The sequence below is a fragment of the Kitasatospora sp. NPDC054795 genome, assembly GCF_053611565.1.
In genome coordinates, this window is sequence record NZ_JBSHAP010000067.1 from 1 (window position 1) to 51,680 (window position 51,680).

The following is a 51,680-nucleotide window of genomic DNA, read 5'->3' on the forward strand; positions in this document are numbered from 1 at the left end:
CATCTGGAGCGACCGGCGCCCCGTGTCACCCGATCTGGATGGCGGCAACCCTCGGCGGTCGGTTCGGGAAGGTGATGTCGGTCCAGCGTTCGATCCTCACGGAGTCACCGTTCACGTCGTAGTAGGTCAGGTCGTTGTTGCCCGTGGAGATCCGGTCGACCCACCAGCCACCGAAGTCGGTCCTGCCCCCGTTCGCGTAGCAGTCGACGCTGTCACGGCCGTCGAGGTGCGACCAGATCTTCAGGAAGTCATTGCGGCCCCCGTCGCACTGGACGTGGTCGATGGCGAAGGCGTCGCCGCCCGGCAGGCCGACGGTGGCCGTGGCGGCTGCGGCGAACGCCATGGCCATGGAACAGATGGCCCTCTTGGTCTTCGAGATCACTGATTCTCCCTCGTGCAAGCCCCGGGGTGCGACCCGGCGCTGTCAGTGGCATCACGTCATGACGGAACAGGTGCTCGGCCGATTCCGGTCCAGCTCCTCCCGGCCGTGCCTGTCGATGGCACGGCCGCATGACCCGGACCCTCAACGTAGTGACCCCCGTCCCCCGTCCGGCCGCAACACTCCGAATGCGAACCGGCGGGCCGAGACATCACCCGATCGTGGTGCTCACGTGCGGACGAGCGGCTGGGAGGGGGCTACTCCACCGTCCGGTCCGGCTCGGCGGCCGGGGTGTCGTACTCGGCGAGGGTCTCGCGGGTGAAGCCGAAGAAGTAGGTGACCAGGAAGCCCGCGAGGTAGCCGGTGAGCAGTCCGCCGCCGTAGACGGCGGCGCCCGCGAGGAGTCCGTGCGGGCCGGCCAGCAGGGGGAAGAGGGCCCAGCCGGAGGGGCCGATGGCGGTGGAGCCCACCGTGCTGCCGAGTTGGCCTGCGACCCCGATGAAGGCGCCGCCGGCCGCGCCGCCGATGCAGGCGGTGATGAAGGGGCGCCCCAGCGGCAGGGTGACGCCGTAGACCAGGGGCTCGCCGACGCCGAGCAGGCCCGCCGGGAGGGCGGACCTGATGGTGGCCCGGATCGAGGCGTTGTGGCGCAGCCTCAGGTAGACGGCCACGGCGCAGCCGACCTGCCCGGCGCCGGCCATCGCGAGGATCGGCAGCAGGACGGTGGAGCCCTGCTGCTGGATCAGGGTGGTGTGGATCGGGATCAGTGCCTGGTGCAGGCCGAGCATGACCAGCGGGAGGAAGAGGCCGCCGAGCACGAGTCCGGCGAGCAGGCCGCCGTGGGCGAGCAGCCAGGTGGCGGCGTGGCCGATGGCGGTGGAGATCTCCCCGGCGACGAACATCAGGCCGAAGAGCGCGGCCAGCCCGCCGAGCAGCACGGTGACGGTGGGGGTGATCAGCACGTCCAGGGCGGCGGGCACCAGTCGGCGGGTCCAGCGTTCCAGGTGGACGGCCAGCAGCGCGGCGCCGAGCGCGCCCACCACGCCACCCTGCCCGGGGGTGAGGTGGTGGCCGAAGGCCTCCACCTTGGTGACCCCCGCGTAGACGATCACGCTGGCCACGGCTCCGCCGAGCACGGGTGTGCCGCCGAACTCCTTCGCCGTGTTGTAGCCGACGAAGACGGCGATCAGGGACATGAACCCGGAGGAGACCGGGCCCAGAGCGGTGACCAGCGCCGGTGCCCAGCCGAGGTTGGCGAGGGCCCCGGCGAGACCGGCGACGATCCCGCATCCGATCAGGGCGGGGATCAGCGGGACGAAGATGTCGGCGATCCGGCGCAGCGCCCGTTTCACCGGGGTCGCGTTGCGTACCCGGGCGCGCGCCCGGATGCGCTCGCCGCGCCCGGCGAGGTCCTCGGCGGTGGGGGCGGCCGCCGGTCCGGCCGCCCCGTTTTGCGGGCCGGGGGGCTCCAGGAGCAGGCGCAGCCGCGCGGTGACCCCGGCGACGGCGGCGGGTCCGAGCACGATCTGGTAGGTGTCGTCCTCGACCGTGCCCAGGACCGCCGGCAGCGCCCGGAGCGCCTCGGTGTCGACCAGGGAGCGGTCCGCCAGGCCCAGCCGCAGCCGGGTCATGCAGTGGGCGACCGAGCGGATGTTGGCGGCGCCACCGACGAGCGGGAGGATCGCCTCGGCCACGGCGCGGTTCTTCTCGTCCGACATGCCGGGTGACGTACCCGGGTGCTCCCCCGGCTCAACCGCCTTGGTACGCGGCGGTTCTGGACCCCATGGCCGGAGCCGGTGCGCCGGCGGCGCCGTCCGTCCTGTCCGGGAGCGGGTCGTCCTCGGTCCGCATGGTGCGCACCCGGTGCACGTACCGGTCGATCAGGTGGCGCAGCACGGTGACGGTGGCGACGACGTCCGGCTCGGGGACGCCGTCCAGCGCGTCGGCGAGCCCGGTGATGTTGGCCTGTTTCAGACAGTCCAGCACCTCACGTCCGTCGGGGGTGATGGCGACCTGGCGGGCCCGCCGGTCCTGGGCGTCCTGGCTGCGTTCCACCAGTTGCTGGCCCTGGAGGCGGTCGATCTGGCGGGTGACGTGGGAGGGTTTGACCATCAGGCGGTCGGCCAGGTCGCTCACCCGGCTGGCTCCCGCGCCCTCGGCGAGCGCGCGCAGCAGGTAGACGTCCGATCGGGCGGCGGTGATGCCGGCCCGGGCGGTGCGGCGCTCGTGTTCCTGGGAGCGCGTCAGCAGGTAGGCCAGTGTGGCCAGTACGTCCTCCAGGCCGCCCAGGCCGTCCGGGCTCTGCGGCCCGCGGGCGGTGGTCCGATCGTCTTCGGCGTCTTCTTCGTCCGACATGGGGGAACTGTAGCGATCCGGTTGGGGCGGCGGCCGGGGCGGGGAACCGTGGCCGGATTTCGGACAGATTCGGCCGACGCCCGGTGCGCCCTTCCACCACCACGGAACGCGAGCTACCGTGACGTTCAGTTAGTTGCTTTCGGCACGTAAATATGGCCCGGCTCAACTCCCGGAAGGGGATTCACTGATGGCCACCGCCGAGAAGACCCCGCGGTTCACCCACCCCGCCGCCCGCGGCACCTGCCCGTTCGCCCCGCCTCCCGCCTACGGGCAGGCCCGGCAGGAGGAGCCGGTCAGCCGCGTCTCCCTGTGGGACGGCTCCACCAGCTGGCTGGTCACCCGCCACGAGGACATCAAGGCGGTCCTCGCCGACGCCCGGTTCAGCTCCGACTCCACCCGGCCCGGCTTCCCGTTCATCAGCGCGGGCGCCCGGCAGCTGAACACCGGCCGGCCCACCATCATCCGGATGGACGAGCCCGAGCACTCCCACTTCCGCCGGATGCTGACCGGCGAATTCATGATCAAGAAGGTCGAGGCGCTGCGCCCCGAGGTCCAGCGGATCGCCGACGAGCTGCTGGACCGGATGACCGACGGACGCTCCGGCGCCGACCTGGTCCGCGAGTTCGCGCTGCCGCTGCCGTCCCTGGTCATCTGCCTGCTGCTCGGCGTCCCCTACCAGGACCACGACTTCTTCCAGGAGTGCAGCCGCGTCCTGCTGCGCCGCGACTCCACCGCCGAGGACGTCGCCGACGCCCAGGCCAAGCTGGTCGACTACCTGATCGAGCTCACCGAGGCCAAGCGCGCCCGCCCCGACGACGGCATCCTCAGCCGCCTGGTGGAGCGCGGCGAGCTGAGCACCCAGCAGATCGGCGACATGGGCCGGCTGCTGCTGATCGCAGGACACGAGACCACGGCGAACATGACCGCGCTCTCCGTGCTCGCCCTGCTGCGCAACCCCGACCAGCTCGACCACCTGCGCGAGCACCCCGAGTCCGTGCCCGCCGCCGTCGAGGAGCTGCTGCGCTACCTGACCATCGTGCACTCCGGCGTGACGCGGGTCGCCACCGAGGACGTCGACCTGGGCGGGGTGCGGATCGCGGCGGGCGAGGGCGTCATCTGCATGGTCAACACCGCCAACCGGGACGAGCGGGAGTTCCCGGACGGCGACCATCTCGACCTGACCCGCGACGCGCGCCGCCACCTCGCCTTCGGCTTCGGCAGCCACCAGTGCCTCGGACAGCCGCTGGCCCGGCTGGAGCTGCAGATCGCGCTGACCACCGTCCTGCGGCGGCTGCCCGAACTGCGCCTGGCCGTACCGTTCGAGGAGATCCGCTTCCGCGGCGAGATGCTCGTCTACGGCGTCCACGAGCTGCCCGTCGCCTGGTGACCCGGGCTCCCCCGGGAGCCGCCACGACCCCGTCAACCCACCTGCCCCTCCGAGGAGTTCACCTCCCCGGGGCACCCGCTCCGAAAGGAAGACCATGCTCGTCCGGATCGACCAGGAGAAGTGCTGCGGCGCCGGGCACTGCGTGCTCGCCGCCCCCGACGTCTTCGACCAGCGCGACGAGGACGGCATCGTCGTCCTGCTCGACGCCGAACCCCCCGCCGGGCTCCACCGGGCCGTCCAGGACGCCGCCGCCGTCTGCCCGGCCGCGGCGATCCACCTGGAGCAGGTGTGACCGCACTGCGGGAGGTGGCCGTGGTCGGCGCCGGCGCGGCCGGGCTGCACGCCGCCGAGGCGCTGCGCAGATCCGGCTACGACGGCCGGCTCACCCTGATCGGCGCCGAGCCGGAGCCGCCGTACGACCGGCCGCCGCTGTCCAAGCACCTGCTCGGCGGGCAGTGGCAGCCCGACCGGCTGGCCCTGCGCGGCCCCGAGGCGCTGGACGAGCTCCGGCTCGACCTGCGCCTCGGGGTCCGGGCCGAGCGGCTGGACCGCCGGGAGCGCACCGTCCGGCTCTCCGACGGCGGGCGGGTGCGCTGCGAGGCCGTCGTCGTGGCCACCGGGGTCCGCCCGCGCCGACTGCCCGGTGCCGACGCACCGCGGCCCGGGGCGCACGTGCTGCGCACCCTCGCCGACGCCCTCGCCCTGCGCGAGGAACTGCGGCCGGGCACAAGGCTGTTGGTGGTCGGCGGCGGGCTGCTCGGCGCCGAGGCGGCGGCCACCGCCGTCGGCCTCGGCGCCGAGGTGACCTGGCTGACCTCCACCGCCGCGCCGCTCGCCGCCGTCCTGGGCGCCGAGACGGCCGCGCTGCTGGCCGGCCTGCACCGCCAGCACGGGGTGCGGCTCCACCGGGGCGTGGCCACCGGACTGCTCGAACGGCGCGGCCGGGCCGCCGGCGTCCGGCTGGCCGACGGCACCGAACTGGCCGCCGACGCCGTGCTGATGGCCGTCGGCTCCGAGCCCGCCACCGAGTGGCTGGCCGGCAGCGGCGTCCCGCTGGACGACGGCGTGGTCTGCGACGCCTACTGCGCCGCCGGACCCGGCGTCTGGGCGGCCGGGGACGCCGCCGCCTGGCCCGACCCGCGCACCGGCCGCCACCGGCGCCTCGAACAGCGCACCAACGCCACCGAGCAGGCCATGCACGCGGCCCGGAACCTGCTGGCCGGACCGGACGGCGCCCGGCAGGCCTACCGGCCGGTCCCGTACCTGTGGACCGACCAGTACGGCCTGCGGGTGCAGGTGTTCGGCCGGCCCGGCGGCGCCGAACGGTTCGAGGTCGTCGACGGCAGCCTGGAGGAGCACCGCTTCGCCGCCGTCTGCGTCCGCGACGGCCTGGTCACCGGCGCGGTCGGGATCGCCTCCGCCAAGGCGCTGCGCGGGCTGCGCGCCCAGGTGGCGGTGCACGGCCCGTGGCCGCCCGACCCGGCCTGAGCCCCGAGCCGGCCTGAGTCCCGAGCCGGGCCGAGCCCCGGGCCGGGGCCGTCCCTGGGCAGCGCCCGGGTTCGGTCCGCCGGCCGCTGCCGGCCGCCAACCGGGCGAGGCGGCGAGCGGACCGGCATGGTGCGGGGGCCCCGGAGCGGCCGCGCCCGGAGACTGGTGGCCCGCATCCGGCCAGGGGAGCAAGCGCATGGACGACCGCAGCCGCCGAGCCGGCCCGGGGCCCGCTCCGACCCTCGCGGTGAGCCCCCGGGCCGGCGTCCTGGGCACCGCGCTGGCCGCCGTGCTCGCCTTCTCGCTCTCCTCCGGCTCGTGGCAGTGGTTCTCCACCTACATCGGGCTGACCCTCCTCGCGGTGGTCCTCTCCTCCACCCGCCCGCCGACCCGTGCGACGGACGCGGGAGCCGGCTACGCCCGGAGCCTGGCCGCCTACGCGCTGGTCATCGGCCTGACGGTGGCCCTCGCCCTGGCCCCCGCGATGCAGCGCTGGTCCTGGCTGTTCCCGATGCCCGGCACCCGCCGCGACTGCCCCCACCTGGGCGACTACGCGCGGCTGCAGGCGCAGGCCGCCCTCGGCGACCTCGCCGCCGGGGACGGCGCCGCTCTCGCCACCGCCCAGGACCAGCAGGCCCGGCACGCGGTCGCGGACTGCCTGTCGGCCACCACCACGCTCTGGCTGCCGGTGTACGCGCTGGCCGCGGCCCTGCTGGCCGTACTCCTCGTCCTGCTGCTGGACCGGGTCCGCGGCCGGCGGCAGCGGTCCGGGACGGCGACAGGCTGACGGGCGGCGGGCTGACGGGCGGCGGCCGCGCGCCGTCCCGCTCTCCTTCCTCGGTGACCTACCGATCGAACAGCCCTCGAAATACCGCTAGTTGGCGGAAGCTGTCGAATTCCCACTCCGACCCGCCGGCCGGCCCCGGGCCGGCGGGTGGCAGGCTGGCGCGATGACTTCCAATCCCGCCGCCGCGCCCGCCGGCTGGCACACCCCGCCCGAGCCGACACCGTTCCAGGGCGGTGAGGCCTTCCGGGGGGCGGACGCCGGAACGGTGCTGGAGTTCTGGCGCTACGCGATGCCCGACCTCCGGACGAACACCACCCGGGGCCTGCTGGCCGAGTTCCTGGTCCACCGGGCGGTGGGCGCGGTCCGGCGCAACGCGGAGTGGGAGAGCTTCGACGTCCTGGCGCCGGACGGACTCAGGATCGAGGTGAAGACGAGCGCCTACCTCCAGGCCTGGGGTCAGCGCCGGCTGTCGGAGATCCGCTTCTCCCGGCTGCGCGGCCGCACCTGGACGCCCGAGGACGGAGACGCGGCGGAGCAGTCCTACAACGCCGACGTCTACGTCTTCGCCCTCCACACCGCGCGCACCCACGACGACTACGACCCGCTGGACATCGGCCAGTGGAACTTCTACGTCGCGCCCCGCGCCCTCGTGGAGGCCACCGGGCAGGCCGGTCTGGGGCTGGCCTCCGTTCGGCGGCTGTGCGGCGAACCCGTCGCCTACGAGCAGCTCCCGGAGCGCATCAGGGCCGCCGTGGACGCACCGTCGGGTCACTCGGGCCAGGGCACCGAGGTCTCGACGCCGGTGGTGTAGTCGACGCCCGGGACGTCCCAGCCGTACAGCTGCCGGAACTGGTTGTAGAACCAGGCGGCGCCGTCCGGCTCGGCGGCCAGCGCGCCCGCCGGGTCGGCCCACAGCTCCCGCACCCGGTCCTGCACGGCGGGGTCGAGCTCCCAGCCGTCCAGGCGGATGCGGCCCTGCCCGTCCAGGGTGAGCTCCTTCGCGCCGGTCAGCTGCTCCCACAGGTCCACGGCCTGGTCGTCGGTGGTGCGCCAGCCGTCCTCGCCGAGGACGATGCGCAGCAGCGAGGTGTAGAGGGCGATGGAGGGGATGGCGGTGGACGCCTGGGTGACGGCCGCGCCGGCGACGACGGTGAACGCCCGGCCGCGGTCGGCGAGCAGTTCGGTCTGCAGCTGACGGGCGGTGGCCTCCAGGTGCTCCTTGGCGGCGCCGATCGTGCCCTGCCGGTAGACCGGCGCGGTGATCTCGGAGCCGACGTAGGACAGGGCCACGGTGGTGAAGCCGGGGCCGAGCAGGTCCTCGTCGGCCAGCGCCCGCACCCACAGCCGCCAGTCCTCGCCGCCCATCACCTTGACGGTCGCCGCCCGCTCGGACTCGTCGGCCGGGGTGAGGTCGACGGTGCCGATCTGCGGGGCGCCGTCCTCGAAGAGCAGGGACGGCGAGGTGTACGGCGAGCCGAGGGGCTTGATCACCGAGTGGTGGACCTCGCCGGTGGCCGGGTCGGTGCGCCGGGGCGAGGCGAGCGAGTAGACGAGGTAGTCGACCGGGCCGTAGCGCTCGGCGAGGAGCTTGAGCACCTCGGCGCGGGTGGCGTCCGCGTAGGCGTCGGCGTTGACGAAGGTGAGGTCTCCCCCGCTCCGCTCGGCCAGGGCCGAGGTCGCGGCGGTGCGGTACCAGCCGGCGGTGGCGGTGCGCCGCTCGGTGGCGGCGGCCTCGTAGCCGACGCCGATGCCGCGGATGCCCTGGCGGCGCAGCCCGGCGAGCAGCAGCGCCTGGCCGTATCCGGCGCTGGCACCGAGGACCAGGGCGACCGGGGCCCGGCCGGCCGGCGCCGCGGGCGCGATGCGCTGCCACTGGCGGTCGACGGTCGCCGCGCTGCCGGCCGGGTGGGAGTTGACGATCAGGTAGCCCCGCTGCTTGGGGGTGATCTGCTGGATGCTCACGTGCTGGCGCCCTCTCCGGTCCGGAGATCGTGATCAAGGTGTCGGTCGTCCGGAGCCTATCCGCGCCGGGGGGCACCGCCTTTGCCATGCCGTCACGGAAGATGCGGCCTCCACTTGTCGGAGGTCGTCATTGCGGCGGTGTCCCGCTTCGGGTAGCAGCCTTCCGGGCGATCATGCGTGGAGCCGGACGACCGGCGAAAATCGCGTGACCCCGCCCAGGGCAACGGCGACACTGACGCCATGACTGGTCCTGCCCTGCCTCAGCTGCTTCGGCCGCGCGCCCTGGGGGCCGGGGATCTCGTGGTCATCGCATCGCTGTCCGGTCCGCTGCCGGCCGCTTACGAGCCCAACGTCGAGCGGACGGTGGTCGTGCTCGAGCGGATGGGATTCCGCGTGCGCCGGGCTCCGCTCCTCGAAGCGGGACGCCGCCGTTGGTGGAGCGCGGCCACGCCGGCGGAGATCGCCGGGGAGCTCAACGGTCTTCTGCGTGATCCCGAGGTGCGCGCGATCGTCGCGAGTGACGGCGGCCAGACGGCGCTCGGCTACCTCGACCTGATCGACGTCGAGGCGGTCAGGGCCGACCCCAAGCCGATCCTCGGCTACAGCGACATCTCGCTGCTGCATCTGGTGCTCCATGCGCGAACGGGTCTGGTCGGGTTCCACGCCGACATGGCCGTCCCGGGCTTCGGCGGACACTGGCAGTCCGTGCCCGTGGCGCGCCGAGCGGAACTCGAGGAGCTCTACTTCGGGTTGCTGACCGGCACCGAGCCGATCGGTGCGCTGCCCGCGAGCCCGTCGTGGGAGTGCTGGCGTCCCGGTCGTGTCGAGGGGCGGCTGATCGGCGGGCTGATCAATCGCATCGTGCTGGCGCAGGCGACGCCTTTCGCGCTGCCGCTCGAACGGTTCGACGGTGCGGTGCTGTTCTGGGAGGAGATGGGCGGCCTGGCGTCGTACGTGTGGAGCTATCTGCAGGTGATGCGGCACAGCGGCATCCTCGATCGGATCGCCGGCATGGTCGTGGGCGTTCCCCGCGAGATCGGCGGACTCGAACCCGGCGCCTCCCCGACGCTGCGCGAGATCGTCCTCGACGTCCTCGGGGACCGTGACATCCCGGTCCTGGGCAACGTCGATTTCGGGCATGCCGGCCCGAACCTGCCGATGCCGGTCGGCATCCGTGTCGGCCTCGACGCGCAGCAGCGGACGCTGTCGCTGCTCGAACCGGCGGTAGCGCCGCACGCGACGACGGGGCCGGTCGGCTGAGCACCGCAGCTCGGCGAGTCGGCCCCGGGCAGCACTCCCAGGGCCGACTCACGCTCCGGTGGCGTCCTGGGGGCGGTTCAGCCGCCAGACCACGGCGGTCCCGCTGCCGGACGGGGCCGGCGGCAGCGCGGCCGGCTCCCGCCGGAGTTCGGTGAAGCCCAGGCGGCGCGGGACGGCGGCGCTGGCGGTGTTGGCCCGGTCGTGCACGATCTCCAGGTGGTCCACCTCCGGCAGGGCGAACATCTCCTCGGCCAGGGCCGCCACCGCCCGGGTGGCGAGGCCCCGGCCGGTGGCGGCCGGGTGCAGCCAGTAGCCGACGCGCCGGCCGCCGGACTCTCCCGCGCGGACGGCCTGGCACATGCCGACCGGGGCGCCGTCCTCGGTGATCGCGTAGGTGTACACCTCGCCGCTCCCCCACCAGGTGTCGCACCGGGTGAGCAGGGCGCGGGTGTGCTCCTCGTCGTGCCGGGCCACCCACGGCTCCCAGGGCCGCAGGTGCGCCAGGGACTCCTCGATCAGCGCGAAGGCCGCCGCGAAGTCCCGTTGTCCCTGCCAGCGCCGCAGCGCGAAGGACCCGCAGTCGACGACGTTCCTCGGTCGCACCATGTCGGCCATGATCCTTTCCCGCGCGGTCCGCCGCAACCGCCCGCCGTCAACTGCCTTGCGGTGCGCGACCGGTGGGAGTCAGTGTCCGCCCCGGGGTTCCTCGCAGCCGCGGCCGTCCGGATAGCCGCCGAACGCCACCGCCACCGCCACCGCCACCGCCACCGCCACCGGAGGCTCGTTCGATACGGACGCCCGGGCACCCGATGCCCGTTCCGCCGTTGGAGTGCTCTGCCTCCACCCGCCGCGACATCCGCGACGCTCGGCCGCCCCGTGCGCCGCGAGGCCCACTAGGTTCCTGCCGTGGACGAAACCAGGGCTTCGAACGGGCGCGAGCCGTCCGCCGGCGAGCGCGTCGCGACCCGCCTGGACGCACGGCTGCCGGTCACGGAGGCGGGCCGGGAGCTGCTGCGCAAGGTCTTCCCGGACCACTGGTCCTTCCTGCTCGGCGAACTCGCGCTGTACAGCTTCGTGGTGCTGCTGCTGACCGGCGTCTACCTGACGCTCTTCTTCCGGCCGAGCATGAACGAGGTCGTCTACCGGGGCGCCTACCTGCCGCTCGACGGCGTACGGGTGTCCGAGGCGTACGCGTCCACCCTGCGGATCAGCTTCGAGGTGCGGGGCGGGTTGATGATCCGTCAGATCCATCACTGGTCGGCGCTGCTGTTCGCCTCCGCGATCGGTGTGCACCTGCTGCGGGTGTTCTTCACCGGGGCGTTCCGCCGCCCGCGCGAGCTCAACTGGGTGATCGGGGTGACACTGTTCAACCTCGCGCTGCTGGAGGGGTTCTCCGGCTACTCGCTGCCGGACGACACCCTCTCCGGCACCGGCCTGCGGATCGCCGAGGGCGTCCTGCTGTCGGTGCCGCTGGTCGGCAGCTACCTCACCCTGTTCGCCTTCGGCGGCGACTTCCCCGGTCACGAGGTCATCCCCCGGCTGTTCACCGTGCACGTCCTCCTGGTCCCGGGCCTGCTGCTGGCCCTGCTCGGGGCGCACCTGACGCTGGTGGTGGTGCTGAAGCACACCCACTGGGCCGCCCCCGGCCGCACCAACCGCAACGTGGTGGGGACGCCGTTCTTCCCCCAGTTCCTCACCCGCACGGTGGGCCTGATGTTCGCGGTGGGCGGCGTGATGGCGCTGTCGGCCTTCCTCGCCGAGGTCAACCCGATCTGGCGGTACGGCTCCTACCGCCCGGACGTGGTCGGGACCGGCGCGCAGCCGGACTGGTACATCGGCTTCATCGAGGGGGCGCTGCGCCTGATGCCGGCCGCCGAGACCAGGCTGCTCGGGCACACCGTGTCGTGGAACGTGTTCCTGCCCGCCCTGGTGGTGCCCGGTCTGCTGTTCGCGGCGCTGTACGCCTACCCCTTCGTCGAACGGTGGCTCGACCCCGGGACCGGCGAGCACCACCTGTGCGACCGCCCGCGCGACCGGCCCACCCGCACCGCGCTGGGCACCGCCGGGATCACCGTCTACGCGGTGCTGCTGATCGCCGGCGGCAACGACGTCATCGCGTACGCCTTCGAGCTCTCCGTGAACGCGCTCACCGTGGTGCTGCGGACGGCCCTGGTGGTGCTGCCGCCGGTGGTCTTCGTGCTCACCCGGCGCCTCTGCCTGGCCCTGCAGGCCCGGGACCGCTCCCGGCTGCTGGACGGCGACGAGACCGGCCGGATCGACCAGTCGCACGACGGCGGCTTCTCCGGCCACTACCGCCCGGTGCCCGAGGCCGAGCGGTACGTGCTGCTGGCGCGCTCCGCGGCGGATCCGGTCACGGCCCCTCGGGGGGCGCCGCGGCACGAGCGGGTACGGGCCGCGGCGAGCTCCTGGTTCCACCGCGACCGGGTCGAACTCCCCTCCACCGAGCGGGAGTCGGAGCGGATGGCGGCCGCCCTCACCGCCCCGGCCCACCCCGCTCCCCCGGCCGTCCGGGCGCCCGCACCCACCCCGGGCGGCCCGCTCCGGCGGCTGCTGCGCCGGTTCAGCCCGCGTCGTCGTCGCGGTACTGGAAGATGAAGCCGGCGACGGCGAACGCGAGCACCAGGGAGCCGACGACGATCAGCCACCGGGCGAAGACCAGTCCCAGGGCGAAGACCGTCACACCGACCGCCGCGAGGACCGGACAGCCGCTGCGGGCCGGGAAGAACCCCACCGGCCCTGCGGCCTCGGCGATCTCGGCCTCCTTGCGGTCCTGCGCCCGGCCGCCGCCCAGCCGCCGGTGCTGGACGAACCAGAACAGCGCGACCAGGCCGGACATCAGGAACGCCACCGCCAGGATCGCCTTGCCGGCCGGCTCCCGGGCCCAGAGGCCGTAGACCAGTCCGGTCACCGCGAAGAACGCCGTCATGACGGCGAACAGCCATCCCTCCGCCTTCACCGCCCGCTCCCCCGCCCGCCTGAACGGCCGTGCGGCACACCGGCGTTGCCGCTCGAAGACTCCTCCGTCGGCACCTCCGGATGGTGCAGGTCGAAGGCCGGCGACTCGGAGCGGATCCGGGGCAGCGCGTGGAAGTTGTGCGACGGCGGCGGGCTGGAGGTGGCCCACTCCAGCGACCGGCCCCAGCCCCACGGATCGTCCTCGGCGACCTGCTCGCCGTACCTGGTGGTCCGCCAGACGTTGTAGAAGAACGGCAGGTTGGAGATCCCGAGCAGGAACGAGCCGATCGAGGCGCAGACGTTCAGGGCCGTGAAGTCGTCCACCGCCAGGTAGCTCGCGTAGCGGCGCGGCATCCCCTGGGCGCCGAGCCAGTGCATCACCAGGAAGGTGGTCTGGAACCCCGTGAACAGGATCCAGAAGTGGACCTTGCCCAGCCGCTCGTCGAGCATCTTCCCGGTGAGCTTCGGCCACCAGAAGTAGAAGCCCCCGAAGGTGGCGAAGACGACCGTCCCGAACAGTACGTAGTGCAGGTGGGCCACCACGAAGTAGCTGTCGGTGACGTGGAAGTCGATCGGCGGCGCGGCCAGCAGCACCCCGCTCAGCCCGCCGAACAGGAAGGTCACCAGGAAGCCGATCGACCAGAGCATCGGGGTCTCGAAGGACAGCGAGCCGTTCCACATCGTCCCGACCCAGTTGAAGAACTTCACCCCGGTGGGCACCGCGATCAGGAAGGACATCATCGAGAAGAACGGCAGCAGCACCTGGCCGGTGGCGAACATGTGGTGGGCCCACACCGACATGGACAGCGCGGTGATGGCGATGGTCGCGCCGATCATGCCGTAGTAGCCGAACAGCGGCTTGCGGCTGAACACCGGGACGATCTCGCTGATGATGCCGAAGAACGGCACCGCGACGATGTACACCTCCGGGTGGCCGAAGAACCAGAACAGGTGCTGCCACAGCAGCGCCCCGCCGTTCGCCGCGTCGAAGGCGTGCGCGCCGAACTTGCGGTCCGCCTCCAGGCAGAGCAGTGCGGCGGTCAGCACCGGGAAGGCCAGCAGCACCATGACGGAGGTGAACAGCACGTTCCAGGTGAAGATCGGCATCCGGAACAGCGTCATGCCCGGCGCCCGCAGGCAGGTGATGGTGGTGATGAAGTTGACCGACCCGAGGATGGTGCCGAGGCCGGCCACCACCAGACCGAGCGCCCACAGGTCCCCGCCCGCCCCGGGCGAGAACAGCGGCCCGTTCAGCGGCGCGTACGCGAACCAGCCGAACGAGGGCGCGCCCCCGGTGGTGAGGAAGCCGCTCAGCACCATCAGCCCGCCCAGCAGGAAGGCCCAGTAGGTGAAGGCGTTCAGCCGGGGGAAGGCGACGTCCGGCGAGCCGATCTGCAGCGGCATGATCGCGTTGGCGAACCCGGCGAAGGTCGGGGTGGCGAACAGCAGCAGCATGATCGTGCCGTGCATGGTGAACAGCTGGTTGTACCGCTCGTTCGACAGCAGCCCGGTGTCCGGCCCCATCAGCTGGGCCCGCATCAGCAGCGCGAGCACGCCTCCGACCAGGAAGAAGCCGAAGGCCGTCGCCAGGTAGAGGTTCCCGATGACCTTGTGGTCCGTGGTGAACAGCCAGCGCAGCAGCCTGCTGCCCTGCCGGACCCGCGCCCGGGTGCGGTCCTGCGCCCGGGGCGGCGCGGTGGACGAAGCGCTCATGGAACCTCCGCAGCGGAGCCGGTGACGCCCCCGGTCGCGGCGCCGACCCCCTCCCCGGCCCGGCGGAGGGCCCGCCCTCGCACGCCATCGCCGACCCTAGCGGCGCCGGCCCCGGCCGCCGGGGCGCCACGCGGTACGGCCCTTCGACCGGGCGCGGCGCCGTCCGAGGACTTCGGGCTCAGCGCTCCCGCAGGTCGGGGACCACCTCGCGCAGCCGCTCGGCGCCGAGCGCGCCCGCCCGCAGCAGGACCGGCACCTCGCCGGTGACGTCCACGATCGAGGAGGGCACGGCGGCCGCGGTCGGGCCCCCGTCGAGGTAGACGGCCACCGAGTCGCCGAGCATGCCCTGGGCGGCGTCGCAGTCCTGCGGCGAGTCGTGCCCGGTCAGGTTCGCACTGGAGACGGCCAACGGCCCGGTGGCGTTGAGCAGTTCGATGGCGACCGGGTGCGCGGGCATCCGCACCGCGACCGTCCCGTTGGTCTCGCCGAGGTCCAGCTCGACCGACTCCAGGTGGCGGGCGACCACGGTCAGCCCGCCCGGCCAGAACTCCTTGACCAGCTGCCGGGCGCGCTCCGTCACCTCGACCAGCCCGTCCAGCGCCTCCGGGGAGCCGACCAGCACCGGCGAGGGCATGTTCCGGCCCCGGCCCTTGGCCCGCAGCAGGCGGTCCACCGCCTCCGGCGCGAAGGCGTCGGCGCCCACGCCGTACACGGTGTCCGTGGGCAGCACGACCAGGTCGCCGCGGCGCACCGCGGCCACGGCCTCGCGCAGCCCGGCCGCGCGCTCGGACGGGTTCGAGCAGTCAAAACGACGAGTCATCAGGGGTCTCCACCGGCGGGCCGCCGGCCCGCACCGTTCCTCCGGCCCGGCCACCTCTCCGGCCGGACACGTCCTGGTCAGCCTACCCGTCCCGGCCCCGCCGCCCGGCCGGGCCCGGGTCCGGCGGGCGCGACCGCCTCCGCCGCTCGGGTGGCGCGGGGCCGCGGCGCCGTACCGGGCCGCGGTCCCCGGGGGCGGGCCGTGGCGGGCGGACGTAGGTTGCGGACATGACCAGTGACGAGACCGTCCCGGGCGTGGGAGTGCGCCCGCTGGACGAGGTGTTCGCCGCGATCGACAAGGTCAATCGGCGCCCGCGGCCCTGGACCGGCTTCGAGCACGGCGTGCTCGGCGCCTACCGGTGGGCCGCCGGCGCCCAGGTCGCGGCCCCGGTCACCGCCGCGGCCACGGCCGCCGCGACGGCCGGCGCCACCGGTCCGTGCCACGCCCAGCTGATGGCCGAGTGCCAGGCCGCCGCCGTCCACCTCCACCGGGTCCGCGCCCAGGGGTCGGACCACAGCTACGTGCTCGGCGTCCACCGGGCCCTGGCGTGGCTCTGCGGACTGCACGAGGACCGCCCCTGAGCGGGGCGGTCCGGTGCGTCGGACGGTCGGAGCACGGCACTGAACAGGGGTCAGCCCGGGTCAGTAGTAGTGCCGGCGGCCGCCGACGGCGTGCCCGAGTGCCCCGGCGACCCACAGGACCAGACCGATCACGACCAGCACGATGCCGATGGTCCACAGGATCGAGATGCCGGTGACGAAGCCGATGATGAGCAGGATGACACCGAGGACTATCACGAGGGTCTCCAGGGTTGGGTTGACGGGTGGCTGGCGACGGGGGCGGCCTCGTCGGCTCGAACCGGCCTGGGCCTTCCCCGGGGAGCGGGCCGGTCCCGCCCGGCCCGGCTCCACACCCCACGCGTGTACCGCGCCGCCGCCCGGGCAAACAACCGGCCCGTCATTCCCTCTCAGCGCCGGTGGCGGCCGCGCCGGCGGCGGGGCGGCGCGGCCACCCGGGGCGCGGGCAGGAAGAGCCGGGCGAGCTCGCGGCCCAGGTTGACGCCGATGGCGAGGGCCATCGCCATCGCGCCGGCCCGCCCGATGCCGCTCAGCCCGACCTCGGGCTCGCCCCGCACGAAGGCGAGCATCCCGAAGTACAGCACCGAGCCGGGCAGCAGCGGCCCCAGCGCGGCCGTGATGTGCGGCAGCGCCGAACTGCCCCGGCAGCGCGCCATGAGCTGGCCGGACAGTCCCACCAGCCCCGCCGCCAGGCCGGTGGCCAGGATCGGCTCGCCGCCCGCGTTCACCAGCACCCCGTACGTGGTCCAGCCGGCCGCGCTGTTCAGCAGCACCGCCGGCAGGGTGCCCGGCTCGGTGTTCAGCAGCACCGCGAACGCCAGCGTCAGGAGCACCGCGGCGGCCAGCTGCAGCGGCGGGTTCACCGCCCCGGTCGGGGCGTCCTGGGCGGCCAGGTCGGCGCCGTTGTTGACGCCGACGTAGAGCACCGTCATCACCCCGATCACCACCCCGGCCATCAGGTACAGCGCTTCGAGCAGCCGGGCGGCGGCGGTGAGGTAGAAACCTGCCAGGCCGTCCTGGGCCGCCGCCACCATGGGCCACCCCGGCAGCACCGCGTACAGCCCCCCGGTGATCACCACCGATCCACGCAGGTGCAGCCCGTTGAACGACAGCAGGATGCCGATCACGGCGGCGGGCACCGCCGCCACCACGAACTGGTAGAAGGCCGGGAGGTCGTGGCGCGCCACCAGCGCCGAGAGCCGCTCGCCCGTCAGCGCGGCGACGACGGCGCTGGCGAACACCAGCCAGGCCCGGGCGTCGGCCCGGCCGCCGATCAGCAGGGTGGCGGCCCCGGCCATCCCCCCGCAGCAGAGCACGAACAGCCGGCCCGAGTAGCGGCGGCTGTGCCGGCGAGCCGCCACCAGCCGGCCGTGCGCCTCCCGGACGGCCATCCCGCCCACCGTGATCTCGATGACCAGCCGGAACACGGCCGCCAGCCGCGCGTAGTCGACCGCCGGACGGCGGACCGAGCACTCGGCCGTCAGCGAGGGCTCCGACGGGCCGGGCTGGTACGAGATCGCCACCCGGGTGAAGGTGACCTGCGGGTCGCACGGGTGGAGCCGGTAGGCGTGCGCGACCGCGAGCATGGCCGCCTCGACGTCCTCCGCGGCCTCGCCGCTGGCCAGCAGCAGCTCGCCGACCAGCAGCGCGAGGTCCAGCACCTGCGCCGGTTCGACACCGGCCGGCGGCTCCGCGCCGGCCACCTCCGGCCCGGGCTGCCGATCGGCCGTCGGGGTGCGCAGCAGCGGCAGCATCATGTCGGGCCAGGGCGCCGCGGTCCCGTCGCCGTCCGGTCCGGACCGGGCGCTCGTCTCACGCCGTCCGGGCGCGGGGGCCTGCGGCGGCACCCGTTCGGGCCGGGTGGGCCGCCCTTCCGGGCCGGCGGGCGCGCCGAGCTGCTCGTGTTCCGTCATCGCGACTCCCTGACCCCACCCCCTCCGCCAACAACGTGCAGCCGTTCAATTACCCGGAGTGACGCTGCGGCGAACGCGCCACACCCGGCACACCCGTACGGACCGGAGCACGACCCGCCGCACACGCCCCGTCGCCCCGCGCGTGCCGACCTCGGGGGCGGGGCCGACCGGCCGCCGGGCTCCGGAACGGCCCTCGCACCACCCCCGACCGGCGGATTCGCGGCGGCGCACGCGGGTACACGCCGCGGCACGACGACCCCGAGCAAGGAACGGAGGCTCCGGCCATGCCCCGAGGATCCAGCCCCGAGCGGGAGCGCCAGTACGAGCACATCAAGGACAGCGCGCTCGACCGGGGCGAGAGCGAGAAGCGGGCCGAGGAGATCGCCGCCCGGACGGTGAACAAGGAGCGCGCCAGGCACGGCGAATCGAGGACCGCCAGCCGGAGTTCGACCCACGACATGTCCTCCGGCCGGCGCGGCGGACAGCGCTCGCACCGGGGCGCCCGGGGCCCGACCTACGACCAGCTGTACAACGAGGCCAGGCAGCGCGGCATCAAGGGCCGCTCCACGATGAACAAGAGCCGGCTGGCGCACGCACTCGGCCGCTGAGCGGCGCGCTCCACCCCAGGAGGTGCCCCGATGACCGTCCCGATGCCCCCGGATCCGGACACCCGGCCGACCCCCGGCCCCGGGCCCGATCCCGCGCCGCCGCCGTTCCCGCCGATCCCGCCGATCCCGCCGCCGGAGCCGCTCCCGGACCCCGACCCGCCGCCGCTTCCCCAGCCGAACCCTGGGCAGGATTGAGGCCGCGGCGCGGTACCGCCGATGCCGGTCGGGGCGGCAGCGCGACAGCGGAACAGCGGAACAGCGCGGACGGTCAGAAGCGCGGTGCCAGCAGGCCGTCCAACTCGGCCTCGAAGAGCAGTGCGGGCCGGAAGCCCATGCCGGTGAAGTGCCCGGCGAGCTCCAGTGACAGCACACCGTGCAGGCGGGTCCAGAAGGCCAGGAAGCGGTGCAGCACCTCGGGCGGGGCCGGCTGATCGCCCGCCCAGCCCCGGTGGCCCAGCAGGTGGGTGGCGAACGGCGCCTGCGGGGTCTCCGGCCCGGCCGGGGCGAGCGCCGCGCAGGCGTCGACCAGCGTCCGCATCACCTCGTCGGCGATGGCGGTGGTGTCCTCCGGTGCGCGGTAGCCGGGCACCGGGGTGCCGTAGATCAGGAAGTACCGCTGGGGGTCGGCCAGCGCCCACTCGCGCAGGACGTGGGCGAGCCCGGCCAGGTCGGCGCCCTCGGCGGCGGCCGCGCCGAGGGTGTCGGCGAGGCTGCGGTACGCGTCCCGGACGAGTTCGGTGATCAGCTCGTCGCGGCCGGCGAAGTAGCGGTAGAGCGCCGGACCGCTCAGGCCCATCCGCTTGGCGATCGCGTTGACGGAGAGCGCCGAGGCGCCGGCCGTGGCGATCTGATCCCAGGCGTGCGCCTTGATCTCCTCGCGCACCTGGGCCCGGTAGCGCTCGCGCGGGGTGTCCGTGCCCGTCCCGGCCATGCTTCGCCCCGCTCCCCGAGTCGCCCGACTACATGTTCACGCTTCCGTTAGAAGGTATCACGAAACCTGTTGACCCCGCAGGACTCGGGGAGTTACAACTTCTAACGAAGGCGTGAGCATCTAGCTCGCGGCGACCGTGCCGTTCCCGACGGCCGACCAGTGAATGGGGAGTTCCATGTCCGCCACCCGCAGCACCGGCACCCGCGGCACCGGCATCCGCGGCACCGGCATCCGCGGCGCCCTCCTGACCGTCCCGCTCGCCCTCGGCCTGCTCGGCGCCGTCGCCGCGCCGGCCGGGGCCGCCACCGCCCACCGCCCCGGCTCCTCGCTCACCTGCCGCGGGGCGGGCGTCGACCCCGAAGCCCGGGTCCGCTACCGGACCGGGACCGTGATCCACGCGCCGCTGCGGACCGTCTGGCGGCTCCAGACCGACGTGGACCGCTGGCCCGACTGGCAGGCTCCATTGCAGAGCGCCGAGCGCCTCGACGGCGGCCCGCTGCGCCCGGGTTCGGTGTTCCACTGGACCACCCCGCTGCCCCCGAACCCCGCCTCGACCGACCCCGTCCTGGAGATCACCTCCACCGTCCGGCAGCTGCGGCCCGGCTCCTGCATCCGCTGGACCGGCCCGGCGGTCGCGACCGGCCTGCGGATCGACGGCGTGCACGTGTGGAACTTCACCGAGGTGCCCGGCGGCGTCCTGGTGCGCACCGAGGAGACCCACACCGGCCCCCAGGTCGACGCCAACGTCCCTGCCGCCACCGACATCCTCCGCCAGGGCCTCGAAGGCTGGCTGCACGACCTGAAGACCGCCGCCGAGGCCGGCTCCGCCCGGTAGCACCGCGGCACCGGCGATCCGCCGGGCTTCCCCGCGCGGGATCGGGACCCGGAAGACCCCGGCCACGCACGGAAGTCCCCGGGCCGCGCATGGAAGCCCCCGACCGGGGCAGACGCCGCCCGGGGCGGACTTCGCCCCCGTCGACGAGAGGAGGCACCCGCCGTGGGTACCGAGAAGAAGCTGCACAACATGGCGGAGAAGGCGAGCGGCAAGGCCAAGGAAACCGCCGGTCGGGCCACCGGCGACCGCTCGACCGAGCTCAAGGGCAAGGCCGAGCAGGTGAAGAGCGACCTGAAGCAGGCCGCGGAGAAGGTCAAGGACGCGGGCGGGCATTGACCCGGCACCCGGCGGTCGCCCTCCGGTGGACCGGGACGCCCGGCCAACGGCTCCGGACGCCCGCTCAGGGGGCGAGCAGCCCCTGCTGGCCCGCGTACTCCCCGAGGCCGTCGGCCGTCGCACCGGCCCAGCCGACGAAGCCGTCGGGCCGGACCAGGAAGACGCCGGTGCCGTACGCCTCGTAGGCCGGGATGCGGACCACCGGGGCGGTGACGGCGGGCAGCGGCGCGTCCGTGCCGACGGTGAGCAGCGTCCAGTGCGGCCCGCGGAAGGCGTCGAACAGCCGGACGCCGCCCCGCCGGCCGTCCGGGGCGCGGTCGCCGGCCCGCAGCGCGTCCGCCGGGAGGTTCCGGCGGGTCTCCACCGAGAGCGTGGACTCCCGGTAGCCGAGGCCGAGTTGCTGGGTCGCCCGGCCGCGGCGCTGCTCGCCGCGGTGGACCCGGGTGGACAGCTCCAGCATCGCCGCCGCGTTGCTGCGGCGCTCCTCCTCGTAGCTGTCGAGCAGTTCCTCCCCCGCTCGTCCGGCCAGCACCGCGGCCAGCTTCCACCCCAGGTTGTAGGCGTCCTGGACGCTGGTGTTCAGGCCCTGCCCGCCGGCCGGCGAGTGGACGTGCCCGGCGTCGCCCGCGAGGAAGACCCGGCCCGCGCGGAAGCGGTCCGCGAGTGCGGCGCGCGGGCGGAACTCGGAGATCCAGCGCAGTTCGGTGACCTGCTCGGCGGTCAGGTGGGAGCGGGCCGCGACCACCTCGCGCAGTCCGTCGAGGGTGAGGTCGACGGCCGCGCCCTCCGGGAACTGGGCGACCAGCTGGAAGTCCTCGGTGCCGCCGAGCGGGCAGATCGCCAGCAGCCCCTCGGCGGACCGGAACACGTGCCAGTGCTCGCGGCCCAGGCCGTCGATCCGGACGTCCGCGACCAGCATCTGGTCCGGGTCGACGGTCTCGCCGGCCATCCCGATGCCGAGCAGTCGCCGCACCGTCGAGCGCCCGCCGTCCGCCGCGACGACGTACCGAGCCCGGACCGGGCCGCCGGCGGCGAACTCGGCGGTCACGCCCTCCTCGTCCTGCGCCAGGCCGACCAGCTCCCGGCCGAACGCGACCTCGCCGCCCAGCTCGCGCAGCCGCCCGTACAGCACCTGCTGGGTGCGCCACTGGGGCAGCATCAGCGTCTCGGTGTACGGCTCGGCCTCGGAGGGCTCGGTCGGGTCGTACATCCGGTGCTCGCCCTGGGGTTCGCCGTCCTGCCAGATCAGGTTGGGCGGGTAGTGCCCCGCCACCGCGCGGACCCGGTCGAGCACGCCGAAGTCGTCGAACACCTCCAGGGTGCGCGGCTGGAGACCCTTGCCGCGCGAGCCGGGGAAGAGTTCCGCGCCGCGCTCGACCACCAGCGCGGCGACGCCGTGCCGGGCGAGGTCCAGCGCCAGGGCGAGTCCGGTGGGCCCGGCACCGACGACCAGGACGTCCGTGTGCATGCCGCGAGAAGTCACGACAACCTCCTTAACGTTGTTAAGTAGCCGTTGCCGAAAGCCTGCACTTAACGGCGTTAAACTGTCAACCGTGACCCCGCAGAGAACCCCCAAGCTCGACCGCGCCCAGGTCGTCGACACCGCGCTGAACCTGCTGAACGAGGCCGGCCTGGACGGCCTGACGCTGCGCGCCATCGCCACCCGGCTCGACGTCAAGGCACCCGCGCTGTACTGGCACTTCAAGGACAAGCAGGCGCTGCTCGACGAGATGGCGACCGAGATGATGCGCCGCATGACCGGCCGGGCGGAGGAAGGCCCGCCTGCGGGCGACTGGCGGGAGACCTACCTGAGGACGATGCGCACCCTGCGCGCCGAACTGCTGCGCTACCGCGACGGCGCGAAGGTCTACAGCGGCGCCCGGTTCACCGACACCAGCTACGCGGCCGGCCTGGACGCCTCGCTGCGCGTGCTGGTCGAGGCCGGCTTCACCCCGACGGCCGCCACCCGGGCCTGGCAGACCGCCTACAGCTTCACCCTCGGCTACGTCATCGAGGAGCAGGCGATGGGCCCCAACCCCTTCGACGGCGAGGAGGGCTACGACGTGGACGCCCGCGCCGAGCGCCTGGCCGCCCACCCCCTGGCCGCCGAGTCGGGCCGGGTGATGTTCCAGGACTTCGACGAGGGCTTCGAACAGGGCCTGGCGGCGATCCTCGCCGGGGTCGAGGCCACCCTGCTCCGCTGACGGTTCCGGCCCCGCCGTCGCGCACCGGCGCCCGCCGCGCCGTACCGGGAGACGGCACCGCCGGGCCCGTACCAGGGCCCGGCGGTGTCCGTGCTTCGGAGGAGTTTCGACGTGGTGCGGTCGAGCGCGATCGAGTGCGGTGAAGCGCGGTCGAGCGCCGTGGAGCGCGGTCAGGCGGTCATGAACTCACCCGCCCGCAGCGCCCTCCGCACGATCCGCACGTCCCCGACGTACCCGTGGAAGACCTTGTCCAGCACCCCCGCGTACGCGTACCCGCCCAGCATCCACGGCCGCCCCAGGGTGGTCAGCCCGACCGCGGGCGTCGCCGGATTGCGCGCCACCTCGCAGCCGTCGACGTACATCCGGCTGAGCTTCCCGTCGTTGACCACCGCGACGTGCCACCACCGGTCCAGCGGCAGCTGGTGGCCCCAACAGGTCGACGCCCCGGTCTGGTTGAGCGGGTAGACGCACCACTGGAGGGCCGGCGCCTCGGAGACGCTGAGCGTGGCGACCGGCTCGTCGGCGTCCGCCCCCGGCCCGCTCCTGCCCGCCTCGCCGGCCGTCCCCCATCGGCTGAGCAGGGCGGACCAGCGGCTCTGCGCGGAGTCCCAGTCGGCGGGCAGCTTGAAGAAGGCCTCGACGGTGAACCCGCGCTCGAAGGCCTCCCGGTTCAGCGGCGCGGTGGGCACGGTCTGCAGGTAGCCGCCGCGCACCGGCGAGCGGGTGCCCTTGAACAGCAGACTGCCGTGGCCGGGCTGGTCCGGGTGGTGCTCGGCGGACCAGCTGAGCGCGCCCTCGGGCGTGCCGGGGGCGCCCTGCCAGAGCAGGTCGTTGCCCTGCCCGCTCAGGTCCTTGACGACCTGCTGCGGGGAGACGGCCGTGCCGTCCCCGCCACCGCCGTCGAACCGCCAGTAGGCCACCGTGTCGCGCACCAGCAGCTCGCCCGCCCGGCGCGCCGGGCGCTGCGGAACGGGCGCGAAGCCGGCGAACCGGCGGTCGAAGTCGATCGCGAGCGAGAAGCGGTCCACGTCCGAGGTCAGCTCGACCTGCTGGGCCGCCAGCGCGTTGCGCTCCTCGGCCGCGATCTGCTGGATCCACGGCGAGAAGGTCGAGACGTCGACGGTGTTGCGGTCGAGATCGAAGCGGTACGCCCGGATCATCGCCGCACCGCCGTAGTAGCGGTCCTGGTAGTTGGTGATGTGGACGTGCACGTCGTGGCCGGCCCGGTTCTTCAGCACCGTGCGGCCGGGCGGCCAGTAGTGCCCGTTGACGGTCAGGAAGATCTGGTCGTTGCCGTCGACCAGCCGCTCCCAGAGCCGCTTCCCGTTGTCGGACAGCTCGGCGCGGCCACTGTCGTCGGCGTACGCCAGGTCGTGGGTGGTCAGGATCACCGGGACCTTCGGGTTGGCCGCGATCACCCCGTTCGCCCAGGCGAAGCCCGCGTCGGAGAGCCGCCAGTCCAGCGAGAGCACCATCCAGTCGCGGCCGGCCGCCCGGAACACGTGGCAGGTGTTGTAGCCGTCCGGGCTGGAGCCGCGGTAGCCTGCGGTGCGGGCGGCCCTGGCCTTGCTGAAGGTCTCCAGGTACGGGGTGCTGCCGCGCTGGTCGTCGGTCGAGGAACGGACGTCGTGGTTGCCGGCGAGCACCCCGTAGGCCGCGCCCGCGTCGTCCAGCAGACCGAACACCTTGGTGACGGCGGCGAACTCGACGGCCAGGCCGTTCTCGGTGACGTCCCCGAGATGGGACAGGAAGACGATGTTGTCGTCCGTCCCGTCCTCCCGGTTGACCCCGCCGTCCAGCACGTAGCGGACCGAGGCCTCCAGCGGCGCCGGGTGGATCCGGTCCTGGTCGAACAGGTACTGGGTGTCCGGCAGGACCACGACGGTGAACTGCCGGGCGTCCGGGTCCGGCTGCCAACGCCCCTTCCCGCCGGCTTTCTTCGGCTTCTTCCCGGCCCCGCCGGCCTGCTCGGCCCCACCGCTCTGCTCGGGCCCGGCCGCCTGCGCGGGCACCGCACCGAGCAGGCCGAGACCGGCGGTACCGACCCCGGCGCCCACCAGACCGGCCCCGCGCAGGAACCGGCGCCGACTGGCCGCGGCCGCCCCCTCTCCGTCGAGGTCGGCGGTCCGCGGGCAGCCGCACTCGTGCTCGGTCGCCTGGATGTCGTGCATGTTCGCTCCCGGAAGTGGTGTGGGCCCCGACGGTAGGCACCGGGAGCAGTCGTGGATCATCGGCCGGGCCACGCCCCGTTGAACAGCGGCCGAATCCACCGGGCGCCGGCGCCGCGACGATCCCGCTCGGGCAGCTGCGCCACCGCAGCCCGGCGCTCGACGCGGGCTACCGCACCGCGGTCCTGCAGGCCTCCTCGGGCGGGGAACCGGTCTACCGCCGTCTCGGATTCCAGGCCTGCGGCCGGTTCACCGAGTACGCAGTCACCCCCTGAGACCTCCGGCCGGGCAGGGGACAGCGGACAGCACCCACCCGGCCTCGCGGGAATCGCGCCGTCCACGGACCCAGGAGGGCCTTCCCGCCCACGCACGCCAGGGACGCGGACCTGAAAGAGCGGACCGGAAGGACTCGTCCCTCACGCCTGCTTCCGCCCAGCAGCGTGTCCCGGCGAAACTCCGGACCGCGGCCGGGCCGACGGCCGGCGGTCCGGCTGCGGCTCGACCAGCGCCTACCCGCACCCGCCGACGTGTACCGGCGCCGGGCGCGGGTAGGCGCGTCGACGGAACACCACCGATCGACTCCGTTCGGGGGTCGTCATGTCCGTACAACGCAGACCGAGCGTGCAGCACGGCGGCGGGGCCCGTCGCCGGAGCGGCGAGCGCCACGACTTCCCGCACTCCTCGCAGGGCCCCGGCCGGACCACGCCGCAGCTGCGGCCGGAGGAATCGGTGCGCCGGGGCACCGAGCCGGTGACCGCCCGTTCGGACCTGGAGCTGCGGCGGCTGCTGTCCCGGGTCTTCCTGGTCCTGTTCGTCGGCGGGACGGTGGCCTTCGCCGTGCTGGCCGCGATGGCCGGCCCGGGCCCCGCGCCCAACCGGGGGACCTACGCCTTCTTCGCCGCCCTGTGCGCCGGGTTCGCCGCCCTCGCCGGACTCGACCTGCTGGTGATCCGGCGCCGGCTGGCCGCCGGCCAGGGCCGCGACCGGACCGGTGCCCCGGGGCGCCCGGGCGCCGACCGGCGGGGCTCCGACCGCCGGGAGTGAGGGGCCCCGACCGCCAGGAGTGAGCCGGTGCCCGCGCCGGGCGTGACACGACCGGCCCACAACCATCCCACCGGGTCTGGCCCGGTGGCCGTTCGGCAGAGCCCGGGTTTGCATGGACTCACCGAGCCCCCAGCGATCCGGAGGTAGCGCCGTGTACGAGATGTGGGCCGAGCACGACCCGGCGGTCTCCCCGCCCGCCGTGGTGTGGCACGTGGTGGCGAAGGACGACGCGTCGTCCTCGCTCTGCGGGCGGTTCCTGGAGCCCTCCCAACGCGTCGTCCCGGCAGCGGACGGTGCCGGTGCGGCCGGGCCGGACCGGTACTGCGACCCGTGCCTGGTCACCGTGCGCGAGGCCTTGGCCGCCACCACGCGGTGACCGTCCGTCGCGACGTCCGCCGGCGTCGCCCCCGCTCCCCCATCGCCTTCGTTGCGGCACGCGTCCCGGCCGCGTGCTCAGGGCAGCGGCACCGCCATCAGGCACGGGTGCCGGCTGCCGGTTCCGGGAGACTCCAGGACGGTGGCCACCCCGCCGGCGATCTCCACCCGCAGGTCGCCGTCCGCACTCTCCCAGACCAAGCCCCCGTCGGGCCCCACGATCTGCGTCTCGTGCACGACGACCGAGCACAGCGGGGCGTGCCCGCCGATCGGGCCGGGGAGCGTCACCGCGTAACGGCGCGTGAGGCTTCTCATGTCTGCCTCCTTCTCCCCCCACCCTGCGTCATCGATTCTCCCCGCATCCGACCGCTTGTACACGGAGGACCGCTGTCCTCCCGAGGGAGACCGGTGCCGCTTCGCGCCTGCCCCGGGCCCGCGCGTTTACACCCGGCAGACCGCCCGTGGGAGTGAACGGCGCCGATCCGGACCGGCGGCCCGGGCCGCTGGGCAGCCGCCGTCCCCGGGTGCCGGCCCGCCGGACCCGGGCGGGGGCGCCGGCCCGGGGCCCGTCCCCGTCCGGTGAGCACGTCCCCTCCGGCCTGCGGACGGCGGCCGGGTACACCTGGCGGCTGGCGCTGCTCGGACTCTTCGCCTACCTGGTCGTCGACGTCCTCGCCCGGCTCCAGCTGGTGGTCGTCGCACTGTTCGTGGCCCTGGTCATCACCTCCGTGTTGCGTCCGTTGGTCGACCTGCTGGCCCGGGGCACGCCGCGCGCGCTCGCCGTCGTGATCGCCTTCCTCTGCACCCTCGTGCTCGTCGGCGGGGTGCTGGCGCTGGTCGGCACGACCGTCGCCGACGAGTGGACCCGGCTGGGGAACGAGCTGCGCGGCGGGCTCTCCCGGATCGACCGCTGGCTCACCGGCGTCCCCTTCCACCTGCGCCCCGGCACCGTCACCGACCTGCGGGCCAAGATCGGCGCGTTCGTCTCGGCCCACCGCTCCGCCCTGGTCAGCACCGCGCTCAGCGGCGCCGGCCGGATCGTCGAGCTGGTCACGGGGCTGGCGCTCGCGGTCTTCTGCTCGGTGTTCTTCCTGCACTCCGGCGACCGGATGTGGTCCTGGGCCCAGCGGCAGCTGCCGGCCCGGAGCCGGTCGGCCTGGGACCGTGCCGGTCGTACCGCCTGGCGCACCTTCGCGGGCTACACCCGGGGCGTGCTGATCGTGGCGGCCTCCAACGCCGTGCTGGTGGGCATCGCGCTGGCGATCCTCCGGGTGCCGCTGGTCATGCCGCTGATGCTGCTGGAGTTCGTGGCGACGCTCATCCCGCTGATCGGCTCCCCGATCGCCCTGGCGATCGCCTCCGTGGTCGCGCTCGCCGCCCGCGGGCCGGTGATCGCCCTGCTGGTGCTCGCCCTGATCGTGGTCATCGGCCAGATCGAGGGCCACCTGCTGCATCCGCTGGTGCTCGGCTGGTCCGTCCGCATCCACCCGGTGGCCATCGCCGTGTCGGTGGCCGGCGGCACCGTGCTCGCGGGAATCCTGGGCGCGGTGGTGGCCGTGCCGGTGGTGTCGGTCGCCTGGGCGGTGCTCGGCGAGCTGCGCTCCCATGGCGCACCCGGCGGCTCGGGGACGCGGCCCCTTGCGGCGGGCGATCGGTCCGGGCGCCGACCGGACCGGGGCCGGCGCTCGGACCGGGGCGAGGGCGGCCGGCACGGCGGGTGAGTGCCCGGTGCTCCCCCGCCCCCTCTCCGGGCCCCGCCCCCGACGGGCCCGTCCCCGGACCGCGGCTGGTCCGCCCGGCCCTCCCGGTGGGGCCGTTGGGCCCTGGCCGCGCGGAGCGGGGGCGGGAATCCTGGTCGCCGGTATGGCGCCGGCTGGGAGTGGAAGGGCCTGGGATGGGCGAGTTGGTCACGGTGAGGGCGTTCGAGGGGCTGACCTGCGAGGTCCTGGCCGAGGCGCGGGCCCGGGTGGGCGCCGCGGCGGCGGCTCCGGGAGTGGGAACGCTGGTGGAGGCCCTGCGGGTCCGGCTCGCGGCCGTGGCCGGGGGCGTGCTGGCGCAGGTGAACGCCGAGGTGGACGGCCGGCGGATCCGCGTCCAGGAGGCCGCGGCCGGGCTCGGCGACTCGCTCGACCGGGTGAGCGACGCGCTGCGCGGCAGGATCAGGGCCGTCACCGGGGCCTGGGCGCCACGCCCGTGGCCGGGCCACCGCGCCGCGGCCCCCACCGGGCCGGACGGCGGCGAACTCCGCGAGCTCCGGGTGGTCCGGCACAAGGAGCCCTCGCTGGTCTGGTGCTCGCCGGAGGCCGCTGCCCGGACCATGGACGCGATGGACTACGACATCCACCTGTTCACCGATCCGGCGACCGAGACGGACGCCGTGGTCTACCGGGTCGGGCCGACCGGCTACCGCCTCGCCCGTACCGTCCCGGCCGGACCGGCGGGCCGGCGGACCTCGCCGATCACCCTCAGCCCGTACGGCGCGCCCCGGCTGACGCAGGCGCAGGCCGTCGACCGGCTGGCGGGCGCGGAGCTGCCGTTCCTGTTCTTCGCGCACCCGGTCACCGGCCGGGGCCGGGTGCTCTACCGCCGCTTCGACGGTCGGCTCGGCCTGATCGCCGGGCACGTCTGACGGGCCCTGGCCGGAGCCCGGGCGCCGCTCCTGCCGATCGGCCCGGAACCGCGCCGCGCCCCCGCCGGGCAGTCGCTCGACGGGGGCGCGGCGCGCACCGAGGGCCGGTCGTCACATGTTGATCATGTGGCCGGCCAGGCCGTGGATGGCCTCCTTGACGGCCTCGCCCAGGGTCGGGTGGGCGTGCACGTTGCGGGCGACCTCGTGGACGGTCAGGTCCCACTGCTGGGCCAGCGTCAGCTCCGGCAGCAGCTCGGTGACCTCGGGGCCGATCAGGTGGGCACCGAGCAGCTCGCCGTGCGTGTTGTCGCTGATGACCTTGACGAAGCCGATCGGGTGGCCGAGGCCGTGCGCCTTGCCGTTGGCGGTGAACGGGAACTTGGCGACCTTGACGTCGTGGCCCAGCTCGCGCGCCTGGGCCTCGGTGTACCCGAAGGAGGCGATCTGCGGCTGGCAGTAGGTGGCGCGCGGGATCATGACGAAGTCGACCTCCATGGTCTCCGCCCCGCCGATGGTCTCGGCGGCGATCACGGCCATCGTCTCGGCGGCGTGCGCGAGCATCAGCTTGGCGGTCACGTCGCCGATCGCGAAGATGTGCTCGACGCTGGTGCGGCCGCGGCCGTCCACCGCGATGGCGTTGCGGTCGGTGAGCTTGACCCCGGTGTTCTCCAGGCCGTAGCCGTTGACCCGCGGCGCGAAGCCGATCGCCTGGAGCACCTTGTCGGCCTCCAGCACCTGCTGCTGCCCGTCCTTGGTGACGGTGACCCGGACCTTGGCGTTCGGGTCGCTGTCGTCGATCGACTCGACCCGGGTGGAGGTCAGCACCTCGATGCCCAGCTTGCGGTACTGCTTGGCGAGTTCGGTGGAGACCTCGACGTCCTCCAGCGGCACCACGCGGTCCAGGAACTCGACGATGGTGACCTTCACGCCGTAGTTGTGGAGCACGTAGGCGAACTCGACGCCGATCGCGCCGGCGCCCGCGATGATGATGCTCTCCGGCAGCTGCTCGGTGAGGATCTGCTCCTCGTAGGTGACCACGCGGTCGCTCAGGCTGGTGCCGGGCAGCAGACGGGTGGTGGCACCGGCGGCGATGACGCAGTGGTCGAAGGTGACGACCTCGAAGCCGCCGCCGCTCAGCGCGACCTGGAGGGTGTGCTCGTCGACGAAGGTGCCCCAGCCGTCGTACTCGGTGATGCCGTTCTTCTTCATCAGGTAGTGGACGCCCTTGACCCGGCCGTCGGCCACCGAGCGGCTGCGCCGGAAGGCCTCGCCGAAGTCGAAGGTCACCTGGCCCTCGACCTTGATGCCGAAGGTCTTGGCCTCCTTGGTGAAGATGTGGGCGAGCTCGGCGTTGCGCAGCAGGGCCTTGGAGGGGATGCAGCCGACGTTGAGGCAGACGCCGCCCCAGTACTTGGCCTCGATGACCGCGACCTTCAGGCCCAGCTGGGCCGAGCGGACGGCGGCGGTGTAGCCGCCGGGGCCCGCGCCGAGGACGACGACGTCGTAGTGCGTGCTCATGTTGCTGACTCCTCCGAGGATGTCACCGTGTCGTGATCTCGGTCCCATGGTGTCAGGACCGGACCCGGCGCACCCACCGGGTCTCGGCGGATGCGCTCCGCGCGGCACCGTACCGGTCCGTGGCCGGATTGTCAGTGTCCTGCGCTACGGTGACCGCACCCAGGGCCACCAGGGGCGATGAGGCGGGGAGGTCCCGGATGGAGCAGTCCCGGACGGAGCGGTCGGGTACGGCGGTCGGGTGGGCCCGCCGGCCGGGAGCGGCGGCGGGCCCACCCGGGCGTCAGACCGCCACGCCGCCGGAGTGGGTGTCGCTCGTGCCGCTGATACCGGTCGCCGCGGCGCCGGGCGCCGCCTTGGCGGCCGGGCGCTGGGCCGGGACGGGCCGGTGGAGCGAGGAGAGGTCCCAGGCGTAGGTGCCGACGGCGTTCGCGATCACGTCGATGTTGACGTCGAAGACGCCCATGTCGATGTTGCCCAGGTTGTCGCAGGCCTTGTGGTAGCACCCGTCGTACGCGGCGCCGGCGGTGCCGCCGTAACGGGCCGCCTGCTCCGGGGACTTGACCTTCTCGGCGCCGGTGTCGGTGCCGCCGGCCGGGATGCCCGCGTCGATGAACGGACCGTAGTCGGAGCGGCCGTCGAAGAGGGTCGGGTCGTGCGGCAGGCCCCGGCCGTCCAGGTAGCCGTTGATGTCCCGTTCCAGCTGCGCCGAGCCCTCGGGGCCCGCGTCGCCGCCGGCGCTGCCCGAGCCGTTGTAGACGAACTGCGCGTAGTTGGGGGACGCGATCATGTCGAAGTTGAGGTAGAGGCCGATCTTCTTCTTCTCCGCGTCGGAGAGGGAGTTCACGTACGCCTCGGCGCCCTTGAGGCCGAACTCCTCGGCCGACCACCAGGCGAACCTGACCTTGTTCTTCACCGGGTGGACGCTGAGGTTCTTCGCGACCTCCAGGACGCCGGCCGTGCCGGAGCCGTTGTCGTTGATGCCCGGCCCCTCGGGGACGGAGTCGAGGTGCGCGCCGACCATCACGGTGTGGTCCGGGTCGCCGCCGCGGGTCTCGGCGATGACGTTCCAGGTCTTGCGCTGCTCCATGAAGGTCCGGATGTCCAGGGTCACCCGGACGGGCCCGGCGGCGGCCTGGGCGGCCAGGGCCTGGCCCGCGGCCTGGGTGATCCCGCCGGTCGGGATCCGCCCCGCCGTCGGCTCGCTGAGCGTCCCGTTCAGGGTGCCCTCGGTGTTGTTGTAGATGATCGCCCCGGTCGCGCCGACGGCGGCCGCGGCGGCCTGCTTCTCGGCGAAGGAGCATCCGCCGCGCCGGATCAGGGCGATCTTGCCGGTGAAGGCGCCCGACGGGTAGTCGGCGGGCGTGCAGCCGGTGGTGGCGCCGACCGGAGCAACCGCCAGGTCCGCGGTCAGGCCCGCCTCCGGGCCGCCCACCGAGTACGTCATGGCGATCACCGGCACCGATTCGGCCTTCGGGGAGAGCACGTCGAGGCGCTCGGAGCGGGCCTCGAAGAAGGTGTAGACGAACTCCTGCTTGGACACCTTGAGCCCGGCCCGGCGCGCCTGCTCGTAGACGTACTGCGCGGACTGGTCGTGCCCCTTCGAACCGGCCACCCGGGTACCGCCGTTGCGGTCCGCGATCAACTGGAGCGCGGCCAGCGTGGCCCGCGCGTCCCGGGCGCTGCTCGCCTCGACCAGTCGGGAGGCCAGCTTGGCGCCCTTGCGCGCCGGGTCCGGGTCGGCCGAGGCACTGCCGGCACCGGCCAGCAGCAGCGGGGCGACCAGCGCGGCGACGGTCAGGGCGGCGCCCGCGCCACGCCGGGTGACGGCGGTTCGCGGGCGCCCTGTGGAGGTGGCGGGGTCCTCCGGGACGGAGCGGTCGAGCGGGAAGGTGGGGCGACGGGTGCGCAGCATCAAGGGAGCTCCATCCGACGGGCCGTGAAGGTCATGAGGGTCATGATTTGACATGACCGGAATCCCGTTGCCAAGCCTTTACGCAGACCTTGCGAGATGCGGGTCGTGGCGCGCGCGGTGATATTGGAGGGGTGGGGGCGTCTCATCCAGGAGTGTGACCAGATGTCCATGATGGATAAGCTCAAGAACCTGCTGAAGGGCCACGAGGAGCAGGCCGACAAAGCCGTCGACAAGGCGGGCGACACCGTCGACCAGCACACCCAGGGCAAGTACAGCGGTCAGGTGGACGCCACCCAGGAGCAGCTCAAGAACCAGTTCCGCGACCAGCCGCCGCAGCAGTAGCAGCTCCTGCCTCCCGCGGGCCGTCCGACCCGGGGCCCATGCGGCGCCCGGGTCAGGCCTTCGGGGGCTCAGCCGCGTCCGGCGGGCCGCCTCCGCTCTCGCCGTCGGCTTCACCGTCGGCGCCGCAGTTCTCGCAGGGTCCCGGTCCGGGCCGCTCGCGCAGCCGTCCGCACTCCGGGCACACCCGGTCCAGCCAGCAGGCCGGCTCGCCGCCTTCGTCCATGGGGTCGATTCTGCCCGGGACGCTCCCGCGAACGCGAGTAGACACTGTCTACCACCACATGGTAGACAGTGTCTTCATGACCGAACAGGAACAGGACCTACGGGCCCGACTGGTGGCCGCCGGCGTCGAGTTGGTGGCCGAGGGCGGCGTCCAGGCGCTCGGCCTGCGCGAGATCGCCCGCCGCGCCGGGGTCTCGCACGGCGCGCCCCGCCGCTACTTCCCCACCCATCGCGAGCTGCTCGCCGCCATCGCCCAGCAGGGCTTCGGCAGGCTCACCGACACCCTCGCGGGAGCCGACGCCCTCACCGCCACCACCGGCGCCGACGCCCGCGCCCGCCTCGACGGGCTCGCCCGCGCCTACCTCGGCTTCGCGGCCGCCAACCCCGGCATGTTCGAGCTGATGTTCCGTCACGACCTGCTGGAGGGCAGCGGCGCCGAACTGCGCCGCACCACCCTGCCGCTCTTCCTGACCTTCGTCGGCCTGGTCTCCGAGGTGCACCCGCGGTCCGACGATCCGGCCGCCGCCACCGCCGCCCTCTGGTCCAACCTGCACGGCCTCGCCCAGCTGCGCACCTGGGGCAGCCTGCGGCTCATCACCGGCGACGATTCCATCGAGCCGCTGCTGCGCGCGACGCTGGACGCCCACCTCGGCCCGGCCGCGCGGTGAACCCGCGGCACCGCCGGGGGCTCGTCCTGGCCGCGAGCATCACCGGCGCCGTCCTGGTCGCCGTCGACGGCACCGCGCTGACCGTCGCCCGGCCGGCCCTCCAGCACGACCTGCACGCCTCCGTCACCGCCGTCCAGTGGGCCGGCACCGGCTACCTGGTCACCGTCGCCGCCCTGCTGGTCTTCGCCGGCCGCCTCGGCGACCGGTACGGGCACCGGCGGGTCTTCGCGCTCGGCGTGACCGGCTTCGCCGCCGCCTCGCTCGGGATCGCCGTGGCGCCCGGCATCGGCTGGGTCGTCGCCCTGCGCGTCCTGCAGGGCGCGGCCGGCGCGCTGCTGCAACCGGCCACCCTGGGCATGCTCCGGACCGCCTGGCCCGCCGACCGCCTGGCCGGTCCGATCGCCATCCGCACCGCCGCCATCGGGCTCGCGGCGGCGGCGGGGCCGCTGGTCGGCGGGGCGCTGACCGCGCACCTCGGCTGGCGGTCGGTCTTCCTGCTGGGCCTGCTGCCCGCCGCGGCCGCCCTCCTGGCGGCGCTCGCGGTGCCGGCCGAGGCCGGATCGCCCGACACCCGGTCCCCGGCCGCCGGACGCGGCAGCAGGCACGGCATCGAGCACGACGGCCGGCACGGCAGCGGGCTCGACCTGCCCGGCGCGGCCCTGCTCGCACTCGCGCTGGCCCTCCTGGTGGAGAGCCTGGTGACGCTGCCGGACACCGGCCGGCCGGCCGTCCCACTGCTCTGCCTCGCCGCGGCCGGAGTCCTCGCTCTCCTCCTGGTCCGGCACGAACGCCGGACCGCCGATCCCCTGCTGCCGCCCGCGCTGTTCCGCTCCACGACCGTCGCGCCGCCGCTCGTCGTCCTGCTCACCGCCTCCGCCGCCCTCCAGGGCGCACTCTTCCCGGCCGCCTACTACCTCCAGGACGTGCTCGGGCTCGACCCCCTGCAGAGCGCCCTGCGGGCGGTACCGCTCGCGGTGGCGATGATCCTCGCGGCGCCCGGTTCCGCCCGGCTGGCGAAGCGTCACGGCGAACGGGCGGTGGTGCTGCCGGGGATGGCACTGATCACCGCGGGGGCGCTGCTCACCGCTGGGCTCGGCACCGGTTCCGGGACGCTCGCGATCGGCGACTGCTTCGCGCTGCTCGGCACCGGCTTCGGTGCGGTGATGGCCACCGCCACCACGATGGTGGTCCGGGGTGCGCCCGCCGCCCGGGCCGGGGTCGCGGGCGGCCTGCAGCAGACCGTCCTGAACACCGGCCCGGCCCTGGGCATCGCCCTGGCCACCACCGCCGCCGGCCGCACGGACCCCGGCGCGGCGCTCGCTCCGTCCGCGCTGACCATGGCGGCGGTGGCCGGCGCGGGAACACTGCTCGCCGCGCGGCTGCCCGGACGGGCCTCCGGACCGCCGGCCGGTGGGGCCGCCGATCGGGCCGCCGGTCCGGCGTCGGGCGCGCGGCCGGAGCCCACCGGCCGGCGGTGAGCAACGCCCTTGCCGTCACACCGCGGTCCGGTTCAGACCCAGGTTCGGCTCCGACCCGGGTTCGGCTCCGACCCGGGTTCGGCTCCGACTCCGGTTCGGTTCAGACTCCGGTGACGCCGTCGACGCACTCCCGGAGCAGGTCGGCGTGGCCGTTGTGGCGGGCGTACTCCTCGATCAGGTGCACGAGGATCCAGCGCAGCGAGACGCTGTCCGCGCCGATCACCGCGGCGGCCTGCGGGGGGAGCGGGCCGGCCGCGTCCAGCGGCTGGTCCGCGGTCAGTTCCCGGCCCCGGTCGACCTCCCTCCTCCAGTCCACCAGCGCCTCGGCCATCCCGCGCACCGGGTCCAGCCCGTAGCCGTCGGCGTTGTCCGCGCCGTACACCGGCGGGACGTCCTGCCCGGCGAACACCCGCTGGTACCAGTTGCGTTCGACCTCGGCGACATGCTGAACCAGCCCCAGCAGGGTCATCGTGGACGGCGGGACGGACGCCAGCCGCGCCTGCCGGTCGTCGAGCCCGTCGACCTTGCGGGCGAGCGTGGCCCGCTGGAAGTCCAACCAGCTCTCCAGCGTGGCGCGTTCATCGGCGTGCGGGGGCGGGATCGGCCGCCCGTCCGGGGTGAGTGCCATGGCCCCCACTCTGGCACACGCCCGCTGCGGCCCCGCGCGGACTCCGCGACCGTGTCAGTGCGGCGAGCAGCGCGAGCTGCACGGCCGCGCCCACCGCCGGCCCGAGCCACACCCCCGACACCCCCAGCGGCCCGGACAGGGCCGCCGAGGCGGCGAGTTGGGCCCCGAGACCGAGCAGGACGGCGACCACCAGCGGGCGCCCGGCGCCCGCCGCCTGGTGCACTCCGCCGACGGCCACCACCAGCGCGTACGGCAGCAGGTAGAGGGCCGCCGAGCGCAGGAAGCCGACGGACTGCGCGGCCACCGCCCGGTCCTCGGTGAAGAGCGCGGTCAGCGGCACGGCGAGCGTGACGGCAAGCACCGCCGCCACCCCACCGAGCAGCGCGGCGAGGCGTCCGGTGGCGAGGCGCAGGGTGTGCAGCGCGGCGCCCTCTCCCGCGCCGCTCAGCCGTGCCGCCTCGATCGCGGCGGCCTGGCGCAGCGCGTAGAAGGCCATGGTGACGACGAGCAGGACGCGGTAGCCGAGGCCGTAGCCGGCCACCGCCGCGACGCCGAAGCCCGCGACCAGGCCGAGTTGGGCGGTTCCGACGGCCATCCGGGCGGTGAAGTCCAGACCGAACGGTGCGCCCGCGCGCAGGATCCGTACCGCCGCCGCGCCCGTTCCCCCGGTGCCGCCGGGGTCCTGCGGCCGCGGCTCTGTGCGTCGCACCGGCTGCGGTTCCGCGTGCCGCACCGGCTGCGGTTCCGTGCGTCGCACCGGCTGCCGCAGTCGCCGCACTCGCCGCACGCGCAGGGTGGCGGCGAGGGCGATCGCCCTGGAGAGGACCAGGGCCAGGGCGGCGCCCGGCACGCCGAGGGCGGGCAGCGGCCCCGGGCCGAGGATCAGCAGGGGGTCGAGGAGGAGCAGCAGCGCGTTGGAGAGCAGGGCGATCCGCATCGGGGTGCGGGTGTCGCCCGCGCCCTTGAACAGCTCGTCGGCGACGCGCTGGCCGACGAAGAGCGCGAACGCCGGGAACGCGACGGCGAGGTAACCGGCGGCCTGTTCGGCGGCTTCGCCGTCCAGGAAGGCGCCTGCCAGCCGGTCGCGCAGCAGGAAGCCGGGGACCGCGAGCGCCGCACTGACGGCGGCGCAGAGCCGCCAGGCCGCGCGGGTGGTCCTGGCGGCTTCGGCGTGGTCGCCCGCACCGAGGGCGTGGGAGAGCCGGACGCTGGTGCCGGAGGCGACCACCAGGACCAGGCCGAGCAGCAGGTTCTCGACGGTGCCGGCCAGGGTGACGGCGGCTACCGCGGCCCCGCCGAGACCGGCCACCCAGAGGGCCCCGATCACCGAGGCGATCACCCCGGACAGCAGCTCTGCGTAGACGGGTACCGCCAATGCCGTGAGTCGGCGCAACTGGCTGCGCATGCCCTTCTCCCTTCCCCTGTGGTGCTCGTGCGTGACCGGGCCGCCCCAGCGCGGCCCTGGGCCGCCTCGGCTCTCCTCGATCGGCTGCGACCCTCTCGACCTGCCTCGAATAGAGATACATCGTTTCGAGGCACATCGACAAGAGGTAACATGACGACTCCGCAGGGCGCACTCCGACCGAAGGGCTCCAGCCGTGTTGACGCTCGCGATCCTCGGCTTCCTGTACGACCAGCCGCTTCACGGCTACGAGCTCAAGTCGCGGATCACCGGACTGACCGGTCATGTCCGACCGGTGAGCGACGGCGCGCTCTACCCCGCCATCGCCCGACTGGAGAAGGCCGGACTGCTGCACCGCCGCACCGAACCGGGCAGCGGCGCCGCACCGCGGCAGACGCTGGAGCTGACGGCGCAGGGGCGGGCCGGACTGCTGCGCCGACTGGCCGATCCGGAGCAGGCCGAGATCACCGACCAGATCCGCTTCTTCACCGTCACCACGTTCCTGCACCATCTCGCCGACCCGCCCCGGCAGGCCGCCGTGCTCCGCCGCCGACTGGCCTTCCTGGACGCTCCGAGCAGCTTCTTCTACGACGGGACGGGGCAGCCGGTGACCGCCGAGCGCGAGCCGAACCCCTTCCGGCGCGGGATGCTGCTCGTCGCCCGGGCCTCCACCGCGGCCGAGCGGGCCTGGCTGTCCGAGACCGTCGCGGAGCTGGATCGGGCGGCCGGGGCGGAGCCGCCGGAAGCCCCCGACTCACCGACGGAGCCGCGGTCCTCGGAACGCTAGGCCGACCAGGCGAATCCAGAGCGGAACCGAAGACGCACGCCCCTGCCGAACGGCAGAGCGGAAATCCGAATTCAGGCCGTTCCGCACCTGGTTCCCTCCGGCCCCGGCGTCGCTATGATGATCCGCCTCACGTCCTCGGCGTCCCCCTCCGCGGGCGTGATCCGCCACCGCGCCCCGCCGCCCCCCTGGAGGCCGCCGTGCCCGATTCCGAGACCGCGGTCGAGGCCGCAGTCCACTCCGCGCCGCTGAAGCGGGACGACATTCCCGGCTGGTTCTTCAGCCTCGACCGGGCCGCCTTCAGCCACCTGCTGTCCGCCCAGAGCGCGGCCGGCGTCACCGGCGACGTCCTGGAGCTCGGCAGCTACCTCGGCCGCAGCGCCGTCCTGCTCGGCGACCACCTGCGGCCGGGCGAGCGGCTGACGGTCTGCGACCTGTTCGACTCCGAGGCGGGCGACGCCGAGAACGCCGCCGAGATGAACATGTCCTACCGCAGGACCCTCACCCGCAGCGCCTTCGAGGCCAATTACCTCGCCTTCCACGGCGAACTGCCCGAGATAGTCCAGGCCCCGACCTCGGCGCTGGCCGACGGCCGCGTCCGGGCGCACAGCTGCCGCTTCGTCCACGTCGACGCCTCCCACCTCTACGAGCACGTCGCCGGGGACATCGCCGTGGCCCGCGCCGCGCTCGCCGAGAACGGCGTGGTCGCCCTGGACGACTACCGCTCCGAGCACACCCCGGGCGTCTCCGCCGCGGTCTGGGAGGCGGTCTTCACCGGCGGACTGCGGCCGGTCCTGCTCACCCCGATGAAGTTCTACGGCACCTGGGGAGACGCGGCGGCCGTCCAGGCGGTCCTGAAGGAGCGCGACTGGTGGGCCGAGGGGTACACCGTCGACGAGGACACCATCGCCGACGCCAAGGTGCTGCGCCTCAACTACCAGGTCAAGGCCCCGGTCCAGCGGTCCACGCCGCGCCGGCTCGCCCTCGAACTCCTGCCCCCGGTCGCGACCAAGGCCACCCGCCGGATGCTCCGGACGCTGCGCGAACGCCGCGCCGTCCCCCCGGTCCCGAGCGCCTGAGCGCCCGACCCCTCACCGGGGCCCGCCCCCATCGGGCGGGCCCCGGCGGCTTTCCACACTCTCCAGGTCTCCGCCTTCTCTGCCTTCTCCGCCTCTCCGCCTTCTCGACGGCCGTGACGTCAACCCGGCCGTCCTCCATCGTCCCGACGCGCCGACTCATTTGTCGGAGCAGCATATTTGTTGACTTTCCTATTGTCCACCCACATTCACTCTAGCGAGGGAACCTCTCTTAAAGATTTGCCCACGGAACATTAAAGGGCGCATAGTGATGACACCTCAGTTCGGTCTGGTGAAAACCAAGTTCAGGCAAAGTCACCCCTAGCAAGGAGTAGGCCTTGTACTACGGAAACACGGCATCGGACAGCCCCGGGCAGCGGCTTCGCGCGGAGATCGCGGGCCCGGGGACGACGCCCCTGATCGGCGTCCACGACATGTACTCGGCCTCCATCGCGGCCGAGCACTACGACGGCATGTTCGTCTCCGGCTTCGGCTTCGCGGCCTCCTACTACGGGCTGCCCGACATCGGTTTCATCGCCTGGCCCGACATGGTGGGATTCGTCGAGCGGCTGCGCGGGGCCTTCCCCCGGCACCACCTGCTGGTCGACATCGACGACGGGTACGTCGATCCGGAGGTGGCCTGCCACGTCGTGCGCAGGCTCGAACGGATCGGCGCGTCGGGCGTGATCCTGGAGGACCAGAAGCGGCCGCGCCGCTGCGGGCACGCGGACGGCAAGCTGGTGCTGCCGCTGGAGGAGTACCTGGAGAAACTGGAGCTCGTCCTCGCCAACCGGACGGACCTGCTGGTGGTCGCCCGCACCGACGCCACCGAGGAGGACGACATCCTGCGCCGGGCCCGGGCGCTCGCCGCCACCGACGCCGACGTGGTGCTGGTGGACGGCGTGCGCAGTGAGGAGTGGATCCGCCGGATCCGCGGGGTGGTCGGCGACAAGCCCCTGCTGTTCAACCAGATCGCGGGCGGGAAGTCGCCCCGGCTGTCGCTCTCGGAGCTGTCGGAGCTGGGGGTGGACGTGGCCATCTACAGCACGCCGTGCCTGTTCGCCGCGCACCGGGCGATGGACGAGGCGCTGTCCGGGCTGAAGAGCGCCGACGGGCGGCTGCCGGCCCCGGCCGGGGGGCGCGAGCAGGTCGGCGTGCGGGAGTCCACCGAGCTGCTGGAGCGGAACATCTCGCGCTCCAGCGGGCTGATGGCGGTGACGGCATGAGGACCGGGCTGCGCGGGGCCGCCCCGCCCTCGTCGGCCACCGCCCTGCGGGCCACCGCGCTGGGGCTGGCCGGAGCCTGCGCCCTGCTCGCGGGAGCCGCGTCGCCCGCGGCGGCCGGCGGCGGGCTGATCACGGTCGTGGACAACTCGAACGCGGACTCCTGGCTCGAGATCGACCGGACGGCCAATCTCCAGAACGGCAGCGGCTCGGCGGGCAGCGACCACGACGGCGCCGGCTCGCTGGTCGGCGGACTGCTCGGGCCCGGTTCCTCTTCCAGGCCCTCGGTCCGCCCGATGGCGGAAGGCGGCCCGTGACCGACCGTCCGGCGCGCCCGGAGCAGCCAGCAGGGCTCCGGGCGCACACGGCCGGGAGGCGCATAGCGCAAGGACACGAACCGGGGCGCGCGGCCCGGGGGCGCCGGGACCAGGCGCCCGGGGAACGGACCCAGCCGCAACGCGCCCCCGGGCCCCGCTCCCGCAGGCTGCTGCCGCGCTGGCTGGACCCGTACATGGCGGCGCTGGCCAGCACCGTCGGGCTGGCCGCGCTGTTCCCGGCCTCCGGCACCTCGGCGCGAGTCGCCGGGGTGGCCTGCGACCTCGCGGTGGCGCTGCTGTTCTTCCTCTACGGTGCCAGGCTCTCCACCCGCGAGACGCTGGCCGGGCTGCGGCACCTGCGGCTGCACGGGCTGGTACTGGCCGCCACCTTCGTCCTCTTCCCCCTGCTGGGCGTGGCCACCGCCCTGCTCACGCCCGTCCCACTGACCGGGCAGCTGCACACCGGGGTGCTGTTCCTCTGTCTGGCACCCTCCACGGTGCAGTCCTCGGTGGCGCTCACCGGTGCCGCCGGGGGCAACGTGCCGGCGGCGATCTGCGCGGGCACCTACTCCAGCCTGGCGGGCCTGGTGCTCACGCCCCTGCTGGCGGCCTGGCTGCTGGGATCGCACACCGCGCTGTCCGCCGACGGACTGCTGCGGATCGGGCTGCAGCTGCTCGCACCGTTCCTGCTCGGGCAGTTGCTGCGGCCGTGGCTCGGCGGTCCGCTGTCCCGGCACAAACGGGTGCTCACCCCGGTGGATCGCGGCTCGATCCTGCTGGTCGTCTACACGGCGTTCAGCGCGGCGGTGTCCCAGGGCATCTGGGGCCTGGCCACCCCCGTCGCGCTGCTCGGGCTGCTCGCGGTGCTGCTCGCCCTGCTCACCGCCGCCCTCGCGGCCACCGGGCTCGGCGCGCGGCTGCTGGGGCTCGACCGGTCGGCCACCATCGCGGCGGTGCTCTGCGGTTCGCAGAAGAGCCTGGCCAACGGCCTGCCGATGGCCACCGTCCTGTTCGGCGCGCAAGCCGGCCTGCTGGTGCTGCCGTTGATGCTCTACCACCAGCTCCAGCTGATCGTCGGCACCGTACTCGCCGGACGCTGGTCACGGGCTTCCACCGCCGCCGCGCCCGGCCCGGTCCCGGCCGCGCTCACCGGTCCGGGCGCTCCCCCAGCACCCGGCTGATCCCCCGGCGCAGCCTGGCCGAGGCCCCCGGGAGGCGGCCGAGCCGGTGCAGCCGTTCGGCCGGCAGCTCCGGCCTGCCGGCCAGCTCCAGGACGGCCGCGTACGGCCGGTCGCCTTCCCGCAGGCGGTCGCCCACGAGATCGACCAGCCCCTCCAAGGCCTCGCCCATGAGGGCGGGGTGGGCTGCGAGCAGCTCAAGGAGACGGTTGTCGTTCCACACCAGCTGCCGTCGCCCGGCCAGTGCGGCCAGCAGGTCGCTGGGGGCGGCCGGGTTGCGGGCGATCGCGTGCCAGACGAACGGGTACTCCCCGATCGCCAGTTGGCGCAGGACCTCGGGGTTCGAGGTCCGTTCGGCGAGCCGCCGGTAGTCGCCGCCGTCGTGCAGGTGCTTGAGGGCCTCCACGTCGCCCGTCGTGTCCGCCGTCACCGTCACGTCCGCCCCCTCGCTGTCGTTCGCGCAGGGGCGCGACCCTAGGGCCGGACAGGGCCTAGCAGGTCGGCGCCGGGTGATCAGTCCTCAGTCCGCTTCGACGGGGGTGCTGAGGGCGGTGGCCGGGAGGGTGGGCAGCGGGCCTGCGGGCGGCAGCTCCCAGACCGCCGGGTCGGGGGCGAACGGGCCGGTGCGGTCCAGGAGTTGCCCGAGGGCGAGGTCCCGTGCCCGGTCCATCCACCGATGGGTGGCCTCGTCGATGACACCGAGGCGCCGGGCGTGGGCGTACTCGTCCTCGTCCTTCCAGCTGTACGTCGAGAGATCGGGGGTGATCACCAGATCCAGGAAGAGGTCGAGGGTGTCGAGGCCGATGGCCGTCCGCCGGTACGGGCGCTCGAAGTTGACGTACCAGTACAGTGGCCGGCCGTCGGGCGTCAGGAAGCGGTGGACGCTGAACGGCGCTCCGGCGGTGAAGCGGCTGAGCACCACGGTGTCGCGCCAGGTCCAGTCATCGAGTTCCCACCGGCCGGCGGCGAGGTCCTCGATGCAGTCCAGCCGCGCGGCATCGTCCCCCGCGCGGGCGGCGGCGGTCCAGCCGGCCGGGGCCAGGGTCTCCGTCCCCGGGCGGGCGGTGAGGGTCAGGGTCGCGCCGTCGTCCGCGAGCACGGTGTACGGCATGGCCGACCAGACCCTGCCGTGGGCGATGTCCCGTCGCACGGCGGTGCCGCCCGGGGCGAAGACCGGGGAGAAGTCCGGGGCCGTCATCGGATGTAGTAGGCCCGGTTGTGGGCGGCGACCGGCGGGGACTGGTAGGTCCAGACCCCGGCCGCCGGGGCGTCGGCAATCAGGTGGGCGAGGTCGCGGGCCGACTCCTCCGCAGGGTTGCCGAGGTCGAGCCGGACGCGGTCGGCGGTGCGGTCGTCCAGGGCGTAGTAGCGGTAGGGCTGGTAGACGTTGAGCGGCCCGGCCAGCAGCTTGCCCTCGTCGTCGGTGCCGTAGCCGGTGATCGGCGTGTTGTTGACGGACTCGGGGGTGAGGCCGACCAGGTTCACGTCCAGGGCGAGGAGTTCCTCGTCGTGGCGGATCAGTCCGTCCTGCCCGAGGCCGGCCCGACGGCAGGAGACCGTCCAGCGTTCGCGCACGTCGGGCGCGTTGAGGGAGGGCAGGGTGGTCTCGAACCAGCCCGGGTGCTTGGGCTCGGCGTACAGCCGGCGCCCGGCGTCGATGGCGAGCGGGTTGTCGCAGAGGACGTGCAGCCGGGCGATGCCGAGCAGCTTGGTCTGGTCGTACCCCCGGGCGTACTGGCCGTAGTTGACCACCGGCATTCGCTCCTCGGCGAAGAGCGGGTGGGCGATCAGGTTGATCTCCAGCTCCTGGGTGATGCCGCCGCCGTTCGGATACTGGGCGAAGTAGAGCTGGTAGTTGAGGGAGACGCAGGCCCCGCCGTCGAAGGCGGCGACGTTCAGCCCGGGGTGGCGCTTGGCGAGCAGCTCGCGCGCCCGCGCGCGGTCGACCAGATAGTCGACGCCGATGTTGTGCAGCGCGCCGTAGTGGAAGGGCAGGTGGTACGGCTCCGGTACGGGCGGCAGCGGCAGGCCGGTCATGAGGACTCCGAGGACGGGAGAGGCGGGGGAGACGGGAAGGACGGGGGAACGGCGGGGGCGGTACGAGGGTTCAGGGGGCGGCCGGTGGTGCCACGGCCGCCGGGCGGTGCAGCTCCAGCAGGTCGTGGTGCATCCGCTCGGCGCTGCGCAGCGCGAGGGCGGCCATGGTGAGCGAGGGGTTGGAGGTGCCCAGGGAGGGCATCGAGCCGCAGCCGACGGCGTACAGGTTGGGGTGCTCCCAGCAGCGCTGCCAGTGGTCGACCACCGAGGTCGCGGGCGAGTCGCCCATGATGTGGGTGCCTCCGGCGTGGCCGGCGCCGCGGTAGCCGTGGACGCTTCCCCGGTGTTCGAGCCGTCCCGGCCATCCGGCCGCCGGGTAGGCGGTGTGGTCCTCGGCGCCGAGCAGGGCGAACAGCTGGTCGGAGACGGCCCTGGCGGAGGTCATCCCCTCGCGGACGTACTCCGAGAGGTCATAGCGGATGGCCGGGCCCGGCAGACCGAGCGGGTCGCGCCGGTCCGGGTCGAGGGTGACCCGGTTGGCGTGGTCGGCGGGCTGCTCCAGCTCGAACTGGAGCGAGAACTGACGGCCCAGCCGGTCACCGAGGCGGTCGCGGAGCTCCTTGCCGCGCAGGCCCGCCGCGAGCAGCGCCGCCGCCTCGGCCTCCGGCGCTCCGCCCGCCCAGGACCAGCCCCAGTTGCCGATCTCGATCCGGAACGGTGCCCGGCGCTCCCGCCCGGGGCCGAAGCGGAACGCCTCCAGGCCGCTGGTGGAGCCGGGTCCGCGGTAGGGGCCGACCGGGCGGGGCATCAGCCCCCAGGTGAGCAGGGCCGGGTGGTCCATCAGGTTCCGGCCGACCTGGTCGCTGCGGTTGGCCAGGCCGGACAGGAGCAGCAGCCGGGCGTTCTCGATCGCGTGCGCGGCGAGGACGACCAGGTCCGCCTCCACCCGGTGGGCCGTCCCGCCCGCGAGGTATTCGACTCCCCCGGCCCGCCCGGTCTCCGGGTCGGCCAGCACCCGGCTGACGACGGCCTCCGTGCGCAGTTCGACCCCGGCCGCCCAGCGGGCCTGGGTGCGCAGCGGGGTGTACTTGGCGCCGGTCGGGCAGGCGGGGACGCAGCTGGCGCTGCCCGCGCAGAGCGGCCCGTCGGCGGATCCGGGCCTGGTCGGCACGCCGTTGCGGGCGTGCGGGGTGGCGGTGACGGCGAGCCGGGCGGGGCCGGGCACGGCGGGGTCGCGGACGGTCCGTCCGTCGAGGGCGCGGGCCAGTTGCCGGTCGAGGAAGCTCGCCGGAACGGCTCGCATCGGGAAGTCGTAGCCGTCCGGGATGGGCAGTCCGACGGCGCGGCGTTGCTCCTCGGCGTCGGCGGCGACGCCGAGTTCCCGTTCGGCCTCGCGGTAGTGGGGTTCCAGGTCGTGGTAGCCGATCGGCCAGTTGCGGCCGTGGCCGAGGTCTCCGGTGCGGAAGTCCTCCGGGTGCATGCGCGGGGTGAGCCCGGTCCAGAGCAGTCCGGTGCCGCCGTTGGCGCGCAGGTAGCCGCTGGCGTAGGGCAGCGGCCCGTCCTGGCGGAGGTGGCCGGTGGCGGTGAAGCCGCCGTCCGGGTGTCCGGCGAGGTCGGTGACGTCGGGTGACGGGGCCTCGGGGCTGTGCGGGTAGGGCGAGGTGGGCGGTCCGCCGCCGGCCGCGCGGTGGGCGGTGGCGGTCTCGGCTCCGGTGGGCGCGGCCCGTCCGGCTTCCAGGACGAGGACCCGCCAGCCCTGGGCACCGAGGCGGTGGGCGACGAGGGTCCCGGCGAAGCCCGCGCCGACCACGACGGCGTCCCAGCGGGCGCTCATCGGCGCTCACCGCCGTTGTCCGGCGCCACTGCGCTTCGGGGTGCCTCGGCCCAGCTGCCGTGGCCGGGGGCGGCGGAGCCGGGCGGGACGGCGTGGAAGGTCCGCCAGACCAGCCCCTGGTCGTGGGCGCGGGCGGAGGAGGGTGCCTCGCCGGGCCAGGCGCCGACGTACCAGAGGTGGACCAGGGCGTGCTCGTCGCGCACCTGGTGGGCCAGCGTGGTGCGATGGTGCTCGTCCGCCATGCCGGTGGAGCGCAGTTCGGGGACGTCGAATCCGGTCAGCTCGGCGCAGACGCGCAGGAACTCGTCCAGGTCGGCCAGGGCGTCGACGTACTGGTTCGCGACGGGGTCCCAGCACTCCGCCAGGTCGTAGTCGGCCGGGTGGTCGTCGGACACGGGCACGCGGGCACCCCCATGGTCGGCAACGGGTGGCCGAGGCATGACAGGCCGGACGGCGCAACGGTCCGTACGGCGCGACAGGCCCCACAACGCGGCAGGCCAGGGCGACCCGTCCACCGGACGACCCGGCCTGCCACCGCGATCATGCCGCGACTCCTCACCACCGGAAACGCGTTGCACGAATCTGCCCGGACTTCGTCATCCCTTGTCCGGTCGGCCGCGCGTCACGATCATCCAGCGTCCGCTTCCGGTCGGCCCAGCGCCCGTACGGCCGCCAGGACGTCCAGGCCGAGCTCCGGGTCGGCGTCCTCGGGCAGGCTGACGGACAGCCGGGTGACCAGACCCGCGTACCGGCGGTGGATCTCCCGGGCGACCTCCTCGACCGGACCGCAGACCGCGAAGGCGTCGAACACCTCGTCGTCGATCAGCGCGGCCATCTCCGCCCAGCGGCCGCGCACCGAGTGGGTGTGCAGCTCCTCCTGGAGCCCCTCCCAGCCGTGCTGCGCCAGCACCGGACGGTAGGCCGGCGTGGAGGCGTAGAACGCGAGCCGCTCGCGGGTGGCGGCCCGGTTGGCCGCCAGCTCCTCCTCGGTGCGGCCGGTGGCGGTGAGCACGCTGCCGACGATCTCGAACGGCCGCTCCGTCCATGCGGCGCCCTCCGCCTCGGCCCGGGCCCGCTCCTCGGTCAGGCCCGGCAGCACCTGCTCGGTCAGGTAGGCGGTGGAGGAGAACGGGTGGCTCAGGAAGCCGTCGGCCACCGCCCCGGCCGTCCGGGTCATCAGCGGCCCGACGCCCGCCAGCAGGATGCGCGGCACGCCGGACGGGACCGGGTCCGGGGAGAACACCGGCGTCATCACCGTGTGGGTGTAGAACTCGCCCCGGAAGCGCAGCCGTTCGCCGGCCTGCCAGCTGTGCCAGATCGCCCGCACCGCGTGCACGTACTCGCGCATCCGGGCGGCCGGACGGTCCCAGGGCATTCCGAAGCGCTTCTCGATGTGCGGCTTGACCTGCGAGCCCAGCCCGATGACGGCACGTCCGCCGGAGGCCGCGTGCAGTCCCCAGGCCTGGTAGGCGAGGGTCATCGGGGTCCGGGCGAAGGCCACCGCGATGCCGGTGGCCAGCTCGATCGACTCGGTCCGGTCGGCCGCGCGGGCCAGCTGGAGGAACGGGTCGTACGCGGTCTCGGCCACCACCAGCCGGTCCATCCCCCGGCGTTCGGCCCGCTCGGCGGCGTCCAGGATGCCCGCCGGGTGCCCGGAGGCGGTGGCGTCGAGCCCGAGGGCGGCGGGTCGGGGGGCGGCGGGCCGGAGGGTGGCGGGTCGGTCCATGGGCTGGGCTCCTGGTCGCGGGCGGCTGTGGTACCCGGGTAGCCTGCCACGTCACCTGCCGTCGACGTCCCCGCCCACGTCTCCCGGCGCCGCGAACAGTCGGTCGAGGTGCCGGTCGACGGCCGCGAGCACGGCGTCGGGCCCGACCACGTCCAGCTCCAGCAGCGTGGCGAACCCGGTGAGCGCGAGCAGCAGGTCCGTCTCCACCACCGGATCGCGGTCGGGCACCAGCTGCCCGTCGGCGATCGCCTGCCGGAGCACCTGCTCGACCATCGCCCGCCCCTGGAGCAGGCCGCCGCGCGCCCGTGCGTGGACCTCCTCGTCGTGCAGCGCCTCCAGCACGTAGGCGGCGCTCATCCGGCTGGTCGCCCGCGCGTCGGCGTGCAGCGGCAGCTGCTCGACCAGCATCGCCCGCAGCACGTCGCGCGGATGCGGCCGCCCGCCGAGCGCTCCCATCGCCACGCCGACCCGCCGCGCGCTCTGCTCGCCGGCGAAATCCATCGCGAAGGAGAGCATCTGCGCCCGGGAGCCGAAGTAGTGCTGGAGCTGACCGAGCGAGATACCGGCCTCCTGCGCGACCTCGCGCATCGTCAGGTGGGAGGCGCCGCGCCGTTCCACGACCCGCCACAGCGCGCGGGCGATCGTCTCCCGGCGTTCCCGGTGGTCGACCTGCTTCGGCATCGGCGGCGGCTCCTCGTCCTCGCTCCGCGCGCTGCGGAGCCTTTTCCATACACTTGACATAATACAGCTGACCTATAACGTGGACAGCCTTCCGAGGGAGGAGCGCCCACATGCCGGAACAGCCCGTCATCCGCACCACCGAGGGACTCGTCCGCGGCCGCTGGGCACCGCACCGCGGCCAGGAACGGCGACAGGAACAGCAGCAGGAGAAGCACGCGCAGCCGGGGTGCCGGGAGCTCGCGGTCTTCCGCGGCATCCGCTACGCCCGACCGCCCGTCGGGGCCCTCCGCTTCGCCGCCCCCGTCGAGCCCGAGTCCTGGGACGGCGTCCGCGAGGCCACCGCCTTCGGACCCGTCGTCCCGCAGTCCGGGCCGATGCCCGCCAGGACCTCCGAAGCGTCCGGAACGTCCGAGGACACCGACTGGCTGACACTCGACGTCTGCACGCCCGATCCGGGCGCGGCCGGACTGCCGGTGCTGGTCTGGATCCACGGCGGCGGGTTCATCTCCGGGACCGCCGGCGACCCGCTGTACGACCCGACCGCCCTGGCCACCGCCGGGCTGGTCGTGGTGAGCATCAACTACCGGGTCGGCGCCGAGGGCTTCGCGCTGCTGGCGGGCGCCCCCGCCAACCGCGCCTTCCTGGATCAGATCGCCGCCCTGCACTGGGTTCGGCGCAACATCGCCCGCTTCGGCGGGGACCCGGCCCGGGTGACCGTCGCCGGGCAGTCCGCGGGCGCCGGCTCGGTCGCCGCCCTGCTCTCGACGGACCGGGCCCGCGGCCTGTTCCGGCGGGCCGTCGCCCACTCGGTGCCGGGCAACCACTGCACTCCCGCGCTGGCCGCCGAGGTCACCGCCGAACTCGCGAAGCTGCTCGGCACGGCCCCCACCGCCGCCGCTCTGGCCGAGGTGCCCCCCTGGCGCCTGGCCTCGGCGGTCACCGACCTGGGCGCCGCACTGCCGACCCACCTCGCGCGCTGGGGCCGGCTGGCGCACAGCGGCATCGCCACCGTCCCGGTGGTCGACGGCGAGGTCCTTCCGGGCTCTCCCTGGTCGGCGCCCACCGCCGGCGTGGACCTGCTGGCCGGTCACACCCGGGACGAGTTCCGGCTGTTCAGCGTGCTCAGCGGCCGACGCGACGGCTTCACCGAGGAGGAGGCCCGGCTGATGCTGGAGCTGTTCGCCCCGCCGCCGGGCGGCCCGGACGCCTACCGGGCCGCCCTCCCGGGGGCGACGCCCTCCGAACTCCTGGAAACCGTCGGCTCCGACGCCCTGTTCCGGGTGCCGTCCGTCCGACTCGCCGAGGCCAACGCGGCCGCCGGCGGCACCTCGTACCTCTTCGAGCTCGCCCTGCCCGCGCCCGCTCTCGACGGCGCCTTCGGCGCCTGCCACGGCCTGGACGTACCGCTCGCCTTCGGCAGCCTGGACAGTCCGATGGCACGGCAGTCCCTCGGCGACCCGCCCCCGCCGGAGGCGGTCCGGGTCTCGGCGGAACTGCGGCGGGCCTGGGTCCGCTTCGCCACCACCGGCGACCCGGGGTGGCCCGCCTTCGAACCGGACGGGCAGCTCACCCGGGTCCTGGACGCCCGCTCGCGGACCGTCCGCTACCCGGAACAGGCCACGCACCGGATCTGGGCGGGCCACCCCCTCACCGCCTACGACCTCCGCTGACGGCGGCCCGGCACGGCAGGAGCCCGCCCGGCGGCGTCGGGCGCCGCGCCGCAGCACCACCGCGCCCGGCCCCGCCCCGGCCGCTACTTCGCCGAGTCCGCCAGCAGCTTCAGCAGGCCGGCGGCCACCAGGCCCGAGGAGGCCGGGTTCTGGCCGGTCACCAGGTTGCGGTCGACCACCGCGTGCGGCGCCCAGGGCTCGCCCTCCTCGAAGTCCACGCCCAGCGCGACCAGCCGGTCCTGGAGCAGCCACGGCGCCCGGTCGGCCAGGCCGGCCTGGACCTCCTCGGCGTTGGTGAAGCCGGTCACCCGGTACCCGGCGAACGGCGAGCCGCCGTCCTCGGTCCGTGCCGCGAGCAGCGCGGCCGGGCCGTGGCAGACCACGCCCAGCGGGCGTCCCGAGGCGAGCGCCCGCGTGAGCAGCCGACCGGAGTCGGCGTCGACCGCCAGGTCCTCCATCGGGCCGTGGCCGCCGGGGTAGAACACGACGTCGTAGTCGGCCGGGTCGACCTCGGCCAGCACCAGCGGCTGCCGGAACTCGGCGATCTTCGCCAGTTCCTCGGCCAGCTCGGGGTCGGTCAGGCTGGCCCGGTCCGCGACCGGGACGACGCCGCCCGGGGTGGCGACCGCGACCCGGTGGCCCGCCCCGGTGAAGGCGCGGTACGGGACGACCGCCTCCTCCGCCCAGAAGCCGGTCGGATGCTCGGTGCCGTCGTTCAGCGTCCAGACCTTCGAGCCGGTCACGACGAACAGGATGTCGGCCATGGGGTGTGCCTCCAGGGGTGCCGCGGTCCTCGCCGCGACGGTCCGCCGCGGCGCTCACGCCGTCGACGCTAGACGCGCCCTGCCTGCGGGAACCAATGGGCCACGCGATACCGGGCATCGGAATTCCGATACCTCACCCGGACCGTCGAGCCCGCCGGCCGGCCATCGGAATCCCGTAGGCTCGCCGGCATGAGCGATCGGCCGACCACCGGCTCCGGCCCGCTGGACCTCAACCAGCTGCGGACCTTCCTCGCCGTGCACCGGGCGGGCTCCTTCACCGCGGCCGCGCATCTGCTCGGCCTGTCCCAGTCCACGGTGACCGCGCAGATCCGGGCGCTGGAGCACCGGCTCGGCCGGGAACTGTTCGAGCGCCGGGCGCGCGGGGTCAGCCCGCTGCCGTACGCCGACGACCTCGCCACCCGGCTGGCCGGGCCGATGGACCGGCTCGCGGGCCTCGCCGACGGGCGCGGTGGCGGCGTGCCGGAGCCGGTCCACCTCGCCGGGCCGGCCGAGTTCCTCGGCACCGTCCTGCTGGCGGAGCTGGCCCCGCTCGTCACGGAGGGCGTCCAGCTGCGGGTCACAAGCGGGCTGACCGACCCCCTGCTGGCGGAACTGCGGGCCGGGCAGCACGACCTGGTGGTCGCCACCCGGCGGCCGCCCGGCCGGACGCTGCTCGCCGAACCGCTCGCCGACGAGGAGTTCGTCCTGGTCGCGGCCCCGCTCTGGGCCGAGCGGCTGGCCGGCCGGGAGCTGCCCGGCGCGCTGGCCGAGGTCCCGCTGCTCAGCTACGCCGAGGACCTGCCGATCGCCCGCCGCTACTGGCGGCACGTCTTCGACCGACGACTGCACGCCCGGGCCGCGGTCACCGTGCCGGACCTGCGGGCGGTGCTCGCGGCGGTGACCGCGGGCGCGGGCTGGAGCGTACTGCCCGGCTACCTGTGCCGGGCCGAACTCGCTTCCGGCGCCCTGCGGTTGCTCCACGAGCCGGCCGATCCGCCGATCAACACCGCGTACCTGGTCCGCCGCCCGGCCGGCTCGGCCAACCCGCACGTGGCCCTGGTTCGCGAGCGCCTGCTGGCCGCGGCCCGCACCTGGGCCTGACCCGGCGGGTCCCGGCCCGGGCGGCGAGTTCGACGCAGTCACGAACGTCCAGTTGCAGCTGTGCGGCGGCAAGGTGCTTCCTGACCGTCCCGAGGGAGACGTACCGGCGGTCGGCGATCTCGTGCTCGGTGAGGCTGTGGCGGCGGCCCGGACGGTCGCCGGCTCGCGGTCCGACAGCGGGTGCCGGTCGGCACCGGGCAATGGCGGGCGGGCCCGGCGGTGGGTGAAGCGGCGCGGCAGGCGGACGGTGCGGACCATGCACTGGACGTCGGCGAGCAGGACCCGGGCGGCCGCCCCCGCCCTACCCCGGCGGGCCCCCCCCGCCGCGGGGGGTGGGGGGGGGGTGAAGGGGGGGCGGGGGGGGGGGTGGC

At 74.3% G+C, this 51,680-nt stretch carries 53 protein-coding genes and 1 pseudogene; 27 read left to right on the forward strand and 27 right to left on the reverse strand.

Annotated elements, in window-relative coordinates:
- Nucleotides 1-25 precede the first annotated feature (25 nt).
- From ACWGJO_RS23570 to ACWGJO_RS23580, 3 genes are all read right to left on the reverse strand, one after another.
- Nucleotides 26-343: a beta/gamma crystallin domain-containing protein gene (locus ACWGJO_RS23570; RefSeq protein WP_387692299.1), complete on the reverse strand. Its 318-nt coding sequence runs from the start codon at nucleotides 341-343 to the stop codon at nucleotides 26-28.
- Between the two features lie 293 nt (nucleotides 344-636).
- Complete coding sequence (locus tag ACWGJO_RS23575; protein ID WP_452186556.1) at nucleotides 637-2,097, reverse strand: PTS transporter subunit EIIC; 1,461 nt, start codon at nucleotides 2,095-2,097, stop codon at nucleotides 637-639.
- A 31-nt stretch (nucleotides 2,098-2,128) separates the two neighbouring features.
- Nucleotides 2,129-2,734, reverse strand: a complete 606-nt coding sequence (locus ACWGJO_RS23580) for a MarR family winged helix-turn-helix transcriptional regulator (protein ID WP_452186558.1) — start codon at nucleotides 2,732-2,734, stop codon at nucleotides 2,129-2,131.
- 187 nt (nucleotides 2,735-2,921) lie between these two features.
- Here ACWGJO_RS23580 and ACWGJO_RS23585 point away from each other — a divergent pair, with 187 nt between their 5' ends.
- The 5 genes from ACWGJO_RS23585 to ACWGJO_RS23605 all read left to right on the forward strand — a co-directional run bounded on the left by ACWGJO_RS23585 (nucleotide 2,922) and on the right by ACWGJO_RS23605 (nucleotide 7,207).
- The gene (locus ACWGJO_RS23585; protein ID WP_452186560.1) at nucleotides 2,922-4,121 is read left to right on the forward strand and encodes a cytochrome P450; all 1,200 of its coding nucleotides are present in this window, start codon (nucleotides 2,922-2,924) and stop codon (nucleotides 4,119-4,121) included.
- A gap of 94 nt (nucleotides 4,122-4,215) precedes the next feature.
- The gene (locus tag ACWGJO_RS23590; RefSeq protein WP_452186562.1) at nucleotides 4,216-4,413 is read left to right on the forward strand and encodes a ferredoxin; all 198 of its coding nucleotides are present in this window, start codon (nucleotides 4,216-4,218) and stop codon (nucleotides 4,411-4,413) included.
- Entirely contained in the window at nucleotides 4,410-5,609 is a 1,200-nt protein-coding gene (locus ACWGJO_RS23595) for an NAD(P)/FAD-dependent oxidoreductase (RefSeq protein ID WP_452186564.1), read from the forward strand. The genes ACWGJO_RS23590 and ACWGJO_RS23595 overlap by 4 nt, the downstream gene beginning before the upstream one ends.
- A 196-nt stretch (nucleotides 5,610-5,805) precedes the next feature.
- Nucleotides 5,806-6,396, forward strand: a complete 591-nt coding sequence (locus ACWGJO_RS23600) for a hypothetical protein (RefSeq protein WP_452186566.1) — start codon at nucleotides 5,806-5,808, stop codon at nucleotides 6,394-6,396.
- A gap of 163 nt (nucleotides 6,397-6,559) precedes the next feature.
- Nucleotides 6,560-7,207: a hypothetical protein gene (locus ACWGJO_RS23605; protein WP_452186569.1), complete on the forward strand. Its 648-nt coding sequence runs from the start codon at nucleotides 6,560-6,562 to the stop codon at nucleotides 7,205-7,207.
- Here ACWGJO_RS23605 and ACWGJO_RS23610 read toward each other — a convergent pair.
- Nucleotides 7,165-8,358 (reverse strand): enoyl-[acyl-carrier-protein] reductase FabV, encoded by a 1,194-nt coding sequence (locus ACWGJO_RS23610; RefSeq protein WP_452186570.1) that lies wholly within the window; start codon nucleotides 8,356-8,358, stop codon nucleotides 7,165-7,167. The two genes, ACWGJO_RS23605 and ACWGJO_RS23610, sit on opposite strands and share 43 nt — an antisense overlap.
- Before the next feature lie 240 nt (nucleotides 8,359-8,598).
- On the opposite strand from ACWGJO_RS23610, the gene ACWGJO_RS23615 reads away from it, so the two are divergent.
- Nucleotides 8,599-9,618, forward strand: a complete 1,020-nt coding sequence (locus tag ACWGJO_RS23615; protein WP_452186572.1) for a S66 peptidase family protein — start codon at nucleotides 8,599-8,601, stop codon at nucleotides 9,616-9,618.
- A gap of 48 nt (nucleotides 9,619-9,666) precedes the next feature.
- Here the strand turns inward: ACWGJO_RS23615 and ACWGJO_RS23620 are convergent, their stop codons facing one another.
- On the reverse strand, nucleotides 9,667-10,224 hold the full coding sequence (locus ACWGJO_RS23620; RefSeq protein ID WP_452186574.1) for a GNAT family N-acetyltransferase: 558 nt from the start codon (nucleotides 10,222-10,224) through the stop codon (nucleotides 9,667-9,669).
- A gap of 300 nt (nucleotides 10,225-10,524) precedes the next feature.
- Between ACWGJO_RS23620 and qcrB the strand changes: the two genes are divergently transcribed.
- Nucleotides 10,525-12,234 (forward strand): cytochrome bc1 complex cytochrome b subunit, encoded by a 1,710-nt coding sequence (gene qcrB / locus ACWGJO_RS23625; protein ID WP_452186576.1) that lies wholly within the window; start codon nucleotides 10,525-10,527, stop codon nucleotides 12,232-12,234.
- On the opposite strand, the gene ctaF is transcribed toward qcrB, so the two are convergent.
- The 3 genes from ctaF to ACWGJO_RS23640 form a co-directional block, all read right to left on the reverse strand.
- Nucleotides 12,200-12,595, reverse strand: coding sequence for an aa3-type cytochrome oxidase subunit IV (gene ctaF / locus ACWGJO_RS23630; protein ID WP_452186578.1), 396 nt, complete (start codon nucleotides 12,593-12,595; stop codon nucleotides 12,200-12,202). The two genes, qcrB and ctaF, sit on opposite strands and share 35 nt — an antisense overlap.
- A complete protein-coding gene (gene ctaD, locus ACWGJO_RS23635; protein ID WP_452186580.1) occupies nucleotides 12,592-14,307 on the reverse strand; it encodes an aa3-type cytochrome oxidase subunit I in 1,716 nt (571 codons plus the stop codon). The genes ctaF and ctaD overlap by 4 nt, the downstream gene beginning before the upstream one ends.
- A 178-nt stretch (nucleotides 14,308-14,485) precedes the next feature.
- On the reverse strand, nucleotides 14,486-15,127 hold the full coding sequence (locus tag ACWGJO_RS23640) for an L-threonylcarbamoyladenylate synthase (protein WP_452186582.1): 642 nt from the start codon (nucleotides 15,125-15,127) through the stop codon (nucleotides 14,486-14,488).
- Between the two features lie 227 nt (nucleotides 15,128-15,354).
- Between ACWGJO_RS23640 and ACWGJO_RS23645 the strand changes: the two genes are divergently transcribed.
- Nucleotides 15,355-15,708, forward strand: a complete 354-nt coding sequence (locus tag ACWGJO_RS23645) for a hypothetical protein (protein WP_452186584.1) — start codon at nucleotides 15,355-15,357, stop codon at nucleotides 15,706-15,708.
- 60 nt (nucleotides 15,709-15,768) lie between these two features.
- On the opposite strand, the gene ACWGJO_RS23650 is transcribed toward ACWGJO_RS23645, so the two are convergent.
- Both ACWGJO_RS23650 and ACWGJO_RS23655 read right to left on the reverse strand, forming a co-directional pair.
- On the reverse strand, nucleotides 15,769-15,924 hold the full coding sequence (locus tag ACWGJO_RS23650; RefSeq protein ID WP_452186586.1) for a DUF6131 family protein: 156 nt from the start codon (nucleotides 15,922-15,924) through the stop codon (nucleotides 15,769-15,771).
- A gap of 170 nt (nucleotides 15,925-16,094) precedes the next feature.
- Nucleotides 16,095-17,618 (reverse strand): threonine/serine ThrE exporter family protein, encoded by a 1,524-nt coding sequence (locus ACWGJO_RS23655; protein WP_452186588.1) that lies wholly within the window; start codon nucleotides 17,616-17,618, stop codon nucleotides 16,095-16,097.
- Between the two features lie 284 nt (nucleotides 17,619-17,902).
- Here ACWGJO_RS23655 and ACWGJO_RS23660 point away from each other — a divergent pair, with 284 nt between their 5' ends.
- Nucleotides 17,903-18,226: a plasmid stabilization protein gene (locus tag ACWGJO_RS23660; RefSeq protein ID WP_359903181.1), complete on the forward strand. Its 324-nt coding sequence runs from the start codon at nucleotides 17,903-17,905 to the stop codon at nucleotides 18,224-18,226.
- A 268-nt stretch (nucleotides 18,227-18,494) separates the two neighbouring features.
- On the opposite strand, the gene ACWGJO_RS23665 is transcribed toward ACWGJO_RS23660, so the two are convergent.
- Entirely contained in the window at nucleotides 18,495-19,157 is a 663-nt protein-coding gene (locus ACWGJO_RS23665; RefSeq protein ID WP_452186591.1) for a TetR/AcrR family transcriptional regulator, read from the reverse strand.
- Nucleotides 19,158-19,332: 175 nt separating this feature from the next.
- Here ACWGJO_RS23665 and ACWGJO_RS23670 point away from each other — a divergent pair, with 175 nt between their 5' ends.
- A complete protein-coding gene (locus ACWGJO_RS23670) occupies nucleotides 19,333-19,992 on the forward strand; it encodes an SRPBCC family protein (RefSeq protein WP_452186593.1) in 660 nt (219 codons plus the stop codon).
- Nucleotides 19,993-20,154: 162 nt separating this feature from the next.
- Entirely contained in the window at nucleotides 20,155-20,328 is a 174-nt protein-coding gene (locus ACWGJO_RS23675) for a CsbD family protein (RefSeq protein WP_452186595.1), read from the forward strand.
- Between the two features lie 64 nt (nucleotides 20,329-20,392).
- Here the strand turns inward: ACWGJO_RS23675 and ACWGJO_RS23680 are convergent, their stop codons facing one another.
- Nucleotides 20,393-21,796: an FAD-dependent monooxygenase gene (locus tag ACWGJO_RS23680; RefSeq protein ID WP_452186645.1), complete on the reverse strand. Its 1,404-nt coding sequence runs from the start codon at nucleotides 21,794-21,796 to the stop codon at nucleotides 20,393-20,395.
- 85 nt (nucleotides 21,797-21,881) lie between these two features.
- Here ACWGJO_RS23680 and ACWGJO_RS23685 point away from each other — a divergent pair, with 85 nt between their 5' ends.
- Nucleotides 21,882-22,532 carry a TetR/AcrR family transcriptional regulator C-terminal domain-containing protein gene (locus ACWGJO_RS23685; RefSeq protein WP_452186597.1) on the forward strand — a complete coding sequence of 217 codons (651 nt, stop codon included), beginning with the start codon at nucleotides 21,882-21,884 and terminating at the stop codon, nucleotides 22,530-22,532.
- A gap of 170 nt (nucleotides 22,533-22,702) precedes the next feature.
- Here the strand turns inward: ACWGJO_RS23685 and ACWGJO_RS23690 are convergent, their stop codons facing one another.
- Nucleotides 22,703-24,703 (reverse strand): LamG-like jellyroll fold domain-containing protein, encoded by a 2,001-nt coding sequence (locus tag ACWGJO_RS23690; protein ID WP_452186599.1) that lies wholly within the window; start codon nucleotides 24,701-24,703, stop codon nucleotides 22,703-22,705.
- A 152-nt stretch (nucleotides 24,704-24,855) separates the two neighbouring features.
- On the opposite strand from ACWGJO_RS23690, the pseudogene ACWGJO_RS23695 reads away from it, so the two are divergent.
- From ACWGJO_RS23695 to ACWGJO_RS23705, 3 genes and pseudogenes are all read left to right on the forward strand, one after another.
- Nucleotides 24,856-24,975: pseudogene (locus ACWGJO_RS23695) on the forward strand (GNAT family N-acetyltransferase); the annotation flags it as partial.
- A 322-nt stretch (nucleotides 24,976-25,297) separates the two neighbouring features.
- On the forward strand, nucleotides 25,298-25,744 hold the full coding sequence (locus ACWGJO_RS23700; protein WP_452186601.1) for a DUF6343 family protein: 447 nt from the start codon (nucleotides 25,298-25,300) through the stop codon (nucleotides 25,742-25,744).
- A gap of 151 nt (nucleotides 25,745-25,895) precedes the next feature.
- Entirely contained in the window at nucleotides 25,896-26,120 is a 225-nt protein-coding gene (locus tag ACWGJO_RS23705; protein WP_359903204.1) for a hypothetical protein, read from the forward strand.
- A 77-nt stretch (nucleotides 26,121-26,197) separates the two neighbouring features.
- On the opposite strand, the gene ACWGJO_RS23710 is transcribed toward ACWGJO_RS23705, so the two are convergent.
- Nucleotides 26,198-26,434 (reverse strand): DUF6296 family protein, encoded by a 237-nt coding sequence (locus ACWGJO_RS23710; RefSeq protein ID WP_452186603.1) that lies wholly within the window; start codon nucleotides 26,432-26,434, stop codon nucleotides 26,198-26,200.
- Between the two features lie 146 nt (nucleotides 26,435-26,580).
- Here ACWGJO_RS23710 and ACWGJO_RS23715 point away from each other — a divergent pair, with 146 nt between their 5' ends.
- Together ACWGJO_RS23715 and ACWGJO_RS23720 are read left to right on the forward strand one after the other, a co-directional pair.
- Entirely contained in the window at nucleotides 26,581-27,840 is a 1,260-nt protein-coding gene (locus ACWGJO_RS23715; RefSeq protein ID WP_452186605.1) for an AI-2E family transporter, read from the forward strand.
- A 173-nt stretch (nucleotides 27,841-28,013) separates the two neighbouring features.
- Nucleotides 28,014-28,748 (forward strand): sigma 54 modulation/S30EA ribosomal C-terminal domain-containing protein, encoded by a 735-nt coding sequence (locus ACWGJO_RS23720; protein ID WP_387692252.1) that lies wholly within the window; start codon nucleotides 28,014-28,016, stop codon nucleotides 28,746-28,748.
- Nucleotides 28,749-28,859: 111 nt separating this feature from the next.
- Here ACWGJO_RS23720 and lpdA read toward each other — a convergent pair whose 3' ends face one another.
- A complete protein-coding gene (gene lpdA, locus ACWGJO_RS23725) occupies nucleotides 28,860-30,266 on the reverse strand; it encodes a dihydrolipoyl dehydrogenase (RefSeq protein ID WP_387733705.1) in 1,407 nt (468 codons plus the stop codon).
- A 280-nt stretch (nucleotides 30,267-30,546) separates the two neighbouring features.
- Nucleotides 30,547-32,178 (reverse strand): M28 family peptidase, encoded by a 1,632-nt coding sequence (locus tag ACWGJO_RS23730; RefSeq protein WP_452186608.1) that lies wholly within the window; start codon nucleotides 32,176-32,178, stop codon nucleotides 30,547-30,549.
- Nucleotides 32,179-32,340: 162 nt separating this feature from the next.
- Here ACWGJO_RS23730 and ACWGJO_RS23735 point away from each other — a divergent pair, with 162 nt between their 5' ends.
- On the forward strand, nucleotides 32,341-32,520 hold the full coding sequence (locus ACWGJO_RS23735) for an antitoxin (protein WP_452186609.1): 180 nt from the start codon (nucleotides 32,341-32,343) through the stop codon (nucleotides 32,518-32,520).
- A 52-nt stretch (nucleotides 32,521-32,572) separates the two neighbouring features.
- Here the strand turns inward: ACWGJO_RS23735 and ACWGJO_RS23740 are convergent, their stop codons facing one another.
- Nucleotides 32,573-32,743, reverse strand: a complete 171-nt coding sequence (locus ACWGJO_RS23740) for a hypothetical protein (RefSeq protein ID WP_452186611.1) — start codon at nucleotides 32,741-32,743, stop codon at nucleotides 32,573-32,575.
- 76 nt (nucleotides 32,744-32,819) lie between these two features.
- Between ACWGJO_RS23740 and ACWGJO_RS23745 the strand changes: the two genes are divergently transcribed.
- Complete coding sequence (locus tag ACWGJO_RS23745; protein ID WP_452186613.1) at nucleotides 32,820-33,410, forward strand: TetR/AcrR family transcriptional regulator; 591 nt, start codon at nucleotides 32,820-32,822, stop codon at nucleotides 33,408-33,410.
- A complete protein-coding gene (locus tag ACWGJO_RS23750) occupies nucleotides 33,407-34,888 on the forward strand; it encodes an MFS transporter (protein WP_452186615.1) in 1,482 nt (493 codons plus the stop codon). The genes ACWGJO_RS23745 and ACWGJO_RS23750 overlap by 4 nt, the downstream gene beginning before the upstream one ends.
- Before the next feature lie 100 nt (nucleotides 34,889-34,988).
- Here ACWGJO_RS23750 and ACWGJO_RS23755 read toward each other — a convergent pair whose 3' ends face one another.
- Nucleotides 34,989-35,516 carry a DinB family protein gene (locus ACWGJO_RS23755; protein ID WP_452186617.1) on the reverse strand — a complete coding sequence of 176 codons (528 nt, stop codon included), beginning with the start codon at nucleotides 35,514-35,516 and terminating at the stop codon, nucleotides 34,989-34,991.
- Nucleotides 35,467-36,921, reverse strand: coding sequence for an MATE family efflux transporter (locus ACWGJO_RS23760; RefSeq protein ID WP_452186619.1), 1,455 nt, complete (start codon nucleotides 36,919-36,921; stop codon nucleotides 35,467-35,469). The genes ACWGJO_RS23755 and ACWGJO_RS23760 overlap by 50 nt, the downstream gene beginning before the upstream one ends.
- Nucleotides 36,922-37,114: 193 nt before the next feature.
- Here ACWGJO_RS23760 and ACWGJO_RS23765 point away from each other — a divergent pair, with 193 nt between their 5' ends.
- The 5 genes from ACWGJO_RS23765 (at nucleotide 37,115) to ACWGJO_RS23785 (ending at nucleotide 41,499) form a co-directional block, all read left to right on the forward strand.
- Complete coding sequence (locus tag ACWGJO_RS23765) at nucleotides 37,115-37,705, forward strand: PadR family transcriptional regulator (protein ID WP_452186621.1); 591 nt, start codon at nucleotides 37,115-37,117, stop codon at nucleotides 37,703-37,705.
- Nucleotides 37,706-37,902: 197 nt separating this feature from the next.
- Entirely contained in the window at nucleotides 37,903-38,781 is an 879-nt protein-coding gene (locus ACWGJO_RS23770) for a class I SAM-dependent methyltransferase (protein WP_387692266.1), read from the forward strand.
- Between the two features lie 335 nt (nucleotides 38,782-39,116).
- Entirely contained in the window at nucleotides 39,117-40,004 is an 888-nt protein-coding gene (locus ACWGJO_RS23775; protein ID WP_452186623.1) for an isocitrate lyase/PEP mutase family protein, read from the forward strand.
- Entirely contained in the window at nucleotides 40,001-40,318 is a 318-nt protein-coding gene (locus tag ACWGJO_RS23780; protein ID WP_452186625.1) for a hypothetical protein, read from the forward strand. The genes ACWGJO_RS23775 and ACWGJO_RS23780 overlap by 4 nt, the downstream gene beginning before the upstream one ends.
- Nucleotides 40,319-40,512: 194 nt before the next feature.
- Nucleotides 40,513-41,499: a bile acid:sodium symporter family protein gene (locus ACWGJO_RS23785; protein WP_452186627.1), complete on the forward strand. Its 987-nt coding sequence runs from the start codon at nucleotides 40,513-40,515 to the stop codon at nucleotides 41,497-41,499.
- Here ACWGJO_RS23785 and ACWGJO_RS23790 read toward each other — a convergent pair.
- The 7 genes from ACWGJO_RS23790 to ACWGJO_RS23820 form a co-directional block, all read right to left on the reverse strand.
- Entirely contained in the window at nucleotides 41,465-41,932 is a 468-nt protein-coding gene (locus ACWGJO_RS23790) for a hypothetical protein (RefSeq protein WP_452186629.1), read from the reverse strand. The genes ACWGJO_RS23785 and ACWGJO_RS23790 overlap by 35 nt on opposite strands.
- Nucleotides 41,933-42,016: 84 nt before the next feature.
- Complete coding sequence (locus tag ACWGJO_RS23795) at nucleotides 42,017-42,694, reverse strand: DUF402 domain-containing protein (protein ID WP_452186631.1); 678 nt, start codon at nucleotides 42,692-42,694, stop codon at nucleotides 42,017-42,019.
- The gene (locus ACWGJO_RS23800; protein WP_359903256.1) at nucleotides 42,691-43,533 is read right to left on the reverse strand and encodes a hypothetical protein; all 843 of its coding nucleotides are present in this window, start codon (nucleotides 43,531-43,533) and stop codon (nucleotides 42,691-42,693) included. The genes ACWGJO_RS23795 and ACWGJO_RS23800 overlap by 4 nt, the downstream gene beginning before the upstream one ends.
- 70 nt (nucleotides 43,534-43,603) lie before the next feature.
- A complete protein-coding gene (locus ACWGJO_RS23805; RefSeq protein WP_452186633.1) occupies nucleotides 43,604-45,367 on the reverse strand; it encodes a GMC family oxidoreductase in 1,764 nt (587 codons plus the stop codon).
- Nucleotides 45,364-45,768 (reverse strand): hypothetical protein, encoded by a 405-nt coding sequence (locus ACWGJO_RS23810; protein WP_387692282.1) that lies wholly within the window; start codon nucleotides 45,766-45,768, stop codon nucleotides 45,364-45,366. Before ACWGJO_RS23810 ends, ACWGJO_RS23805 begins: the two co-directional genes overlap by 4 nt.
- A 227-nt stretch (nucleotides 45,769-45,995) precedes the next feature.
- Complete coding sequence (locus ACWGJO_RS23815) at nucleotides 45,996-47,093, reverse strand: TIGR03617 family F420-dependent LLM class oxidoreductase (RefSeq protein WP_452186635.1); 1,098 nt, start codon at nucleotides 47,091-47,093, stop codon at nucleotides 45,996-45,998.
- A gap of 51 nt (nucleotides 47,094-47,144) precedes the next feature.
- Nucleotides 47,145-47,774: a TetR/AcrR family transcriptional regulator gene (locus ACWGJO_RS23820; protein WP_452186637.1), complete on the reverse strand. Its 630-nt coding sequence runs from the start codon at nucleotides 47,772-47,774 to the stop codon at nucleotides 47,145-47,147.
- Between the two features lie 110 nt (nucleotides 47,775-47,884).
- Here ACWGJO_RS23820 and ACWGJO_RS23825 point away from each other — a divergent pair, with 110 nt between their 5' ends.
- Complete coding sequence (locus ACWGJO_RS23825) at nucleotides 47,885-49,444, forward strand: carboxylesterase/lipase family protein (protein WP_452186639.1); 1,560 nt, start codon at nucleotides 47,885-47,887, stop codon at nucleotides 49,442-49,444.
- Nucleotides 49,445-49,527: 83 nt separating this feature from the next.
- Here the strand turns inward: ACWGJO_RS23825 and ACWGJO_RS23830 are convergent, their stop codons facing one another.
- Nucleotides 49,528-50,208: a type 1 glutamine amidotransferase domain-containing protein gene (locus ACWGJO_RS23830; RefSeq protein ID WP_452186641.1), complete on the reverse strand. Its 681-nt coding sequence runs from the start codon at nucleotides 50,206-50,208 to the stop codon at nucleotides 49,528-49,530.
- A gap of 189 nt (nucleotides 50,209-50,397) precedes the next feature.
- Between ACWGJO_RS23830 and ACWGJO_RS23835 the strand changes: the two genes are divergently transcribed.
- Nucleotides 50,398-51,309, forward strand: a complete 912-nt coding sequence (locus tag ACWGJO_RS23835; protein ID WP_452186643.1) for a LysR family transcriptional regulator — start codon at nucleotides 50,398-50,400, stop codon at nucleotides 51,307-51,309.
- Nucleotides 51,310-51,680 lie beyond the last annotated feature (371 nt).

Coding starts and splice junctions, on each gene's coding strand:
- ACWGJO_RS23820 (WP_452186637.1), bottom strand. CDS start 47,774: ATGCCGAAGCAGGTCGACCACCGGGAACGCCGGGAGACGATCGCCCGC.
- ACWGJO_RS23740 (WP_452186611.1), bottom strand. CDS start 32,743: ATGGACGAAGGCGGCGAGCCGGCCTGCTGGCTGGACCGGGTGTGCCCG.
- ACWGJO_RS23755 (WP_452186617.1), bottom strand. CDS start 35,516: ATGGCACTCACCCCGGACGGGCGGCCGATCCCGCCCCCGCACGCCGAT.
- ACWGJO_RS23665 (WP_452186591.1), bottom strand. CDS start 19,157: ATGGCCGGGACGGGCACGGACACCCCGCGCGAGCGCTACCGGGCCCAG.
- ACWGJO_RS23780 (WP_452186625.1), top strand. CDS start 40,001: ATGAGGACCGGGCTGCGCGGGGCCGCCCCGCCCTCGTCGGCCACCGCC.
- ACWGJO_RS23570 (WP_387692299.1), bottom strand. CDS start 343: ATGGCGTTCGCCGCAGCCGCCACGGCCACCGTCGGCCTGCCGGGCGGC.
- ACWGJO_RS23745 (WP_452186613.1), top strand. CDS start 32,820: ATGACCGAACAGGAACAGGACCTACGGGCCCGACTGGTGGCCGCCGGC.
- ACWGJO_RS23830 (WP_452186641.1), bottom strand. CDS start 50,208: ATGGCCGACATCCTGTTCGTCGTGACCGGCTCGAAGGTCTGGACGCTG.
- ACWGJO_RS23795 (WP_452186631.1), bottom strand. CDS start 42,694: ATGACGGCCCCGGACTTCTCCCCGGTCTTCGCCCCGGGCGGCACCGCC.
- ACWGJO_RS23735 (WP_452186609.1), top strand. CDS start 32,341: ATGTCCATGATGGATAAGCTCAAGAACCTGCTGAAGGGCCACGAGGAG.
- ACWGJO_RS23800 (WP_359903256.1), bottom strand. CDS start 43,533: ATGACCGGCCTGCCGCTGCCGCCCGTACCGGAGCCGTACCACCTGCCC.
- ACWGJO_RS23645 (WP_452186584.1), top strand. CDS start 15,355: ATGACCAGTGACGAGACCGTCCCGGGCGTGGGAGTGCGCCCGCTGGAC.
- ACWGJO_RS23590 (WP_452186562.1), top strand. CDS start 4,216: ATGCTCGTCCGGATCGACCAGGAGAAGTGCTGCGGCGCCGGGCACTGC.
- ctaD (WP_452186580.1), bottom strand. CDS start 14,307: ATGAGCGCTTCGTCCACCGCGCCGCCCCGGGCGCAGGACCGCACCCGG.
- ACWGJO_RS23655 (WP_452186588.1), bottom strand. CDS start 17,618: ATGACGGAACACGAGCAGCTCGGCGCGCCCGCCGGCCCGGAAGGGCGG.
- ACWGJO_RS23660 (WP_359903181.1), top strand. CDS start 17,903: ATGCCCCGAGGATCCAGCCCCGAGCGGGAGCGCCAGTACGAGCACATC.
- ACWGJO_RS23760 (WP_452186619.1), bottom strand. CDS start 36,921: ATGCGCAGCCAGTTGCGCCGACTCACGGCATTGGCGGTACCCGTCTAC.
- ACWGJO_RS23835 (WP_452186643.1), top strand. CDS start 50,398: ATGAGCGATCGGCCGACCACCGGCTCCGGCCCGCTGGACCTCAACCAG.
- ACWGJO_RS23580 (WP_452186558.1), bottom strand. CDS start 2,734: ATGTCGGACGAAGAAGACGCCGAAGACGATCGGACCACCGCCCGCGGG.
- ACWGJO_RS23615 (WP_452186572.1), top strand. CDS start 8,599: ATGACTGGTCCTGCCCTGCCTCAGCTGCTTCGGCCGCGCGCCCTGGGG.
- ACWGJO_RS23710 (WP_452186603.1), bottom strand. CDS start 26,434: ATGAGAAGCCTCACGCGCCGTTACGCGGTGACGCTCCCCGGCCCGATC.
- ACWGJO_RS23575 (WP_452186556.1), bottom strand. CDS start 2,097: ATGTCGGACGAGAAGAACCGCGCCGTGGCCGAGGCGATCCTCCCGCTC.
- ACWGJO_RS23670 (WP_452186593.1), top strand. CDS start 19,333: ATGTCCGCCACCCGCAGCACCGGCACCCGCGGCACCGGCATCCGCGGC.
- ACWGJO_RS23730 (WP_452186608.1), bottom strand. CDS start 32,178: ATGCTGCGCACCCGTCGCCCCACCTTCCCGCTCGACCGCTCCGTCCCG.
- ACWGJO_RS23815 (WP_452186635.1), bottom strand. CDS start 47,093: ATGGACCGACCCGCCACCCTCCGGCCCGCCGCCCCCCGACCCGCCGCC.
- ACWGJO_RS23805 (WP_452186633.1), bottom strand. CDS start 45,367: ATGAGCGCCCGCTGGGACGCCGTCGTGGTCGGCGCGGGCTTCGCCGGG.
- ACWGJO_RS23605 (WP_452186569.1), top strand. CDS start 6,560: ATGACTTCCAATCCCGCCGCCGCGCCCGCCGGCTGGCACACCCCGCCC.
- ACWGJO_RS23680 (WP_452186645.1), bottom strand. CDS start 21,796: ATGCACACGGACGTCCTGGTCGTCGGTGCCGGGCCCACCGGACTCGCC.
- ACWGJO_RS23825 (WP_452186639.1), top strand. CDS start 47,885: ATGCCGGAACAGCCCGTCATCCGCACCACCGAGGGACTCGTCCGCGGC.
- ACWGJO_RS23620 (WP_452186574.1), bottom strand. CDS start 10,224: ATGGTGCGACCGAGGAACGTCGTCGACTGCGGGTCCTTCGCGCTGCGG.
- ACWGJO_RS23720 (WP_387692252.1), top strand. CDS start 28,014: ATGGGCGAGTTGGTCACGGTGAGGGCGTTCGAGGGGCTGACCTGCGAG.
- ACWGJO_RS23600 (WP_452186566.1), top strand. CDS start 5,806: ATGGACGACCGCAGCCGCCGAGCCGGCCCGGGGCCCGCTCCGACCCTC.
- lpdA (WP_387733705.1), bottom strand. CDS start 30,266: ATGAGCACGCACTACGACGTCGTCGTCCTCGGCGCGGGCCCCGGCGGC.
- ACWGJO_RS23640 (WP_452186582.1), bottom strand. CDS start 15,127: ATGACTCGTCGTTTTGACTGCTCGAACCCGTCCGAGCGCGCGGCCGGG.
- ACWGJO_RS23785 (WP_452186627.1), top strand. CDS start 40,513: ATGGCGGCGCTGGCCAGCACCGTCGGGCTGGCCGCGCTGTTCCCGGCC.
- ACWGJO_RS23700 (WP_452186601.1), top strand. CDS start 25,298: ATGTCCGTACAACGCAGACCGAGCGTGCAGCACGGCGGCGGGGCCCGT.
- ACWGJO_RS23690 (WP_452186599.1), bottom strand. CDS start 24,703: ATGCACGACATCCAGGCGACCGAGCACGAGTGCGGCTGCCCGCGGACC.
- ACWGJO_RS23585 (WP_452186560.1), top strand. CDS start 2,922: ATGGCCACCGCCGAGAAGACCCCGCGGTTCACCCACCCCGCCGCCCGC.